At 58.0% G+C, this 57671-nt stretch carries 54 protein-coding genes and 1 pseudogene (2 of these 55 only partly in view); 44 read left to right on the top strand and 11 right to left on the bottom strand.

Annotation, left to right across the window (positions count from 1 at the left end; genetic code table 11):
* From G403_RS0106340 to G403_RS0106330, 3 genes are all read right to left on the bottom strand, one after another.
* Nucleotides 1–801, bottom strand: partial view of a VOC family protein gene (locus G403_RS0106340; protein WP_027853249.1) — the 5' portion only. The gene continues 60 nt to the left of window position 1, outside the view; 801 of the gene's 861 nt are visible here — the first part of the coding sequence; its start codon is at nt 799–801; its stop codon lies off the left edge, out of view.
* Nucleotides 802–901: 100 nt separating this feature from the next.
* A complete protein-coding gene (locus G403_RS22420; protein WP_036232781.1) occupies nt 902–1846 on the bottom strand; it encodes a LysR substrate-binding domain-containing protein in 945 nt (314 codons plus the stop codon).
* A 124-nt stretch (nt 1847–1970) separates the two neighbouring features.
* Complete coding sequence (locus tag G403_RS0106330) at nt 1971–2558, bottom strand: antibiotic biosynthesis monooxygenase (RefSeq protein WP_027853248.1); 588 nt, start codon at nt 2556–2558, stop codon at nt 1971–1973.
* A 160-nt stretch (nt 2559–2718) separates the two neighbouring features.
* Here G403_RS0106330 and G403_RS0106325 point away from each other — a divergent pair, with 160 nt between their 5' ends.
* The 18 genes and pseudogenes from G403_RS0106325 to G403_RS0106240 all read left to right on the top strand — a co-directional run bounded on the left by G403_RS0106325 (nt 2719) and on the right by G403_RS0106240 (nt 20929).
* Nucleotides 2719–3597, top strand: coding sequence for a LysR family transcriptional regulator (locus G403_RS0106325; RefSeq protein ID WP_027853247.1), 879 nt, complete (start codon nt 2719–2721; stop codon nt 3595–3597).
* A gap of 285 nt (nt 3598–3882) precedes the next feature.
* Nucleotides 3883–5343, top strand: coding sequence for a 2-hydroxymuconic semialdehyde dehydrogenase (locus G403_RS0106320; RefSeq protein WP_027853246.1), 1461 nt, complete (start codon nt 3883–3885; stop codon nt 5341–5343).
* A gap of 25 nt (nt 5344–5368) precedes the next feature.
* On the top strand, nt 5369–6214 hold the full coding sequence (locus tag G403_RS0106315; RefSeq protein ID WP_425411694.1) for an alpha/beta fold hydrolase: 846 nt from the start codon (nt 5369–5371) through the stop codon (nt 6212–6214).
* Nucleotides 6215–6249: 35 nt separating this feature from the next.
* Nucleotides 6250–7035 carry a 2-oxopent-4-enoate hydratase gene (gene dmpE / locus G403_RS0106310; protein WP_027853244.1) on the top strand — a complete coding sequence of 262 codons (786 nt, stop codon included), beginning with the start codon at nt 6250–6252 and terminating at the stop codon, nt 7033–7035.
* Nucleotides 7036–7056: 21 nt separating this feature from the next.
* Nucleotides 7057–7968, top strand: coding sequence for an acetaldehyde dehydrogenase (acetylating) (locus G403_RS0106305; RefSeq protein WP_027853243.1), 912 nt, complete (start codon nt 7057–7059; stop codon nt 7966–7968).
* Between the two features lie 15 nt (nt 7969–7983).
* The gene (dmpG, locus tag G403_RS0106300) at nt 7984–9012 is read left to right on the top strand and encodes a 4-hydroxy-2-oxovalerate aldolase (protein WP_027853242.1); all 1029 of its coding nucleotides are present in this window, start codon (nt 7984–7986) and stop codon (nt 9010–9012) included.
* On the top strand, nt 9012–9818 hold the full coding sequence (dmpH, locus tag G403_RS0106295) for a 2-oxo-3-hexenedioate decarboxylase (protein WP_027853241.1): 807 nt from the start codon (nt 9012–9014) through the stop codon (nt 9816–9818). Before dmpG ends, dmpH begins: the two co-directional genes overlap by 1 nt.
* A gap of 30 nt (nt 9819–9848) precedes the next feature.
* A pseudogene (locus tag G403_RS0106290) lies at nt 9849–10043 on the top strand (2-hydroxymuconate tautomerase); the annotation flags it as partial.
* Nucleotides 10044–10256: 213 nt separating this feature from the next.
* On the top strand, nt 10257–10628 hold the full coding sequence (locus tag G403_RS0106285; RefSeq protein WP_027853239.1) for a hypothetical protein: 372 nt from the start codon (nt 10257–10259) through the stop codon (nt 10626–10628).
* 118 nt (nt 10629–10746) lie between these two features.
* Complete coding sequence (locus G403_RS22415; RefSeq protein WP_051298621.1) at nt 10747–12084, top strand: TolC family protein; 1338 nt, start codon at nt 10747–10749, stop codon at nt 12082–12084.
* A 2-nt stretch (nt 12085–12086) separates the two neighbouring features.
* Complete coding sequence (locus G403_RS22410) at nt 12087–13598, top strand: efflux RND transporter periplasmic adaptor subunit (RefSeq protein WP_051298620.1); 1512 nt, start codon at nt 12087–12089, stop codon at nt 13596–13598.
* A gap of 9 nt (nt 13599–13607) precedes the next feature.
* Nucleotides 13608–16805 carry an efflux RND transporter permease subunit gene (locus tag G403_RS22405; RefSeq protein WP_051298618.1) on the top strand — a complete coding sequence of 1066 codons (3198 nt, stop codon included), beginning with the start codon at nt 13608–13610 and terminating at the stop codon, nt 16803–16805.
* Nucleotides 16806–16822: 17 nt separating this feature from the next.
* On the top strand, nt 16823–17170 hold the full coding sequence (locus G403_RS0106265) for a copper resistance CopC family protein (RefSeq protein ID WP_027853238.1): 348 nt from the start codon (nt 16823–16825) through the stop codon (nt 17168–17170).
* Between the two features lie 179 nt (nt 17171–17349).
* Complete coding sequence (locus G403_RS0106260; RefSeq protein WP_156899649.1) at nt 17350–17742, top strand: hypothetical protein; 393 nt, start codon at nt 17350–17352, stop codon at nt 17740–17742.
* A gap of 122 nt (nt 17743–17864) precedes the next feature.
* Entirely contained in the window at nt 17865–18107 is a 243-nt protein-coding gene (locus tag G403_RS0106255) for an SHOCT domain-containing protein (protein ID WP_027853236.1), read from the top strand.
* A gap of 128 nt (nt 18108–18235) precedes the next feature.
* Nucleotides 18236–18694 carry a hypothetical protein gene (locus G403_RS24395; protein ID WP_027853235.1) on the top strand — a complete coding sequence of 153 codons (459 nt, stop codon included), beginning with the start codon at nt 18236–18238 and terminating at the stop codon, nt 18692–18694.
* A gap of 127 nt (nt 18695–18821) precedes the next feature.
* Complete coding sequence (locus tag G403_RS0106245; protein ID WP_027853234.1) at nt 18822–20210, top strand: multicopper oxidase family protein; 1389 nt, start codon at nt 18822–18824, stop codon at nt 20208–20210.
* Nucleotides 20207–20929 carry a cytochrome c biogenesis CcdA family protein gene (locus tag G403_RS0106240; RefSeq protein WP_027853233.1) on the top strand — a complete coding sequence of 241 codons (723 nt, stop codon included), beginning with the start codon at nt 20207–20209 and terminating at the stop codon, nt 20927–20929. The genes G403_RS0106245 and G403_RS0106240 overlap by 4 nt, the downstream gene beginning before the upstream one ends.
* 64 nt (nt 20930–20993) lie before the next feature.
* On the opposite strand, the gene G403_RS0106235 is transcribed toward G403_RS0106240, so the two are convergent.
* The 3 genes from G403_RS0106235 to G403_RS0106225 all read right to left on the bottom strand — a co-directional run bounded on the left by G403_RS0106235 (nt 20994) and on the right by G403_RS0106225 (nt 23799).
* Complete coding sequence (locus tag G403_RS0106235) at nt 20994–21671, bottom strand: heavy metal response regulator transcription factor (RefSeq protein ID WP_027853232.1); 678 nt, start codon at nt 21669–21671, stop codon at nt 20994–20996.
* 74 nt (nt 21672–21745) lie between these two features.
* On the bottom strand, nt 21746–23125 hold the full coding sequence (locus G403_RS0106230; protein ID WP_027853231.1) for a heavy metal sensor histidine kinase: 1380 nt from the start codon (nt 23123–23125) through the stop codon (nt 21746–21748).
* Nucleotides 23116–23799, bottom strand: a complete 684-nt coding sequence (locus G403_RS0106225; protein WP_027853230.1) for a heavy metal response regulator transcription factor — start codon at nt 23797–23799, stop codon at nt 23116–23118. Before G403_RS0106225 ends, G403_RS0106230 begins: the two co-directional genes overlap by 10 nt.
* 151 nt (nt 23800–23950) lie before the next feature.
* Between G403_RS0106225 and G403_RS0106220 the strand changes: the two genes are divergently transcribed.
* The 5 genes from G403_RS0106220 (at nt 23951) to G403_RS0106200 (ending at nt 28192) form a co-directional block, all read left to right on the top strand.
* A complete protein-coding gene (locus G403_RS0106220) occupies nt 23951–26203 on the top strand; it encodes a heavy metal translocating P-type ATPase (protein ID WP_027853229.1) in 2253 nt (750 codons plus the stop codon).
* Nucleotides 26204–26219: 16 nt separating this feature from the next.
* Nucleotides 26220–26582: a cupredoxin domain-containing protein gene (locus G403_RS0106215; protein ID WP_027853228.1), complete on the top strand. Its 363-nt coding sequence runs from the start codon at nt 26220–26222 to the stop codon at nt 26580–26582.
* Between the two features lie 11 nt (nt 26583–26593).
* Nucleotides 26594–26809 (top strand): DUF2933 domain-containing protein, encoded by a 216-nt coding sequence (locus G403_RS22395; RefSeq protein WP_036232774.1) that lies wholly within the window; start codon nt 26594–26596, stop codon nt 26807–26809.
* 42 nt (nt 26810–26851) lie between these two features.
* Complete coding sequence (locus G403_RS0106205; RefSeq protein ID WP_027853227.1) at nt 26852–27202, top strand: hypothetical protein; 351 nt, start codon at nt 26852–26854, stop codon at nt 27200–27202.
* 120 nt (nt 27203–27322) lie between these two features.
* Nucleotides 27323–28192, top strand: a complete 870-nt coding sequence (locus G403_RS0106200) for a copper resistance D family protein (RefSeq protein WP_027853226.1) — start codon at nt 27323–27325, stop codon at nt 28190–28192.
* A gap of 13 nt (nt 28193–28205) precedes the next feature.
* Here G403_RS0106200 and G403_RS24390 read toward each other — a convergent pair whose 3' ends face one another.
* Both G403_RS24390 and G403_RS0106190 read right to left on the bottom strand, forming a co-directional pair.
* Nucleotides 28206–28814 carry a glutathione S-transferase family protein gene (locus tag G403_RS24390; protein ID WP_027853225.1) on the bottom strand — a complete coding sequence of 203 codons (609 nt, stop codon included), beginning with the start codon at nt 28812–28814 and terminating at the stop codon, nt 28206–28208.
* A 15-nt stretch (nt 28815–28829) separates the two neighbouring features.
* The gene (locus G403_RS0106190) at nt 28830–29423 is read right to left on the bottom strand and encodes a 2-hydroxychromene-2-carboxylate isomerase (protein ID WP_027853224.1); all 594 of its coding nucleotides are present in this window, start codon (nt 29421–29423) and stop codon (nt 28830–28832) included.
* Nucleotides 29424–29555: 132 nt separating this feature from the next.
* Here G403_RS0106190 and G403_RS0106185 point away from each other — a divergent pair, with 132 nt between their 5' ends.
* From G403_RS0106185 to phbB, 13 genes are all read left to right on the top strand, one after another.
* On the top strand, nt 29556–30455 hold the full coding sequence (locus tag G403_RS0106185) for a LysR family transcriptional regulator (protein ID WP_027853223.1): 900 nt from the start codon (nt 29556–29558) through the stop codon (nt 30453–30455).
* A 75-nt stretch (nt 30456–30530) separates the two neighbouring features.
* The gene (locus G403_RS0106180) at nt 30531–31136 is read left to right on the top strand and encodes a cytochrome b/b6 domain-containing protein (protein WP_027853222.1); all 606 of its coding nucleotides are present in this window, start codon (nt 30531–30533) and stop codon (nt 31134–31136) included.
* 2 nt (nt 31137–31138) lie between these two features.
* Nucleotides 31139–31528 carry a DUF1924 domain-containing protein gene (locus G403_RS0106175; protein WP_027853221.1) on the top strand — a complete coding sequence of 130 codons (390 nt, stop codon included), beginning with the start codon at nt 31139–31141 and terminating at the stop codon, nt 31526–31528.
* Between the two features lie 10 nt (nt 31529–31538).
* Complete coding sequence (locus tag G403_RS0106170; protein ID WP_051298616.1) at nt 31539–32165, top strand: diheme cytochrome c; 627 nt, start codon at nt 31539–31541, stop codon at nt 32163–32165.
* Nucleotides 32158–32433 (top strand): PepSY domain-containing protein, encoded by a 276-nt coding sequence (locus G403_RS0106165; RefSeq protein ID WP_036232770.1) that lies wholly within the window; start codon nt 32158–32160, stop codon nt 32431–32433. Before G403_RS0106170 ends, G403_RS0106165 begins: the two co-directional genes overlap by 8 nt.
* A gap of 2 nt (nt 32434–32435) precedes the next feature.
* A complete protein-coding gene (locus tag G403_RS0106160) occupies nt 32436–33113 on the top strand; it encodes a response regulator transcription factor (RefSeq protein ID WP_027853218.1) in 678 nt (225 codons plus the stop codon).
* The gene (locus G403_RS0106155) at nt 33110–34465 is read left to right on the top strand and encodes a sensor histidine kinase (RefSeq protein ID WP_027853217.1); all 1356 of its coding nucleotides are present in this window, start codon (nt 33110–33112) and stop codon (nt 34463–34465) included. The genes G403_RS0106160 and G403_RS0106155 overlap by 4 nt, the downstream gene beginning before the upstream one ends.
* Before the next feature lie 227 nt (nt 34466–34692).
* Complete coding sequence (locus tag G403_RS0106150; protein WP_051298614.1) at nt 34693–35670, top strand: WD40/YVTN/BNR-like repeat-containing protein; 978 nt, start codon at nt 34693–34695, stop codon at nt 35668–35670.
* 44 nt (nt 35671–35714) lie between these two features.
* Entirely contained in the window at nt 35715–38210 is a 2496-nt protein-coding gene (locus tag G403_RS0106145; protein ID WP_027853215.1) for an efflux RND transporter permease subunit, read from the top strand.
* A 16-nt stretch (nt 38211–38226) separates the two neighbouring features.
* Entirely contained in the window at nt 38227–39900 is a 1674-nt protein-coding gene (locus G403_RS0106140) for a DUF1302 family protein (protein ID WP_027853214.1), read from the top strand.
* 36 nt (nt 39901–39936) lie between these two features.
* Nucleotides 39937–41253: a DUF1329 domain-containing protein gene (locus G403_RS0106135; protein ID WP_027853213.1), complete on the top strand. Its 1317-nt coding sequence runs from the start codon at nt 39937–39939 to the stop codon at nt 41251–41253.
* Between the two features lie 223 nt (nt 41254–41476).
* Complete coding sequence (locus tag G403_RS0106130; RefSeq protein WP_027853212.1) at nt 41477–42817, top strand: MATE family efflux transporter; 1341 nt, start codon at nt 41477–41479, stop codon at nt 42815–42817.
* Between the two features lie 248 nt (nt 42818–43065).
* Nucleotides 43066–43815 carry an acetoacetyl-CoA reductase gene (gene phbB / locus G403_RS0106125; protein ID WP_027853211.1) on the top strand — a complete coding sequence of 250 codons (750 nt, stop codon included), beginning with the start codon at nt 43066–43068 and terminating at the stop codon, nt 43813–43815.
* Between the two features lie 87 nt (nt 43816–43902).
* Here the strand turns inward: phbB and G403_RS0106120 are convergent, their stop codons facing one another.
* Both G403_RS0106120 and G403_RS0106115 read right to left on the bottom strand, forming a co-directional pair.
* A complete protein-coding gene (locus G403_RS0106120) occupies nt 43903–46500 on the bottom strand; it encodes a DUF349 domain-containing protein (protein WP_027853210.1) in 2598 nt (865 codons plus the stop codon).
* Nucleotides 46501–46791: 291 nt separating this feature from the next.
* On the bottom strand, nt 46792–47220 hold the full coding sequence (locus G403_RS0106115) for a YchJ family protein (RefSeq protein ID WP_027853209.1): 429 nt from the start codon (nt 47218–47220) through the stop codon (nt 46792–46794).
* 102 nt (nt 47221–47322) lie between these two features.
* Here G403_RS0106115 and sbcB point away from each other — a divergent pair, with 102 nt between their 5' ends.
* Nucleotides 47323–48777, top strand: coding sequence for an exodeoxyribonuclease I (sbcB, locus tag G403_RS0106110; protein WP_027853208.1), 1455 nt, complete (start codon nt 47323–47325; stop codon nt 48775–48777).
* Entirely contained in the window at nt 48767–49159 is a 393-nt protein-coding gene (locus G403_RS0106105) for a hypothetical protein (RefSeq protein WP_156899648.1), read from the top strand. The genes sbcB and G403_RS0106105 overlap by 11 nt, the downstream gene beginning before the upstream one ends.
* Nucleotides 49160–49168: 9 nt before the next feature.
* Here the strand turns inward: G403_RS0106105 and G403_RS22385 are convergent, their stop codons facing one another.
* Nucleotides 49169–52009, bottom strand: a complete 2841-nt coding sequence (locus G403_RS22385) for an insulinase family protein (RefSeq protein ID WP_036232765.1) — start codon at nt 52007–52009, stop codon at nt 49169–49171.
* A gap of 210 nt (nt 52010–52219) precedes the next feature.
* Here G403_RS22385 and G403_RS0106095 point away from each other — a divergent pair, with 210 nt between their 5' ends.
* The 6 genes in view from G403_RS0106095 to G403_RS22380 are tightly spaced (at most 54 nt apart) and all read left to right on the top strand, a layout consistent with a single transcriptional unit that may run on beyond the window.
* A complete protein-coding gene (locus G403_RS0106095; protein ID WP_027853206.1) occupies nt 52220–52603 on the top strand; it encodes a DUF6394 family protein in 384 nt (127 codons plus the stop codon).
* Between the two features lie 4 nt (nt 52604–52607).
* Entirely contained in the window at nt 52608–54305 is a 1698-nt protein-coding gene (locus tag G403_RS0106090; RefSeq protein ID WP_027853205.1) for a potassium channel family protein, read from the top strand.
* Nucleotides 54305–55198: a DMT family transporter gene (locus tag G403_RS0106085; RefSeq protein WP_027853204.1), complete on the top strand. Its 894-nt coding sequence runs from the start codon at nt 54305–54307 to the stop codon at nt 55196–55198. Before G403_RS0106090 ends, G403_RS0106085 begins: the two co-directional genes overlap by 1 nt.
* A 31-nt stretch (nt 55199–55229) precedes the next feature.
* Nucleotides 55230–56117 carry a Tim44 domain-containing protein gene (locus tag G403_RS0106080; protein ID WP_051298612.1) on the top strand — a complete coding sequence of 296 codons (888 nt, stop codon included), beginning with the start codon at nt 55230–55232 and terminating at the stop codon, nt 56115–56117.
* Between the two features lie 54 nt (nt 56118–56171).
* Nucleotides 56172–57485 (top strand): DUF2157 domain-containing protein, encoded by a 1314-nt coding sequence (locus tag G403_RS0106075; RefSeq protein ID WP_027853202.1) that lies wholly within the window; start codon nt 56172–56174, stop codon nt 57483–57485.
* Nucleotides 57478–57671 carry the 5' end (the start) of a GDYXXLXY domain-containing protein gene (locus G403_RS22380; RefSeq protein WP_051298609.1) on the top strand. It continues 349 nt past the right edge of the window, so 194 of the gene's 543 nt are visible here — the first part of the coding sequence; it begins with the start codon at nt 57478–57480; the stop codon falls past the right edge of the window. The genes G403_RS0106075 and G403_RS22380 overlap by 8 nt, the downstream gene beginning before the upstream one ends.

The following is a 57671-nucleotide window of genomic DNA, read 5'->3' as shown; positions in this document are numbered from 1 at the left end:
CTCGGCGGGAAACTGGCGCGGTCGGTGGTTTGCTTCATCCTCGATGGCCGACACGCCACAGGAGTATTCGTAGATCATCCCCTCCGGTCCCTCGAAGTAAAGGAAACGGGCACCGGAGGTCGGGTGGCGGCCGGGACCGAAAACGACCTTAACGCCCTGCTCCTGCAAAAAGTACCAGGAGCGCATGATGTCATCGATCGATTCCACCTGATGGTTGATGTGCTGGACACCTGAACGAGTGGTTGGAAACAGGGCGATCTGATGATGTATCGGGTTGATCCGCAACAGCGGTGAGGCGCCGATCCAGTCACTGACGCGGGCGTTGAAAGTCTGGGTCCAGAATGCTTCATCCCGTGCCGGGTCGGTGGAGCAGAGGCCGACGTGGTTGAAGCCGGTAATGCCGGCATCGCGGCTGGGAAAATAACGCCGGCCACTGGCATGTGCGCGCCAGACCAGCTCGATCTGATTGCCGGTCAGATCTTTGAAAACGATGAACGCCTGCACCCTTCGACGCTCGCACTCTTCCGGGGTACCGCTGCGGAACGCGACGCCGGAGGCGTCCAGCATTCCAGCCGCGTTGTCCAGCTGGTCGGCATCGGCGACATCGAATGCCAGGGTGTGATCGTGCGGATCCCCTTCGAAATAGCACAGGGTGTGGTCGCGGTTGTCGGAGCGGAAATAGACGCAATCATGCTCCCTACGAACCAGTTCCAGGCCGACAATGCGGGTCGCAAAGTCAGTGGCGGTGGACAGGTCGCGGGTACCCAGGCGAACGTAACGGACATCATGTAATTGAATCATACTCCAGCCCTCTTGTTATTATGGCTTATTCTGGGTGTCACTCTAGCGCCTGCGACTCATTCCCGGTAATGAATATTAAGCTATTGGCGATAACCTTGGGTTATTGCTGGAGTGTGTCTCCCCAATTGTCTGCGATATCGCGCAGACTGGTAACCAGTTCCTGGGCGGCCTGACTGAAAGCGCTGTCTTTCATCCAACTGATACCGACCGGTCCGAACGAGATGGCCGGGCGCATATCAATACGTGATAAAAGCCCGGCGTCGATGTCGGGCTGAACGACCTGGGCGGGGAAGGTACCAATGTAATCGGTTTCGATAATCAGTCGTCGGTTCGTGACTACCGACAGGGACTCGCAGGCCATCACAGGCAGATCCAGGTTGCGTTCGTGGAAGACCGACTCCAGCATCTGACGCAGGGTGGTATCTGGCAACGGCATGATCCAGGGCCACTGACGCAGGTCGGCCAGTGACGGCTGGGCCTGCTCGAATACCGGATGGTCGGGGCGAGCTACAAAGGCGATCTCCTCCTGGTAGAAGGACTCGATCTCCAGTCCCTCGCGGTAACGGTAAGCGGGCAGACGGCCAACGATTAAATCGAGGGCTCCCTGACGGAGCTGTGGGATAAGATGATCGTAGGTGCCCTCCATAATGGTAACGCGCACGCCTGGACGGCGCTGCCGCAGGCGGGCGACGGCGCGCGGCAGAATATTGGCACCGCCGGCCAGAAGGGTGCCAATGACCACGTGGCCGCTCAATCCCTCATGAATGTTGTGAATCTCTTCAGCGGCTTTTTGCAACTGAGCGAACACTGTGCTGGCCCTGGCCGCCAGCGTGTTGCCCAGCTCGGTCGCGTGGGTGCCTCGGCTGGTACGGACAAACAACTCCATGCCGAGGTCGCTTTCAAGCTCATGCAGGATTTTTGTAACGGCCGGTTGGCTCAGTCCGAGTTCATTGGCCGCGCTTGCGAGGCTGTGGTTGCGGGCAACGACCATAACAGTGCGCAGTTGCTGTAGTTTGACGCGGCGTACCCAAGCGAAATCTTGCATTCCAACTTCTACCCTGCTGAACGGGTCAATATCCTAGCACGTTAAGCCCAGTCAGCAGCATTGGCGGTCTGTAGGGCGATAGAACAAAACACCTCCCTGATGGCGTAAACTGTGAATCAGTCGTTCAGCGAATATCCCTGTCCCGCCCAGGATAGAGCCAGAAAGCGAACCAGCGCGTGAAACGGGGCATCAGCACGTAGGTCATCAGGGGCATAACAACGCCGGTGACCAGCAGTGTACGTAACAACAGCGGAACCTCTGCCAAGAGGTCGCCGAAAAGGAAGAAGATCAGTGTCACGGTTGGATAGAGCGCCAGCCAGCTGACCAGTGTCATCTTGGAGCGCGGCGGCGGCTTGACCGGGTTATGCCCGGGCAGTGTAAACCAGGTGACGATACCCGATGTGATTTCACGCTCGCTCGGACTGGCGAGCAGGGATTCGATCTTTTCCAGAATTTCCGTGCGGTCACCAGAGCGCTCCCAGCGCTCCAGGTCTTCAGCGCTTGCGAACTTGAAAATGATCCGGTACTCCGGGTCGTGCGAACTTGCCGGACGGAACATGTCGGCGCCCATATAGCCGGGAAAGGTCGCTGCACGTTCGGTCATCTGCGAACTCAAAGCCTCAAATTCAGCTTCTTTACCTTTGATTACCCGGCGTGAGATGACGACGGTCACCGGATCCTGCAGGTTGTCGGTCAGGGGTTGGCTATCCATTATTGCTCCCATTTTTGGAAGGAAGTAGAGTGAGAAAGTGAACTGGCGCGGCCACTTGGTGGGTCAGCCTTTCGAAATTTGCTTGATCACTATAATAAAAGGGGTGGGTTTTAAATCCATCACCGAAATGGAATGCTGATATTCCATTATTGGGGGCGTAATGAACTATCAGGACCTTTTTTACTTTATCAAAGTCGTAGAGAAAGGAAGTCTGGTTGCAGCATCCAAATCGCTTGATATTCCAACGTCCACATTGAGCCGTCGGCTGCAGGCTTTTGAGCAGGAGGTCGGCTACAAACTCATCCACAGGAGTGCCAAGAAATTCGGCCTGACCGAATCGGGGCAGCGGTTCTATATCTCCCTGTCGGCCATTGTCAACGAGTTGGAAGTCAAGGCGGAAAACGTCAACTCCGAGCTCTCTTCGCTTTCCGGGGATCTCAAGATCGCAGCGCCGGTGAGCTTCGGGCATCACTACGCCAAGGAGTGGGTTTTCGATTTTATGGAAGCCAATCCGGGTATTCGTGTGGAGATGTTTCTGTCCAACGAAAATGTGGATCTGGTAAAGAACAGCATCGATATTGCATTCAGAATGGGTGAAGTGACTCTGAATGACTGGGTATCGCGACCGCTGTTCGATAGCGGTATGGTGGTCTGCGCGAGCCCGGGGTACCTCAAGAAATATGGCCGTCCCTCAAGCCCCTCTGACTTGGACGGAATGCCGTTGATTGTCATGAAACGAATGGCTTTCTGGCGCTTTCATTCCCCCAGTGGTGATGATTTCACCTTTGCCCCCAAAGCGCATCTGAGAACCGACGAGATCATGTTCGCCAAGGAAGCGGTTAAAAAAGGGATCGGTGCTGCCTGTTTGCCACGTTATGTGGTCGCAAACGCGATTGCCCAAAATGAGGTTGAGGTGCTTTTGGATGATTGGACGATTGATGGAAAGACCGTTCAGATAATGTATCCCCACCGGGAAAACCTGCCCGTTAAAACCCGCGCTTTCGTCGATTTCGTTATTAACCGTGTACGAAATTCCTAGCGTGTAGGAGGGCGTTTCAGGACCTTATTGGGCCGGTAGCGCCTTGCCAGCTTTGGCGTTTCTGAATTCCCATGGATGGGAAATTCATATCTCGTTTTTGTCCCTTCTTTCACCTCCTGCCGTCGCTATACTCGAACCATCCTGACAGACCGCCAATGGGTGGTCTGCGATTCGGCGGGTTGAGTCCAACGGCACTCGGGTTTCAACCAACAGCAAACTGCAGATTACGGATGAAGCGGCCACTCACCGTTTTCATAGGCCCGTGATCCAGCTCACAGGTGAAGCATGAAAGAGTTCAAACATTTTATTAACGGTGAATACATGGGCTCGAACAGCGGCAAGCAGTTCGAGAACCGCTGTCCCGTGGATAACAGTCTGATCGGTATGGTGCATGAAGCCGGCCGGGAGGAGGTAGATGCCGCCGTGCAGGCTGCCCGCCAGGCGCTCAAAGGCCCCTGGGGCAAACTGACTCAGGCGCAGCGCACCGAGCTCCTTAACAAGGTGGCCGACCGGATCAACGAGCGCTTCGAGGAGTTTCTGGATGCCGAGTGCAAAGACACCGGTAAACCCCGCTCCATCGCCAGCCATATCGATATCCCCCGGGGCGCTGCCAACTTCAAGGCGTTTGCCGAGACCGTGGCCAACCACCCGACTGAAGGCTTCCGTATGGATACGCCGGATGGCAAGGGGGCTTTGAACGTCGGCCACCGCACGCCCAAAGGCGTCATCGCTGTTATCTCTCCCTGGAACCTGCCGTTGCTGCTGATGACCTGGAAAGTGGGTCCGGCACTGGCCTGCGGTAACACCGTGGTGGTTAAGCCCTCGGAAGAGACACCGGCGACCACCACGCTTCTGGGCGAAGTGATGAACGAATGCGGTGTACCGCCGGGTGTGTTCAACGTGGTTCACGGTCTGGGCCCGGACTCCGCCGGTGAATTCCTGACTGCGCATAAGGACGTGGATGCGATCACCTTCACCGGTGAAACCCGTACCGGCGAGATCATCATGAAGGCAGCGGCCGTGGGTCTGCGCAATATCTCCCTGGAGTGCGGTGGCAAGAACCCGGGCATCGTCTTTGCCGACTGCGATATCGAAAAGGCGGTCGAGGGCACCATGCGCTCGGCCTTTGTTAACTGCGGTCAGGTATGCCTGGGCACCGAGCGTGTCTACGTGGAGCGACCGATCTACGACAAGTTCCTGGCACGGATGAAAGAGGAAGTGGCCAAGCTCAAGCTGGGTCGCCCTGAGGACAAAGAGGCCAACTTCGGCCCGCTGGTCAGCCTCGAGCATCGTGCCAAGGTCAAGTACTACTACGACCTGGCCGTAGAAGAGGGTGCAACGGTTGAGATTGGGGGTGGTATTCCGGATATGGGCGCAGAGCTCAACGACGGTGCCTGGATCGAGCCGACAATCTGGACCGGCCTGTCCGATGACGCCCGCGTGATCCGTGAAGAGATTTTCGGACCCTGCTGCCATATCCGTCCGTTCGATACCGAAGAGGAAGTGATCGAGCTGGCCAACGATACCGAGTATGGCCTCGCGGCTGCCATCTGGACCGAGAACAGCGCCCGTGCCGTTCGTGTTGGTGAGCAGATCGAAGCGGGGCTGGTGTGGGTGAACTCCTGGTTCCTGCGTGATCTGCGAACTGCTTTCGGCGGAGCCAAATCCTCCGGTATCGGTCGTGAAGGGGGTGTTCACGGTCTCGAGTTCTACACGGAACTAAAGAATATCTGCATCAAGCTGTAAATCAGCCCGGCGGATGAGGTGAATGATGAGCGAGCAGAATAACAACAATCCTGAGCTCGGCCGGTTCGTTGATGTAAACGGCGTGCGGACCAATCTGCATGATCAGGGGCAGGGCGAACCGCTGATGCTGATCCACGGATCGGGTCCGGGCGTGACCGCCTGGGCTAACTGGCGTCTGGTGATGCCGGCTCTGGCTCAGCGGCGTCGGGTTATCGCGCCGGATATGCTGGGTTTCGGCTACACCGAGCGCCCGGCTGATAACCACTACAACCTGGAGCGCTGGCTGGACCATGCCATCGGTGTCCTCGATACATTGGATATCGAGCAGACCGATCTGGTGGGTAACTCCTATGGAGGGGCTATAGCGCTGGCTCTGGCAATCCGGTACCCGCATCGGATTCGCCGACTGGTGCTGATGGGCAGCGTCGGCGTGCCCTTCGAGCTGACGCCCGGCCTGGATGCGGCCTGGGGATATGAACCCTCACTGGGTGCCATGAAACAGCTGCTCGATATTTTCGCCTATGACCGTTCACTGGTCACCGACGAGCTGGCCCAGCTGCGTTACGAGGCCAGCATCCGGCCCGGATTTCATGAATCCTTTGCCGCCATGTTCCCCGCTCCCCGCCAACGCTGGATTGATGCGCTTGCTTCAAAAGAAGCCGATATCCGAGCGATTGAGCAGGAGGTGCTGGTGATTCATGGCCGGGAAGATGAAGTGATCCCGCTAGATACCAGCCTGACGCTGGCGCAGTGGATACCCAACGCTCAGCTGCACGTGTTCGGCCACTGCGGCCACTGGACACAGATTGAACACTCGGCCCGCTTTATTCGCCTGGTCGATGACTTCCTGGCGGAAGCCGACGCGGCCTGACACCCAATTATTAACCTGATAACGAAGAACAGCCTATGGATACCCAACAGATACAAGCCTGCGGCGATGAGCTTTACGAAGCGCTGACTGGCCGCAAAACCCTGAAACCGTTCACTGAGCGCTTCAGTGATATCACGATTGAAGATGCCTACCACATCTCCCTGCGGATGATTGAGCGCCGGGTGGAAGCCGGTGAAAAAATCATCGGCAAGAAGATTGGTGTGACCTCCAAGGCGGTGCAGAACATGCTGAACGTGCACCAGCCGGACTTTGGCTACCTGACCGACAAAATGGCTTACAGCCAGGGCCAGGAGATGCCGATCAGCGAACAGCTGATTCAGCCCAAGGCGGAGGGCGAGATCGCCTTCATCCTGAAGAAAGATCTCATGGGCCCAGGCATCACCAACGCGGATGTACTGGCTGCCACCGACTGTGTGTTGCCCTGCTTTGAGATTGTCGATTCCCGCATTGAGGATTGGAAGATCAAGATCCAGGACACCGTCGCGGACAACGCATCCTGTGGCCTGTTTGTGCTGGGTGACCGCGCCGTCAATCCGCGCAAGGTGGATCTGTCGACCTGCGGCATGGTGGTGGAGAAGAACGGTTCAATCATCTCTACCGGTGCCGGTGCGGCAGCGCTGGGTAGCCCGGTGAACTGTGTGACCTGGCTCGCCAACACCCTGGGACAGTTCGGCATACCGCTCAAAGCCGGTGAAGTGATTCTGTCCGGGTCACTGGTGCCGCTGGAACCGGTTCAGGCCGGTGATTTCATGAGCGTCAGCATCGGTGGCATCGGTGGTGCCTCCGTGCGCTTCGTCTGACTTTAAAGGCAGGAATCAATTATGAGCAAGAAACTGAAAGCCGCCATCATCGGCCCGGGCAACATCGGTACCGACCTGCTGATGAAGATGCAGCGCTCCGAGTGGATCGAGCCGGTCTGGATGGTCGGGATCGACCCCGAGTCCGAAGGCCTCAAACGGGCCGCCGAGATGGGCATCAAGACCACCGCCGAGGGCGTTGATGGGCTGGTGCCTCACGTGCTCGAAGACGATATCCGTGTCGCCTTCGATGCGACCTCCGCCTACGTCCATGCCGAGAACAGCCGCAAGCTCAACGAGCTGGGCGTGATCATGGTGGATCTGACGCCCGCCGCCATCGGCCCGTTCTGTGTGCCGCCGGTGAACCTGGCCGACCACGCCAAGAACCTGGAGATGAACGTCAATATGGTCACCTGCGGTGGCCAGGCGACCATCCCCATGGTGGCCGCGGTCTCCCGCGTGCAGCCGGTGGAATATGGCGAGATCATCGCCACGGTCTCCTCCCGCTCTGTCGGCCCCGGTACCCGTAAGAACATCGACGAGTTCACCCGCACCACCGCCGGTGCCGTGGAAAAGGTGGGTGGCGCCAAGAAAGGCAAGGCGATCATCATCATCAACCCGGCCGAGCCACCGTTGATCATGCGCGACACCATCCACTGCCTCACCGAGGACGAGCCGAATCAGGATGCGATCACCGAGTCGGTCCACCAGATGGTGAAAGAGGTGCAGAAATACGTACCGGGCTATCGGTTGGTCAACGGCCCCATCTTTGATGGCAACCGCGTCTCCTGCTTCATGGAGGTGGAAGGCCTGGGCGACTTCCTGCCCAAGTACGCCGGTAATCTGGACATCATGACCGCGGCCGGTCTGCGTACCGCCGAGATGTTCGCTGAAGAAGCGGCGAACGGTGTCATCAACCTGCCTGCACGTGGCTAATCGGGAGAGAAAATCATGAACCTGAACGGTAAAAAGGTCACGCTGCACGATATGAGCCTGCGTGACGGTATGCACGCCAAACGCCACCAGATCTCACTGGAACAGATGGTGGATATCGCCACCGGTCTGGATGAAGCGGGGATGCCGCTGATCGAAGTCACCCACGGTGACGGCCTGGGCGGCGCCTCGGTGAACTATGGCTTCCCGGCCCACACCGACGAGGAATATCTCAACGCGGTGATTCCGAAAATGAAAAACGCCAAGGTCTCTGCACTGCTGCTGCCGGGGATCGGCACCGTGGATCACCTGCAGATGGCCCGCGATTGCGGTGTGAACACCATCCGCGTGGCCACCCACTGCACCGAGGCGGATGTCTCCGAGCAGCATATCGGCATGGCCGCCAAGATGGAGATGGACACCGTGGGCTTTCTGATGATGGCTCACATGGTCAGCCCGGAGAAGATCCTGGAACAGGCCAAACTGATGGTGGAATACGGCGCCAACTGCGTTTACGCCACCGACTCCGCCGGTTACATGCTGCCGGATGATGTGACTGCCCGCATCGGCCTGCTGCGTTCAGAACTGCCGAGCAATGTGGAGATCGGTTTCCACGGCCACCACAACCTGGGGATGGGGATCGCCAACTCGCTGGCAGCAATTGAAGCTGGTGCAACCCGCATCGACGGCTCCGTCGCGGGCCTGGGCGCGGGTGCCGGTAACACGCCGCTGGAAGTGTTCTGTGCGGTACTGGACCGCATGGGTGTGGAGACCGGTATAGATCTCTACAAGATCATGGATGTGGCGGAAGACAAGGTATGCCCGATCATGGATCAGCCGATCCGGGTGGATCGTGATGCGCTGACGCTGGGCTACGCCGGGGTCTACTCCTCGTTCCTGCTGTTCGCCCAACGGGCCGAGAAGAAGTACGGCATCCAGGCCCGTGACATTCTGGTCGAGCTGGGTCGCCGCGGCACCGTGGGTGGACAGGAAGATATGATTGAAGACCTGGCATTGACCATGGCAAAAGAAAAGGAGCTGATCTGATGGCCGATGTTAACGGTAACAACCTGACCCAATCACAGATTGAAGAGCTGGCGATCCATCTGGAAAACGCCGAACTGGAAGCCTATGAAGTGACCAAGATCACTGACGACTTCCCGGATATGACCTACCGAGATGCGTTTGATATCCAGTGGGAGATCCGTCGCCGTAAAGAGGCCCGGGGCAACAAGGTTGTCGGCATGAAAATGGGTCTGACCTCCTGGGCCAAGATGGCACAAATGGGGGTTGAACAGCCCTGCTATGGTTTCCTGGCCGACTATTTTTGCTGCCCGGATGGCGGCGAGATCAAGCACGATGAACTGATCCACCCGAAGATCGAGGCGGAGCTGGCGTTTGTCACCAAGGAGGAGCTGAAAGGGCCGGGCTGTCATATCGGTGATGTGCTGCGTGCCACCGATTTCGTGATGCCGGCTGTTGAGGTCATCGACTCCCGCTACAAGGATTTCAAGTTCGACCTCAAGAGCGTCATCGCCGATAACTCCTCCTCCAGCCGTTTCGTCACCGGAGGTCGCATGGCCGATATCGCTGACCTGGATCTGAAGAATCTGGGTGTGGTGATGGAAGTAAACGGCGAAGTGGTTCAGACCGGCGCCGGTGCGGCAGTGCTGGGCCACCCGGCTGCCTCCGTGGCCATGCTGGTCAATATGCTGGGCGACCGTGGCGAATCCCTGCCGGCGGGCAGCTTCATCATGATCGGTGCGATCACCGCTGCGGTTCAGGTCAACAAGGGCGACAGCTTCACCGTTCGCTACCAGGACCTGGGCACCATCAGCGGCAAGTTTGTCTGAACACGGCCGGTATCGTTTTTCAGGAGTGAAACCATGCCAGTAGCACAACTGCATATCATGGAAGGCCGGTCAGACGAGATGAAAGAGCGTCTGATCGATGAAGTGAGCGAGGCGATAGCCCGTTCACTTGAAGCGCCCAAGGAGAGTGTGCGCGTCATCATTACTGAAATGCCCAAACAGCACTTCGGTATCGGGGGCCAGTCAGCGAAAAAGCTAGGTCGCTGACCGGTTTCCGGGTCCCTATAGTCAGTTGCAGTTTGGCCCGCTTTTGCGGGCCTTTTTTATCCAGGCTACCTTGCCGCTGGATTACATTTTTGAAAGGTTGCCAAATAAAACTAGAGCGGCACACGGCAAAACAGTAGATTATCTCCCACTGTTGATTAGAGATGATTTTTTGCCATGCGGCGTTCCCTTTTTTTATCGGTTTGGATGATGCTGATGACGGTTGCGGGCCTTTGGTCCGGCGCCGTCAGCGCGTCTTCGATCATGCAGGCCAGCTCTGCAGATGCCGATTGGGGAAGGTTTGAAGATGGAATAGCGCATCAACCTGCAGGCTTGTTGGTGACGCACAATCCGGCCGTCGACTGCGAGAGCCATTCGACGGCCCCGGGACTGGGCTCTAATGCGGACGAGCCCGGCTGTAAGACTCAGACCGATTGCGAGCTTGATCAATGCACCACGCCCCACGCGTTGGCGACGGCCTTCTACTCGGCACTGGACGATGCTGTCGGAGCGGCCTGGCCCCAACTCAGTCTGCGCCCCTTTATGATTCTACTCCCCCCGCCTGGGCAGCCGCCCAAGCACGTCTGACTCAGTCAGGCTTTTATTAAATCCCCGGGCCTTTGCGGCCCTCCGAATACACTTTTTCGTGATGCGCAACACGGTCGTTAATCGTGGCCGACCGCGTGACTACAGGATAGTTATGTCCATGAAACCGAAATTACCGAAACGCTCATCCCGAGCGACGGGCCGCCTGTTGCTGGCAGTGGGCAGCATGCTGCTGGCGCCCCTGGCTCTGGCAAACGAGCTGATGCTGGACGAGGCGGTCAACCGAGCCTTGGCCGCCGATGTCTGGATTGAAACCAGCCGACACAACGAAGCGGCCCAGCATGCACTGGGCGATGCGGCGGGGCGCCTGCCCGACCCAAAGTTCAACGTGGCGCTGGCGAATATGCCGACCAACACCTTCGACTTCGATCAGGAAGCGATGACTCAGCTGGTGATGGGCGTGTCCCAGATGATCCCGCGGGGCGATACGCTGGCGCTGAAAGAATCACGTTTTGACCAGCAGGCCGGGCTGCAGCCACTGATGCGAGCAGAACGCCGCGCCTGGGTACGGCTGCAGGTCAGTCAGCTCTGGCTCGATGCCTGGCAGGCGCAGCAGAGTCTGGCGCTGATCAACAACAATCGGACACTGTTCGAACAGCTGGTCGAGGTGTCCACCTCAAGCTACGTTTCGGCCATGGGCCGCACCCGGCAGCAGGACCTGGTGCGGGCGCAGTTGGAGTTGGCTCAATTGGATGACCGCGTGACCCGGCTCGAACTGCAGCACGACATAAACCTGGCGCGGCTGTCTGAATGGCTGATGGCCGGCGACAGCACTCAGCAACGACTGGTTCAGGTTGACTCTTTGCAGCTGTCTGCCGACCTCCCTGCGCAGACTTTGCCGCAAGGCCCTGGTGCCGGGGATGATGATCGCGCCCGTGCCTTTATCGACCACCCCTCTATTCAATTAATCGACCGCCAGATCGATCTGGCCCGAACCGACGTCGAGCTGGCCGAACAGAAGTACAAGCCGGAATGGGGACTCAATGCCAGCTATGGCTATCGCGGCGAGGATCCAATGGGCCGCGACCGGGCGGACCTAGTCACGGTGGGTGTCAGTATCGATATGCCGCTGTTCTCGACCCGGCGTCAGGACAGCGAAGTTGCGGCAGCAGGCTCCCGTGTGGAAGCGGTGAAAACCGAACGGCTACTGCAGCTACGCCAGATGCTGGCCGGTTATGACACGGCGCGTGCTTCCTATGACCGGATCAGCGAGCGGTTAGCGCTGTATCAAACCCAGCTGTTGCCGCAGAGCCATGAAGCCGCCGAAGCGGCACTTAACGCCTATACCAGTGACGATGGCGACTTTGCCGAGGTGGTGCGGGCCCGCATCGCCGAACTCAACGCCCAGCTGGCGACCATCGAACTTAAGGCTGAACAGCTGAAGCAGGTGGAGCAGATCAACTACCTGCTCACCCGCACGGAATCTGGAGAGAAGTAAGCATGAATGGAGTTATCAAGCAGACAGCGGTGCTGCTGGTCGGTATCGCGATTGGGGGCGGCGCCATCTACCTGACCCAGAGTGGCCAAGTACCCGGCCCCGAGACGACGGCCAGTGATGAACCCAAGCCCCTGTATTGGGTGGCACCGATGGATCCGAACTACCGGCGCGATCAGCCGGGCAAGTCGCCTATGGGGATGGATCTGATTCCGGTCTATGAAGAGGGTAGCAGCAGCGGTCCCGATGCCGGGCCCGGCACCATCAGTATTTCGCCGGAGGTGGTTAACAACCTGGGGGTGCGTACCGCGCAGGCTCAGCAGCAGGCGTTGAACTTTGCGGTCAGCACCGTCGGCTATGTGCAGTACAACCAGGATGAGGTTGTGCATATTCATCCCCGTGTTGAGGGCTGGGTTGAACGGCTGCATGTTCAGGCGGCCGGTGAAAAAGTAACCCGCGGCCAGCCGCTCTACGAGCTCTACTCGCCGGCTCTGGTCAACGCTCAGGAGGAGCTGTTGTTCGGTCTCAATCGGGGTGATGCCCGGCTGACCGCGGCGGCGGAGGCACGGCTGCGCTCTCTGAATGTGTCCACCGGCACCATCGAGCGGCTCAAGCGCGAGCGCAAGCCGATGCAGACGGTCACTTTCTACGCGCCGGTTAACGGGGTGGTGGATGACTTCGCGGTACGCGAGGGCTTTTTCATCAAACCGGGCATGACGCTGATGTCGATTGGGGCGCTCGATGAGGTGTGGGTCGAGGCCGAGGTATTTGAACGTCAGGCCAGCCTGGTCGAGGAGGGTTTGCCGGTGACCATGCGACTGGATTACCTGCCTGGACGGGAATGGAGTGGCCGGGTCGATTATGTCTACCCCACGCTGGATGAGAAGACGCGGACGCTGAGAGTCCGGATGCGATTTGCCAACCTGGATCACGCTCTGAAGCCCAACATGTTCGCTGAAGTGAGCATTCACAATGAAAGCGATGAGGCTGTGCTGGCGATTCCCCGCGAGGCGGTGATTCGAGGGGGGCAGAGTGACCGCGTAGTACTGGCGCTGGGTGAGGGGCGGTTTAAGTCGGTGGCGGTGACCACTGGCAGAGCTGACAGCGCCCATATGGAAATACTCGAGGGGCTCAAGGCGGGTGACGCGGTTGTCACCTCGGCCCAGTTCCTGCTCGACTCCGAATCCAGCAAGACCTCCGATTTCAAGCGGATGCATATGGACGACGCGCCCAGTGAGACGGTGCAGAGCACCGAGACTGCGCAACCGGCGGAGAAGCCGGCCAGCGTCTGGGCCGAGGCCAGGATCAATTCAGTTATGGCCGATGAGCTGAAGATCAATGTTAACCATGCCGCAATCCCGGAGTGGGGCTGGCCACAGATGCAGATGGACTTCACCCTGTCGGAGTGGGTCGAGCTGGATGAGCTGGTGCCAGGCGCTCAGGTGCAGATCGAGATCGTGCGCCTCGACGACGGTGGCTATCGGATCAACGACGTCTATCTGACCGGTCAGCAGTAAGGAGGCGTCATGATTGAATCGATAATTCGCTGGTCGGTCAGCAACCGCTTCTTCGTGTTACTGGCAACCCTGTTACTGCTGGGCTGGGGTCTGTTTTCTCTGAAGAACACACCGGTTGATGCGATCCCGGATCTCTCCGATGTCCAGGTGATCATTAAGACCAGCTACCCGGGCCAGGCACCGCAGGTGGTGGAGGACCAGGTCACCTATCCCCTGACCACGGCGATGCTGTCGGTACCGGGGGCGGTGACCGTGCGTGGCTACTCCTTTTTCGGTGACTCCTATGTTTATGTGATCTTCGACGAGAGCACTGATATCTACTGGGCCCGCAGCCGGGTGCTGGAGTATCTGTCGCAGGTGGCGCCGTCGCTGCCGGAAAACGCACGTCCGCAGCTCGGGCCGGATGCCACCGGCGTGGGCTGGGTCTACCTCTACGCGCTGCAGGACAAAACCGGGCAGCACGACATCAGTGAACTGCGCTCGCTGCAGGACTGGTTCCTGAAATACGAGCTGCAGACCGTCCCGGGCGTATCCGAGGTTGCCGCCATTGGCGGCATGGTCAAGCAGTATCAGGTGCGGGTGAACCCGGACAAGCTGCGTGCGCTGGATATGCCGCTGTCCCACGTACAGAACGCAATCCGGCGCGGCAACCAGGAGGTCGGTGCCTCGGTGGTCGAGATGGCCGAAGCCGAGTACATGGTCCGTGCCACTGGTTATATCAAGGGCGTGGCGGATCTGGAAAACATCCCCCTGGGTGTGAACAAGAACGGCACACCGCTGCTGCTTAAGGATGTGGCCGAGATTGGTACCGGCCCGCAGATGCGACGCGGTATCGCCGAGCTCAACGGCGAGGGCGAAGTGGTCGGCGGTGTCGTGGTGATGCGGTTCGGTGAAAACGCCCAGAAGACCATCGACGGTGTCAAAGCCAAGTTGGAAACCCTCAAAGCGGGCCTACCTGAAGGCGTCGAGGTGGTCACTGTCTATGACCGCTCCGGCTTGATCGGCCGCGCGGTGGAGAACCTCTGGCATAAGCTGCTCGAAGAGTTCATCGTCGTGGCGCTGGTGTGCATGTTGTTCCTGTTCCATATCCGCTCGTCGCTGGTGGCGATCATCAGCCTGCCGGTGGGCATTCTGACCGCGTTCGGCATCATGCACCTGCAGGGCATCAACGCCAACATTATGTCGCTGGGCGGTATCGCCATCGCCATCGGGGCGATGATCGATGGTGCCATCGTCATGATCGAGAACATGCACAAGCATATGGAGCGCACGCCGCTGACACCGGAGAACCGCTGGAAAGTGGTGGCCGACTCCGCCAGCGAGGTCGGCCCGGCACTGTTCTTCAGTCTGCTGATCATCACCGTCAGCTTTGTGCCGGTGTTCACGCTGGAGTCCCAGGAGGGGCGGATGTTCGCGCCGCTGGCGTTCACCAAGACCTACGCCATGGCCGCTGCAGCCGCGTTGGCCATTACGCTGGTGCCGGTGCTGATGGGCTATTTCATCCGCGGCAAGGTGCTGCCGGAGCATAAGAACCCGATCAACCGGCTGCTGACAGCTGTCTATATGCCAACCCTGAAAGGGGTGCTGCGTTTCCCGAAGACAGTGTTGCTGGGCGCGCTGCTGGTGCTGGCCGCCGGTTTCTGGCCGCTGGACAAGATCGGCAGCGAATTTATCCCGACGCTGGATGAGGGTGATCTGATGTATATGCCGACCACCTATCCCGGCATTTCGGTGGGGCAGGCGCGGCAGGTGCTGCAGCAGACCGATAAGCTGATCAGTACCTTGCCGGAGGTGGAGTCAGTCTTTGGTAAGGTGGGTCGGGCGGACTCGGCCACCGATCCGGCGCCACTGACGATGATCGAAACGTTTATCCAGCTCAAGCCGCGTGACCAGTGGCGAGAGGGGATGACCACTGAAACGCTGAAGCAGGAGCTCGATGCCCTGGTGAAGTTGCCGGGTGTGACTAATGCCTGGGTGATGCCAATCAAGACCCGGATCGACATGCTGGCCACCGGTATCAAGACCCCGGTGGGGATCAAGATTGCAGGCCCTGAGCTGTCTGAAATTCAGAAAATCGGCCAGCAGCTTGAAACCATCCTCCAAGATGTCCCTGGCACAGCATCAGTCTACTCGGAACGGGTGGCCGGTGGGCGTTATATCAAGGTGGATATCAAGCGTGAAAGCGCTGCCCGTTACGGCCTTAATATCGCCGATATCCAGCAGATCGTCGCCAGCGCCATCGGCGGCATGAACGTGTCCCAGACCATCGAGGGGCTGGAGCGCTACCCGATCAACGTGCGCTACCCGCAGGAGTATCGTGATTCGCCGGAGCAACTGGCGCTGCTGCCGATCGTGACGCCAGCAGGTCAGCGTATCGCGCTGGGTGATGTGGCCCAGGTTTACGTCGAGGAGGGTCCGCCGGGGATCAAGAGCGAGAATGCGCGACTCAACGGCTGGACCTTTATCGACATAGATGGCGTCGACCTGGGATCCTATGTGGAAAATGCGCGGCAGATCGTGGCCGATCAGCTCGACTTGCCGGCCGGCTATTCCATCGCCTGGTCCGGCCAGTATGAGTATATGCAGCGGGCCAAGGAGAAACTGACTTACGTGATTCCGCTGACACTGGCGATCATTGTCGTGCTGCTGTACATCAACTTCCGTAACCTGACCGAAGTGGCGATCATCATGGGAACCCTGCCACTGGCGATGGTGGGCAGCGTCTGGCTGATGTACCTGCAGGGCTTCAACTTTTCCATTGCCGTTGGTGTTGGCTTCATTGCCCTGGCCGGTGTGGCAGTGGAGATCGGCGTCATTATGTTGGTCTATCTGAACCAGGCCTGGCGCGAGATGCTCGGGCGCTGCGCCGCGCACGAGGTGGTGCCGAGGGAGGAAACCCTGCGCCATGCCGTGCTGCACGGGGCAGGGCTGCGCGTGCGTCCGGTGATGATGACGGCAGCGGCCATCATTATCGGTCTGTTGCCTATCCTGTATGGTTCGGGCACAGGGTCCGAGGTGATGAGCCGTATCGCCGCGCCGATGGTCGGGGGAATGGTCAGCGCTGTGGTCCTGACGTTGCTGGTACTGCCGGCTGTCTATTTCCTGTGGCGGCGACAGTCGCTCAAGCACCTGACGCTGGACAGCCTGATCACCGATTATCCGGTTAATCAGCCCCAAGATACTGAACATTCAATACCTGAAAAGTGAAACTGAGGATACAAGCCATGAATAAACTGAAAACCCTGATCGCGGCCGGTCTGATTGCCGTGTCTGTTCCGGCACTGGCCCACACCGATATGATGAGCTCTCAGCCGATGGATGGCGCGATGATGATGGAGCCGGTGAAAAACCTGGAGCTGAACTTCGGTATGGATGTCCGTCTCGTCAAGCTGCGTTTGATCGACTCTACCGACAAGCCGGTGAGTATCGGTTTTTCACCGATGCTTGAGCCTACCAGAGGTTTCAGCATCCCGCTGCCTGCATTGAAACCGGATAACTACCGGGTTGACTGGACCGCAATGGGTGGTGATGGCCACAAGATGACCGGCTCGTTTCAGTTTATGCAGCACTGATATAGCACGGGATTAGTCTTGTGTGAAAAGGCTGGCTCTTTGAGCTGGCCTTTTTTATTAGCGGCCAGAAAAATGAAATATTTCACAAATGTCATTTTTAAGACAGTCGTTGGTAAGGTGGAAAGGATTAATATTTTAATCGAGAAGGGGATGGAAATAATCTACTGAGGTTAATGTATATGAACCGTATTAAAAACGTCGTTGTATTATCAGCTGCTATTTTCTCAAGCTCACTTACCTACGCGGGATCCGATCAGAGCGCGCTTGATACTCACTACATGATGAATGGAGGCAAAGGTCCGCAAGGACGGATGATGCAGGGTGCTGAGCACAACAGTTCAGGAATCAGTTCGCGCACTTTGAAATCACAGGTGAATGCTCAAGAACCGGCAACTCACTACATGATGGGTAACGGGCGCGGGCCTCAGGGGTATTTAATGGCCGGTGTTTCTCACAATGGAGGCGCCGCCGGTAATACTGGAAAAATAAATGGGCCTGAGGGGAAACATTACATGATGCTTGTTGATGATGGTCCTCATGGATATTGGATGGCAGGTAATTCACATAGCTAGATAATTATTTGACTTCAGCTATCTTCGTATCGGACTATATTGAATAACGCATTTTGGGTGGCTTTTTAGTCACCCTTTTTTTACGCTAAAGTAATAAATATTGACTGATTGAGGAGTTCGACATGGGTTTTGACTGGATGCAACATGGGTGGGGCTGGATGCTGTTTGGCGGTATTCATATGCTGTTTTTCTGGCTATTGATCATCCTGGCTATCGCAGCCTTGGTGAAATGGCTCTCGGGTGGTGGGAGCAAGGACACGGACCCGACACGCGATGCGCTGGATGTATTGAACGAGCGCTATGCCCGCGGTGAGATTGATCGGGAAACCTACCGGGAGATGAAGGATGAGTTGCAGCGGAAGTAGTCGATACGCGCGGATTACAGAGTTGTAATCCACTCGTCAGCGTCCTGTTGGTGATCGGTGGGCATAATAAAGATGGATATCGGGGCTGGCCCGATCCGCGAATGTCTGTCCAATACAGGAAATCGACAATGAACAAGAAAGCGCTGATTACTGCCCTCCTGTTTTCGTTTACCGCCCCTGTGGCCCTGGCCGATAGCGGGCACCTTTCTCATCACTCCGGTAACCAACAAGCTAACGGGCAGACCGCAGCCATGCCTGGGCCGATGGCCGGCCATATCAATCAGATGAGTGAGTTGGTGGAGCGAATGGCAACGACTCAAGAAGCGGATGCGCGCACCGAGTTACTGCAGCAGCACTCACAGATGGTGGAGCAGATGCGCGGCATGATGGGTGGCGGTGCCGGTATGATGTCCGGTGGCATGATGCAGGGCGGCTCGATGATGGGACAGGGCTTCAACATGCAGGGGATGATGGGCGAGCAGTGTCCGCTTCACGAGAGCATGATGGAAACTATCAATCAGATGGACAAGCGGATGGATCTGATGCAGCAGATGATTGATCGTTTAGCGGCTGAAAAGAATAGCTGATAGAGACGATTCTCTATAACTGTGACCCTGTACCCGGCTATTGCTTCCAGGATGCTCCATAACATATCGACTGGGATCGGTTAATTTCCGCAATACGGGGCTCTGGAAAGGTAAGGAAAAATTCTGAATGAAACTCAGTCGCCGTCGTTTTCTAGGGCTATCTGCCGCCGGCCTGCTGGCCGGCCCAACACTTTACCGCCCTGTATTGGCAGATGGGACTCGGCGGCTCAAGCTGGTGCTCGGGAATGAGCAGCGACAATGGTTTGCCCCGACGGGCGAGCCAGTTGCACTCTGGGGTTTTGATCGGGATGTACTGCGTCTCCGCCAGGGTGAGCCGGTGGAGATTGAGGTGGAAAATCGTTTACCGCAGCCATCCAGCGTGCACTGGCATGGCTTGCGGGTAGAGAATGCGATGGATGGTGTCACCGGGCTGACACAGGCCCCGATCGAGCCCGGTGAGCGTTTCTTCTATCGATTTACCCCTCAGGACGCGGGAACCTTCTGGGCGCACTCTCACCATCGCACCTATGAGCAGCTCGCCCGAGGTCTTTACCTGCCGCTGATCGTCGACGAGCCGGAACTATACCCGGTGGACCGGGATCTGGTGCTGGCGCTGGATGACTGGCGCCTCAACAATGAGCGTCAGCTCCATACCGAATCCTTCGGCGATATGCATGAATGGGCCCACGGCGGTCGAACCGGCAATCTGTTGACCGCCAACCGGCAGCTTAAGCCGGCGTTTGAGGTCCGTGCCGGTGAACGAGTGCGATTGCGCCTTGTTAATACGGCCAACGCGCGAATTATGCTGGTGGAGCTACCCTCGATACCGACCTGGATTATTGCCAAGGATGGGCAGCCCCTGGCTGAGCCTCAGCCCTTGTCAGAACCGCTGGTGCTGGCCCCGGCGGAGCGCTACGACGTCGTGGTCGATATACCGGTGCAGGCGTCTGGCAGCTATAAAATACGCGATGTGGGGCAGGACGAAGCAGCGGAACTGGCGTCGTTGCGAGTGGCGGGGCAGACCGAGCACCGCTGGTTTTCGGCCCCTGCCGCACTGCCGGCCAATCCGCTACCCGAGCTCGGTAGTGCCGAGCCGCAGCATCGGCTGCAGCTGGACATGACCGGCGGTGCCATGGGAACGCTGCGCAAAGCGGTCTACCAGGGCGAGACGCTGGGGGTGCAGGAGTTGATCCAAAAGCATCAGATCTGGGCTTTCAACGGTATAGCCAACATGCCGGAGCAGCCGATGCTGGATGTTAAGCGCGGCGATCTGGTTGAGATTGAAATCCTCAACAACACCCGCTGGCCCCATGGTATGCACCTGCATGGCCACCACTTTAAAGCCGATTTGGCGCGCTATCCGAAGGGGATCTGGCACGATACCCTGGCGATGGCCGGTGGCGAGCGCTCCACGATCCGTTTCCGGGCCGATAATCCGGGGAGCTGGTTGCTGCACTGCCATATGATTGAACATCAGGCGGCCGGAATGGTGACCTGGATCCGGGTGGCAACATGAGCGATGTGTCCCAGTTGGGTTTGATCGGCGCTTTTGTCGGTGGCCTGATCTCGTTCCTCTCGCCCTGTACCTTGCCACTGGTGCCGGGCTATCTCTCCTTTGTCGCCAGCGGTGCGCGAAAAGAGCAGGCGCATCACTGGCCTCATATGCTGTTGAGCCTGTTTTTTGTGCTCGGTTTTTCGATCATCTTCGTGTCGCTCGGCGCCAGTGCCAGTCTGTTAGGTAACCTGCTGACGGAATACCGCTACGAGGCGACTCTGGTGGGTGGCTCGCTGGTGATTGCGTTCGGCCTGTTCATGAGCGGGCTGTTGAAAATACGTTGGTTATACCGGGATTTCCGACTCCACCCGGCGTTGCGTTCCGGTAATCCGACCACGGCCTTTCTGCTGGGCGTCTCCTTTGCATTGGGCTGGACGCCCTGTATTGGCCCGATCCTGGGCGCGATCCTCGCAATGAGTTCAATCAGTGCTGACCCCCAGGCCGCTGTCCTGTTTTTGAGCGCTTATGCGCTGGGTCTGGCCATTCCGTTTCTGTTGGTGTCACTGTTTATGGAGCGCTTCAAACGCCGCTTGGCGGAGCTTGGACGGTTCAGTCGTTATCTGCATGTATCCGCCGGGGTCACCATGGTGTTGATGGGACTGGCGATGGTAACCGGTAAGCTGACGCTGTTTGCGGTCTGGATGCTGGATGTGTTTCCTGTATTGGGCCAAATGGGCTGAACAGGACTACATAAAGAGATAATTGAGGAGGTGTCTGTGGCTGATTCTTCGCACAGTCCCGGGTTCAGTCACGCTCCTCCAGGACATAACCCATGCCGCGCACGGTATGGATCAGCTTGCGGGGATAGGGGTCATCGACTTTGGCCCGCAGGCGTCGCACGGCAACCTCGATTACGTTGGTGTCGCTGTCAAAATTCATATCCCAGACTTGAGAGGCGATCAGGGAGCGGGGCAGTACTTCGCCCTCCCGGCGCATCATCAGTTCCAGTAGCGCGAACTCCTTGGCGGTCAGGTCGATCCGCTCGCCGGCTTTCAATACCCGGCGTTTGACCAGATCCAGTTCCAGGTCAGCAACCTGTAGCCGGGTTGGCTCCTGGCTGCTCCGGCCTCGTCTGAGCAGGCTGCGTATGCGAGCCAGCAGCTCAGAGAAGGCAAAGGGTTTGATCAGGTAATCATCGGCACCCAGCTCAAGCCCCCTGACCCGGTCGTCCACCTCATCGCGGGCGGTCAGAAACAGCACCGGCACTTCGTTACCCCGTTTGCGGATCGCCTGCAGTAGCTGCCAGCCATCGAGTTCAGGCAGCATGACGTCCAGTATGATCAGGTCATACGGCTGGTTCATGGCCAGATTAAGTCCATCCAGCCCGGTGCGGGCCAGATCGGCATTGAAACCGGCTTCGCCCAGTCCTTGCTGGAGATAATCCCCGGTTTTTACCTCATCCTCGACGATCAGCAGTTTCACGGCCCGGCCTCTGTTGTTGGTTCACGCCGCTGTTGGTAACACGTTGGTTTTAGCAGGGCAAGTGATCGGGCGCGTCAGTGGGGGAAAGAGAGTGTAAAACAGGTGCGATTATTTGCCGATTTAACAGAGATGTGGCCCCCATGTGCATTTACAATGGCACGAGTGATCGACAGGCCCAGGCCCGTTCCTTCGGTTTCGTTATGGCCGCGGGCCTGGTCACACCGATAAAAACGATCAAACAGATAGGTCAGGTCCTGCTCCGGGATAGTTTTGCCCTCGTTGCAGATGGTGAGTGTCAGAGCATCGATTCCCTGCTCTATATGAAGGTCGATCAGGCCGTCTTCCGGGGTATATCGGATTGCGTTGGAGAGCAGGTTGCTGATAGCACGGTCGATCATTAGACGATCACCGATCAGCTCGCCACTGCCCTGCATCTGCATCCGAACCTGCCGTTCGTCCGCCAGGGCCTCGTAAAAATCGAACAGTTTGACTATCTCGAGTTCCAGTGCAAAGTGCTCGCGAGAGGGGAGTTCAAGGCCGTGCTCGGCTTTTGCAAGAAACAACATGTCCGAAATCATCCGCGAGAGTTTTTCCAGCTCCTCCACATTGGAGGCGAGGATCTCCTGGTACTCCTGCGTTGAGCGGGCCCGCGACAGTGAAACTTGGGTCTGCGTCATCAGGTTGCTGATCGGCGTGCGCAGCTCGTGAGCGATATCGGATGAAAAGTGGGTTAATCGGGAGAAGGATTCTTCAAGCCGGTCAAACATCCGGTTCAGCTCCTGCGCCAAGGTGGCCAGCTCCGCCGGGATGGTTTCCACCGGTAGACGCTGATCCAGGCGCGTGGCGGTAACCGACTTGGCTTTTGCGCGCATCAGCCGCAACGGTGCTAACCCTTGCCGAGCAACCAGCCAGCCCAGAAGCGCACTGAACAGGGTAGCTGCAACCATCAGTCCACTCAGCTCTTTGGCAAACTGCTGCATGAATACGCGATGGCGTGTTGTCTCGATGGCAGCCGAGAGAATAAGGCGAGGTCGGCCGTCGCCCCCTGCAATCGCCATGGCGGCGCCGCGGTATCGGATGTCACCTTCGTTCCAGGCGGTGCGTTGTATCTGTCCCGGTTTGTTCAGCAGCTGTGTTTTGTTGAATGGAAATGCAATGGGGCCGGAGGCAAAGAGCTGGCCCCCGCTGGAGCTATCTATCTTGATAATAATGCTGTCATGGTCCACCACCGTATTCTCCATCACTTCATGGATCGACGGTGGGTTTTCGCCCGTTTTCAGGTTCTTAACCAGGTTTGCCGTTGTACGTATTTTGTCATCAAGCTCGGCAAAGTCCTGCGCCACGAAATGCTCTTCGATCGAGTGCTTGATCAAGAATCCAAGCGATGCAAAAACGGCAATCGAAACCAGCGCAAACAGCAGCGTCAGTCGGGTGGTCAGTGAAACTATGGGCATTCAGCTTCATCCATCAGGTACCCCATTCCGCGAATGGTGTGGATCAGTTTTATTTGGAAAGGATCGTCCACTTTACTGCGCAAGCGGCGAATTGCCACTTCGATGATATTGGTATCACTGTCGAAGTTCATGTCCCAGACCTGGGAGGCGATCAACGAGCGTGAGAGCACCTCGCCCCGGCGACGCATCAGAAACTCCAGCAGCGTATACTCCTTGGCGGTCAAATTGATACGCTGACTGCCACGGGTAACACGCCGGCGCAGCAGGTCGATCTCCAGGTCGGCCAGGTTCAGCGAGGTCGGTTCCGCACCCTGCATACCGCGCCTGAGTTGGGTTCGGATCCGCGCCAAAAGTTCTGAAAATGCGAATGGCTTGACCAGATAATCGTCCGCCCCCATCTCCAGGCCGCGTACACGGTCATCGACCTGATCGCGGGCCGTCAGAAAAATCACGGTTGTATGGCGGTTTTCCTGACGCAGTTTTTCCAGTATCTGCCAGCCGTTCAGCTCCGGCAGCATGACATCGAGCAGAATCAGGTCGTAGCTTTCGGTCATGGCCAGATGAAGTCCGTCGTAGCCGGTCGTGGCCAGGTCGGTGATGTAACCGGATTCGGTCAAACCCTGGCGCAGATAGACGCCTGTTTTCTCTTCGTCTTCGACAATCAGTATCCGCATCTATACACCCTCCTGTGATTCACAGTTTGCCAGCAAATCGGCGGGGCGGGCTTTTCTTACGAAAATGTAATGAGTGGGTAAGGTTCATGTTGGTGTTGCTGCACCATACTGGTTGATAGAAAAGGGTTTTCCGTCAGCGGAGACATAAGTCATGAACAAACAAGAGAACCACGCTGCTAGCCGTGAGTTACTGATCGAGGGTGCCGGCTGCGCCAGTTGCGTCGGTAAGATCGAAACGGCACTGCAGCAGGTGCCGGGTGTGGAGCGGGCGTCGATGAACTTCGCCCAGCGCACGGTGAGTGTCAGCGGCGAGGTATCGGACCAGGTATTGGTGGAAGCCGTGGAGGCCGCCGGGTATGGCGCTAAAGTCGCCAGCAGTGAGGACAGCGGTGATCTGATTAGTGAAAAGGAGAAAGCAGACGAAGCCTATTACAAGCGCCTGCTGCGGGAAATGTCGGTCGCGCTCGGGCTCGGTGTGCCGCTGATGCTATACAGCCTGGTGGTCGGTGAGATGACGGTAACGACGACGACCGAGCGGGTGGTCTGGCTTGTGGTCGGGCTGCTGACGCTGGGGGTGATGTTGTTTGCCGGTCGTCATTTTTACATCGGCGCTTGGAAGTCGTTCATCAACCACACTGCGAATATGGATACGCTGATCGCACTCGGGACCGGTACCGCTTGGCTCTACTCGATGGTGGTCGTGCTGGCGCCCGAGGCGGTGCCGTTGATGGCGCGTCATGTTTACTTCGAAGCGACGGCGATGATCATTGGCCTGATCAATCTGGGGCTGGCGCTTGAGATCCGGGCCCGTGGCCGCACCTCTGAGGCGATTAAGCGGTTAATCGGTCTGCAGGCGAAGACGGCCCGTGTTGAACGCGATGGCCAGGAAGTGGATATTCCGATCGAGGAGGTACTCGAGGGCGATCGGGTACGGGTGCGGCCGGGCGAGAAGATCCCGGTGGACGGGGTTGTCGTCGAGGGGCACTCCACGGTCGACGAGTCGATGTTGACCGGTGAGCCGATGCCGGTGGAGAAGGCTGAAGAGGATACCCTGGTCGGTGGCACCATCAACAAGTCCGGCTCGGTGCTCTTCCGTGCCACGCGAGTGGGCAAGGACACGGCACTGGCGCGGATTATTTCGATGGTCAAGCAGGCGCAGAACTCCAAGCCTCCGATCGGTCGTCTGGCGGATGTGATCTCGGCGTACTTCGTACCGGCGATCATGATCATCGCCGTGCTCAGCGCACTGGCATGGCTCAACGTTGGTCCCCAACCGGCTATCGCCTTTGCGATCGTGTCGGCCACGACCGTACTGATCATCGCCTGCCCCTGCGCGTTGGGGCTGGCGACACCGATGTCGGTGATGGTGGGTGTTGGTAAGGCAGCAGAAGCCGGTGTGCTGATCCGCAATGGCGAAGCGCTGCAGAGCGCCTCGAAGATCACGGCGATGATTCTCGACAAGACCGGCACCATTACCGAGGGCGCGCCCCAGGTGACCGATATCCTGGTCGTCGGTGAACGCAGTGAATCTGATGTTCTCGCGCTGGCCGCCTCGCTGGAGCAGGGGTCGGAACACCCGCTGGCGGTGTCGATCGTCGAGTCGGCGAAACAACAGGGGCTCGAGCTCGGCAAGGCGGAAGGCTTCAACGCGATCGCCGGGCACGGTGTCGAGGGAAGTGTTGATGGCCAGGCACTGCTGTTCGGTAACGAGAAGCTGATGCGCGATCGCGATGTGCCGATTGACGCTCAGATCGGTCAGGCACAGGCGATGGCCGCGAAGGCACAGACGCCGATGTACCTGGCCGTGGATGGCCAGTTGGCGGCGCTGATTGCGGTGTCCGACCCAATCAAGCAGGACTCGGTGGCCGCGATCAAGCGGCTGCAGAAAGACGGCATCCGCGTCGTGATGCTCACCGGTGATAACCGCGATACGGCGAAGGCCGTGGCCGAGCAGGTTGGTATCAAAGAGTTTTTCGCGGAGGTGCTGCCGGAGCAGAAATCGGTCAAGGTCGCCGAACTTCAGCAGCAGGGTGAAACCGTGGGCATGACCGGCGACGGCATCAACGATGCGCCGGCACTTGCGTTAGCTAATGTCGGGTTTGCCATCGGTACCGGCACCGACGTGGCGATCGAAAGCGCGGATGTCACGCTGATGCGCGGTTCGCTGCACGGCCTGGCTGATGCGATCGCCGTCAGCCGGGCGACGCTCAGAAACATCCGCCAGAACCTGTTTGGCGCCTTTATTTATAACGCCGCCGGCGTACCGGTGGCGGCCGGCTTGCTGTATCCGTTCTTCGGCATGCTACTGAGCCCGGTGATCGCCGGCGCCGCAATGGCGTTCTCGTCGCTAACGGTGGTGACCAACGCCAACCGTCTGCGCCTGTTCAAGCCGCAGGAACACTGATCGGGAGGAGTGCGTCATGATCATTATCAATTTGCTGGGGCTGCTCCTGATTGGCCTGATCGTCTGGTGGTTCTGGCTCTACAAGGGGCCGACAGCCAACCTAGAGTCTGGCGAAATCACCATCAACGTGGACGATGGCGTCTACGAACCGTCCCATATCCGCGTGCCGGCGGGACAGAGTACAAGGCTCAATTTTATCCGCAAGGACCCCTCGCCCTGTGCCAGTGTGGTGGTGTTTGAAGACTTTGACGTCAGCGAGGAACTGCCGCTGGACAAGCCCAAGATGGTGGAGTTGAAACCGATGCAGCCGGGGCGTTACCCGTTTACCTGCCAGATGCAGATGTATCGTGGTGAATTGATCGTCGAAGAGCAGAGTTGAAGGAGCGCGAGATGAAAACCAGGTTTCTATCGTTTTGCTGCACCCCCAAGGGGGTGCTCACGTTGGGCATCGTAGCGCTGGCGACGTTTTTTGTGCTGCGCAACTACAGCGACCAGATGGCCGGCTGGCTACCCTATCTGATTTTTCTGCTTTGCCCGCTGATGCACCTGTTTATGCACCGTTCCCATGGACGTCATGGCGGTGATAGCGGCAAGGACTCATCGTAGAAGCGTGTTCAATTTAATCGGTTAAGTAGTCTGGAGAGGATTATGAGCGACCTGGATCACAAGCCCGGTGTCAAAGAGAACAACCTGGTAACCCGTAACCTGAAGGTGGTAACCGGTAACGCCGATATGGCGAGTGTGGTGAATGCAATCGACGAGCTCTATGGAGTCGATAGCGTATCCTGGGAAGCTGACAAGGCGGTATTACGTTTTGCTTATGATGCGACTCACTGCCACCTTGATGTTATTGAAGCGCTGATACGTGAAAGAGGGGCCACCTTTGGTGACAGTTGGTGGAACCGGATGAAACGCAGCTACTACCGTTTCGTTGATCAGAATATGCGGGATAATGCGAGCCATGAGCCACACTGCTGCAATAAGATCCCACGTAAGTAAGTGGTTTTCGATACCCAAGTGGTGTGCTCACGCATGTCGGTTTGGCGTAGTATCAGCGTTCTGATTACCCATATAGTGTTACTCGGTGCCGAATGCCGTTGATCTAGTGAGGAGTGTGTAGTGAGCGAGTGGGAGTGGCTGACCGTTGTAACCCGGTGGTGGCTGTATATCGGGATGTCGGCGGCCATCGGCGGCATGGCTTCGTATTGGCTGGCGGCCCGTCTGCCTGAAATCCACCGTACTCTGCGTCGATATGCCTTGCTGGGGGTCATTATCGGGCTGACGGGAACCGGTATCCATTTTCTGGTTCGGGTCGGTGCATTTGCCGAGCAGGGACTGGCCAGCATGTTTGATCCGGTCATGCTTCAGATTCTCTGGCAGTCCCCGGTGGGGGATGCGCTGTGGGAGCGGGCGCTTGGCTTTGGACTCATATTCGTTGCTCTGTTGCCGGCACCGGTGCCAGGCCGGCATATTCTGGAGATAGCGCTCTCATTGCTGGGTAGCCTGTTGATTGGCCTTTCATTCAGTAGCGCGGGCCACGCCGTCACACTGGAAAGCTGGGCGGCCGTATTGCTGGTCGGTCATGTGATTGTGGCCGCCTGGTGGATGGGGTCACTGATACCCCTGTGGTTGGCCATGCGACGTCTGACCACCCATAAGGCGCGCATACTGATGGTGCGATTCGGTGAAATCGCGGTTGTGGCAGTTCTTATTCTGCTCGCAGCTGGGGGCATGCTGGTGTATCAGTTGACCGGTTGGCAGAATCTGCTCGGTACCGATTACGGTCTTTGGCTGCTGTTAAAATTGACGCTGGTCGGTGTGATTCTGGGGTTGGCGGCTTACCACAAGCTGAGGCTGGTACCCTCGTTAGCCGGTGAAAACTGCCGGGGGGATGATCTCAAACGCTCACTTTTCATGGAAAAAATGGTCGGTGGGGCTATCCTTGCCATCACCACGGTGCTGACGACGCTGGTTGGCCCCGTTCATTGATCGGAGTTAGCTTCTAAGTAGCTTTCCAGGAAGGCTCGGTAGCACGGTAACTGGGCCTTTGTTTCATACGCTTAAACCAGCGCTGAAGGTTGCCGTATCGATCCGGAATCGGTGCACCATAGGCTTCGGCCAGGCCAAAACGTGCCGTGAGTGCACATTCCGGAAAGCTGTATTCTGTCGCGAAGTAGTCTGACTGTCCCAATTGAGCCGCCAGGTAATCCAGTGCCTCTTCAAAGGCCAGTTCGCCGGCTTTGATACGGTCCATATCCCATGCGTCCCGGGGTCGGTCCCGCTTTTCGAAAATAATCTCGCGCAGAGCCGGTCCGACCACTGTGTCGCTGTAGCTGTTTAGTAAGCGAGCCTGGATGCGGGCACCCGGTGTGGCAGGTAACAGGGCGTTGCCTGTCTCGGCGAGATACTCAAGGATGACGTTAGACTCGTAGATTACGTCGCCGCCATCGGTTACGAGCACCGGTACAGTCTTCTTGGGTGTCAGGGCCTGCCAGTGCGAGCGGTGCTCAAGATCCTGGGAGTCGATCAACTCGGCAGCGTAACCGCTTTCATGCAACGCCAGGCGAACTTTCCAGCAAAACGGGCATTCGGGCTTATCATACAGAATCATACCGTTCCCCCCTGTTCAGAGCCGTGAAGCACGTCGTTCTCTGAGTTCATCGATGACAAACTCGATTCGGTCCTGTCCCCAGAAAATCTGATCGCCGATCACAAAAGTGGGGACACCGATGACGCCGATATCGGCCGCTTCCTGTGCATTGTCAGCCATCTGTTCAAGCAGCTCCGGGGCGCTCATTGCGTGCTCCAGCGCGTGTCGCGAGAGGCCGATGCGTTCCCCCACCTCAAGCAATACCTCAGGGTCACCGATATCCAGGCCCTCGGCCCATTCGGCGCGCATCACTTCAATGATGTAGGGTCGCAGGAGCCCTTCGCGCTCTGCTAACAGTGAGCCTGCCCCGGCAGCGGTGGCATCTGTTGTTACGGGGGGAGGGTTAACGGGAATACCCATCTTGCGGGCAAAGCGCGCCATATCCTGGCGGGCCAGCGGCATCTTGGTTTTGGCTCTGTCAGGAGGGGAGCGCAGGTCCCAGCCACCAACCGGGCGCCAGAGTAGACGGGTGTTGTAATCGTCTAGAATGGGCCAGAGCTTTTTGCTGGCCAGGTAGCAGTACGGGCTGCGGAAATTGAAAAACAGCTTTACTTCGACAGGGGCATTCATGATCTGCTCGCTTTCACTTGTATGAGGGCTGCGGCGATGCAGCCGATATCCACAGGCTAATTGCTAACCTTATTTGTGATAAGGGTGTAAATTGTAAAAAGATATGTGATTTGAATTCACAAAAGGTGGCATGTGGACAAGTGGACTGAAATGCAGGGGTTTGTGGAGTCGGTCCGGCGCGGGAGTTTCTCTGCGGCCGGACGGCAGCTGGATCTGTCACCATCGGCGATCAGCAAATTATTGTCGCGGCTGGAGTCCCGTCTGGGGGTTCGTCTGTTAAACCGTACCACCCGGACATTGAGCCTGACTGAAGCGGGGCACGCCTACTTCCAGCGCTGTGTGGATATCCTCGATGAGATCGAAGATGCGGAAGACGCGTTGACCGGGTTCGGCCGCGAACCTGCAGGCACCCTGCGTATCAACAGCACACCCGGGTTTGCTAAGCATCAGTTGTTACCGCGGATGCCTGCCTTTCAGGCGCTCTATCCCAAGGTCACGTTGGAGTATCAGTTAACCGGGCAGGCTGTGGACCTGATCGGTGAAGGTGTCGATGTCGCCATTCGGCTCGGTGTGCTGAGAGATACCAGCCTGGTCGCCCGAAAGCTTGGCAGCAGTCGCCGGGTGATCTGTGCCAGTCCGGAATATCTGGCGAAATGGGGCGCGCCTGAAACTCCTCATCAACTCCTGGAGCATGACTGTCTGCGCTTATCCACCAACGATGCATTTAACCAGTGGCAGTTTGAAAGTAAAAACGGAACGGAGAAGGTCGATGTGAAGGGACGTTTTGTGACCGATAACGTTGATGCCCTGCACCAGTACGCATTGCTGGGTGGCGGTATTGTGCGTCTATCGGTTTTCATGGTCGGTGACGACCTGCAGCGGGGGCGATTGGTGCCCCTGTTGACGGACTATCGGGTGGAGGATCAACAGATTCATGCGGTGTATCCCCATCGAAAGCATTTACCGGCCAAAGTCAGGGTATTGCTCGACTTTCTTGCCGAACAGTTTTCAGAACCCGCTCATTGGAGCTGAATATCCCCACTTTTTAAGCTTCATTTAATACCCCATCTCGCATACTGGCCTCCATAGCCTGAAAGGAGGTCTGATATGCAAACCACGTTAGAAAAACAGCCGGACCCTGTCGTAGCCGAGACCAGCACGGTCCGCGTCTGGGATCCGCTCGTCCGCATTTTCCACTGGTCATTGGTGGCGTTTTTCACCATCGCCTATGTCAGTGCCGAAGAGATTCAGTTTCTGCATGAATGGTCCGGTTATGCCATCGCGGCATTGGTGGGCTTTCGTGTTATCTGGGGTGTGATCGGCACCCGTCACGCCCGGTTTATCGATTTTATCTACCGGCCATCAACGGTCATTGAATATCTCAAGAGTCTGTTCAGTGGTCGGGCCAAGCACTACCGGGGTCATAACCCGGCGGGCGGTGCCATGGTGATCGCTTTGTTGTCGGTACTCGCGCTGCTGACACTGTCCGGCATGTCTCTGGCGGCCGGTGAGGGCAGCGGGCCATTGGTTGGTACCTGGTTCGCCACCTTGCCGGAGGGGTTTATCGAAGAGCTCCACGAAGTTCTGGCCAACCTGATGATCTTCTTGATTGTCGGTCATGTGGCCGGTGTGCTGGTGAGCAGCCTGTTGCACCGTGAAAACCTGGTCCGCGCCATGATTACCGGGCGCAAACCCGTCAAAGAGGGGGAGTAACCATGAGACGAACAATCCCTGTCTTGCTGCTGAGCTCTCTGATGGTTGCGCCGGTCTGGGCACAGAGTCCGGCGGTGATCGACCAGTTGCTTAATGAGTATCAAAGCGCTGGTGCATCGGCTCCAAACGCTTCCGCCGGGGAGGCGCTGTATAACCGAGAGCAGTCCGGGCGCAGTTGTACCAGCTGTCATACACCGGATCCCAGAGCGGCCGGCAAGCATCAACGCACTGGCAAGAGGATTGAGCCGCTGGCGCCTTCGGCCAATCCGGAACGCCTGACAGATGAGCGTCAGATTGAAAAGTGGTTTTACCGCAACTGTAAATGGACGCTGGGCCGGGAATGTACCGCGCAGGAGAAAAGCGATTTTTTAACATGGCTGAGAGATCAGTAAGGAGCGAATCATGAACAGATGGCTGGATAAACTACGTTGGGGCGTGGGTGTGACAACCCTGGGCGGTGCCCTGACACTGGGGGGCTTCGGTATTGTCGGTATCGCCAATGGCAGTGGCTGGAGTGAACGTGAGGAACATGAGTCCGAAGAGTACGAGTATGAGCGTGAAGAAAAGGGTTTTTGGGGCAGTTCGAAAACCGGCCGCTCTCCTGATCCCCTCTACGCAGAAGAGTGCGGTGCCTGTCACCTGGCCTATCCGGCGCACCTGCTTCCGGCGCGAAGCTGGGATAAACTGATGGCGGGGCTGGATGATCACTTCGGGGATAATGCCGAGTTGATGCCGGATATGGCGCAGAAGATTACTGCCTATCTGGTGGCCAATGCGGCGGATGTGAATCCGGGCCCGCGCTCTACAAAGTTCATACGCGGTCTGGGCCAGGATGAGGCGCCTCTGCGTATTACTGAAACCGACTATTTCAAGCGAAAGCATGATGAGGTTCCCGAGCGACTGGTGGCTGGTAACCCGGACGTGGGAAGCTTCAGCCAGTGTCAGGCCTGCCATGGTAAAGACGCACAGCGAGGCGTGTTCGATGAAGATACCGTTGATATTCCCGGCCATGGTCGTTGGGATGACTAGCCTTCTCCCGGTCGCGGCCGCGGCCGGTGATCGAATTGATCAGGATGAGGCGCGCGAGCTGGTGCAGCGCGGTGAGATGCTTCCGCTGACCGAGTTGCTGGAGCGTCACGCCGACAGGACAGCAGGCCATCTTCTGGACGTGGATCTGGAGCGGGAGCATGGCAGGTTGGTCTATGAAATCGAGGTGCTGGGGAGCGATGGCCGGGTCCGTGAGTTTGAGTTGGATGCCCGTGATGGTCGCCTGCTCAAGGAGGAGTTGGAGGACTGACGGTGCACCTTTTACTGGTAGAAGATGATCAAACGCTGATTGCGGAGCTTAAACCCGCGCTGCAACGGTCCGGATACGCGGTGGAGGTCGCGATCGATGGCGTGGATGGCGAGTTTATTGGCCGGGAGGAGCGCTTCGGTGTGGTCATTCTGGATCTTGGACTTCCCAAGCGCTCCGGGTTAGAGGTTCTTAAGAACTGGCGTGCAGCGGGTCTGGATGTTCCGGTGCTGGTATTGACTGCGCGCGATGCCTGGCATGAACGGGTTGATGGCCTTAAAGCCGGAGCGGATGATTACCTGGGCAAACCCTTTCATACCGAGGAGCTGCTGGCCCGGCTCGAAGCGCTGGTGCGACGGCATCATGGACATGCAGCGCCCACCCTGGAAGTGGCGGGGCTGAAGCTCAATACTGATCGGCAGCAGGTGTGTCAGGGCGAGGGAGAATGGCAGCCGCTGACCGGTATTGAATTTCGCCTGCTGCGCTACCTGATGTTGAACGCCGGGAAGGTTCTGTCAAAGACCGAGCTGAGCGAACAGGTGTACGAAGAGGAGCAGCAGCGAGACAGCAACGTGATCGAAGTCTACATCAACCGCTTAAGACAGCGTTTTGGAAAAGCGTTGATAGAGACCCGTCGGGGTCAGGGCTATTGCCTCGTCAATACAATGGAGGAGGGGCAGTGACGGCGGTTCCCGGCTCTCAGGTTTCTTCGGGCAGCTTGGAGCAGCGGATCAGGCACCGGCTGCTGATGGTGCTGCTGGTTGTCTTCGGTGGTCTCGCGGTACTGCTCGATCTGGCTATCGAAAACCTGACCGGTGATTTTGTGCAGTCCCGGTTGCAGATCGATGCGGAAAGTCTGATCGCTGCACTGGAGCAGACCGGGCCGGATGGGCAGTGGCAGGTGGATGAGCAACACCTTCCCGGCGCTTATCAGCGCCCCCGCTCGGGCTACTACTATCAGCTCAGCTATAACGGCGCAGACCTATCCGGTGAGATCCGCTCGCGCTCCTTATGGGATTTGGAGGTCAATACGCGTCAGCTGGATCCGGGAGTCACGCAAACCCAGGTGATGAGCGCGATAGAAGGGCAGCGCTGGTTGGTTCGACAGCTGGGGTTTGTCCGGCGAGATACAGCGTTCTCGCTGTGGATTGCCCAGGATGTGGCGCCACTGGATTCAGCTCGCCGTCGTTTCGAGTTGTACCTGCTGGGTATCGTGTTGGTCACGATTGCTGTGCTGCTGTTCTGGCAGCGTCTGATTCTGCACCGCGGATTCGCTGCGCTCGAACCCTTGCGAGCCGCCCTGCGTGACCAGGCGCTGGGAGGCGAGTCTGAGCTTCCCAGCCGTGTGCCCCAGGAGGTTCAGCCGCTGGTGGATGCGATTCAAATGCGGTTGCAACGCTCGGGTGAGCAGACCAAGCGTTCACGAACGGCACTGGGCAACCTGGCCCATGAGCTTAAACGTCCCCTGCAGCAGCTGCGCTGGCTTGCCGGCAAGTGTCCGGATGCCGAAGGTCGTGTTGAGATGGAACAGATCTACGAGCAGTTATCCCAGCGCATTGAACGCGAGTTGAGACGGGCCCGCATCGCCGGTGCTCCCGCACCGGGTCAGCAGTTTGTGCCCACCGAAGAGGTACCTCATCTGGAGAAGCTGCTGGCGCTTTCAGCGCCGGGGAGCCTTCGTTTACACAAACAGCTTCCAGAGGGTGCGATGCCCTATGATCGCGACGATATGATCGAGTTGCTGGGTAACCTGCTGGATAACGCCTGGCGTTTTGCCCGTGAGCAGGTCTGGCTCAGTATCACCGCTGTGCCTGATGGTTGGCGCATCACAGTGGCCGATGATGGCCCAGGTGTGCCGGATCAGCTGCTATCGAGCCTGAGTCAGCGTGGGCTCAGGGTTGATGAATCTCAGGGCGATGGGCAGGGGCTGGGATTGTCGATCTGTCAGTCGGTGGTGGAAAGCTATGACGGGACGATTAATTTTGAGCACTCCAGGCATGGCGGGTTGGCTGTTGTGATCGATATGTCCGCATAAGTTAAAGGGTTAACGATTTGATCAAGCGCACTTTAATGTTTGATCAAATCGTTAATGCCTCTGTTTTAAAATCCTCTTAAATTCTGCGTCAATTTGCTTTTATTTGTTTTAACTATATGATTTAAAACGATTTATTTCACGTTTCAAAGAACTGGTACGTGCCTTGCTCTAACTTGATCGAGTGCCGTTTCAACCCAGTTCATAACTATAAAAATGAAGCGTGAAATATGTTGCCTTCGAATAAGTACCCAACCGGTAGCAGTACGGCTTCGGTCGTCGCTGCACGTTGTCTGATTGCCGGGCTGATTCCTCTGGTATTAGCCGGCTGCGAAGCACCCCTTAACCTCAGCGGTGTGGAGCAGGAGCAGAGCAAGTCCCTGCGCCGTACCGATCAACTTCAGGCGTTAGTCGCCAACGATCAGGTCCAGGTGGCTGTGGGTAACAACGGCCTGGTGCTGACCCGTCCACTGGGTGAGCAGGCCTGGCAGCGCCAGATTCTGCCCGGTGAGCCGGGTCTGATCGATCTGGATGCCTGTGCCGATAACACCCTGATTGCCCTGAGCTTCGAGAAGCAGCTCTGGCGCAGTGACGATAACGGCACCTCCTGGCAGGCGTTTGACCTCAACACCCCCGAGAACATGCTCGACCTGACCTGTGCCCCCGATGGCACCTACTGGGCCGTGGGCAGTTTCTCCACCTTCCTCTCCAGCACCGATCAAGGCGAGAGCTGGAACGAAGTCTCCCTCAACGAAGACGCCATGCTCACCAGCATCCAGTTTCTCAACGAGCAGCTGGGCTACGCCGCCGGTGAGTTCGGCACCCTGACCCGGACCACCGATGGCGGTGACAACTGGGAGGTGCTGGCACCCATGCGTGATGAGTTCTACCCCCAGACCACCCTGTTCACCGATGCCGACACCGGCTGGTCCGTGGGCCTGGATGGCACCGTGCTGCACACCACCGATGGCGGTGACAGCTGGAGCCTGAGCCCGACCCCGGTGGCCGCGCCCCTGTATGGCCTGTTCGAGACCCGGGGCGATCTCTACGCCCTGGGTGAGAACGCCACCGTGCTCAAGCGCAGCGGCGACCAGTGGACCCCGGTCCCGGTCAAAGCGCGTCCGGTCTACCTGCGGGCAGGCCTGGCCACCGAGCAGGGCGCACTGGTGGCCGGGGGCAACGGCACCCTGCTGAGTCTTGCGCTCTAAGCCATCCCGTTCTGGGCTGAACCAACCAACTTCGGATACCGGTCATGGATAAACGATCTGCCAAGGCCCACAAGGCCACACACTGGCTGCACAGCTTCGAGCAGCGTGTGTTCGACTCCCCCAAACTGATCCTCGGGCTGATCCTGATGGCGACGCTGTTCTTCGCCGCCCAGGTCCCCAACCTGAAGGTCTACTCCGACTTCGCCGACCTGTTGCCGCAGTCGCACCCCTATATCCAGCTCCATAACGAGATCAAGGAGTCGTTCGGTGGTGCCAACGTGATCATCGTCGGGGTCGAGTTCACCGAGCACGACATCTTCGATAACGAAGCGCTGGCGCGGATCCACCGCATCACCCAGGCGGTGGACTCCCTGCCGGGGGTCAACCACAACCTGGTGGCCAGTGTGACCCACCGCAACTCGCGCAAGGTCTGGCTCACCCCCGAAGGTAACGTTAACTCCGAGTCCTACTACAACCCGGAGCGCACCGACCTGAGCACCGAACAGCTGGATCAGCTGCGCAAGGATGTGGTGGCCGATGCCCGTGTCTACGGCCCGCTGGTCAGCCCCGATATGCACATGGCGCTGGTGAAAGCCCAGCTGATTGAAGGCCAGCTCGACTACGCGGCGACCTTCGAGAAGATCCAGCAGATGCGCGAGGCCGAAGCCGCCCCGGGCGTCAAAATCCACGTCACCGGCCAGCCGGTGCTGGTGGGCTGGGCCTATCAGTACCTGGATCAGATCCTGGAGATCTTCCTGTTCACCGCCCTGATCATGGTCTCCCTGCTGATCTTCTACTTCCGCAAAGCCTACGGCATTCTGATCCCGCTGGCCGGGGTGATCGTCTCCTCCATCTGGGGTGTGGGCATCATCTCCCTGTTCGGTTACAACCTGGATCCGCTGAGCCTGGTGATTCCGTTTTTGATCTCGGCCCGGGCCATGTCCCACGGCATCCAGCTGGTGGAGCGCTACTATCAGGAACTGGCCACCCATGAAGACCACCACCTGTCCGCCCGGCTCACCTTCGAGAGCCTGTTCCGGCCCGGCTCGCTGGGCGTGGTCTCCGATGCCATCGGCCTGCTGCTGATCGCCATCGGCTCCATCCCGCTCAACACCAAGATGGCCCACTACGCCTCCATCTGGGCCCTGTCGATCATCCTCACCGTGCTGCTGGCCGTGCCGCTGCTGCTCTCGGTGCTGCCCAAGCCCAAGTCCACCACCATCAAGCACAACCTGTTCCGCAACGTGGGTTACGCCTGTGCCAACCTGATCAGCGGTGAACGCGCGGCCCGCCGAGCCCTGCTGACCGCGCTGGTGCTGTTGATCGGCGGTGGCTACTTCGCCTCCCACGTGGTGATCGGTGAGTCCGAACCCGGTTCCCCCATCCTCTATCAGGACCATGACTACAACATCTCCTCCAAGGCCGTGAACGACGCTTTCCCGGGCTCCGAAGAGATGTACATCGTGGCCGAGACCGACGAGAAGGGCGGTATCAAGCGTCCGGAAGTGCTCAAGGCGCTGGCGGATCTGGAACGCCATATGCTGATGGACCCGGATGTGGGCGGTGCCAAGGGCGCGCCGGACCTGGTCAAGCAGGTCAACCGTCTGCTGCACAACACCGATCCGCGCTGGATGCAGATCCCCGATGACAAGCTCTATGTGGGTGGCCTGATGTACACCTACATGATGTCCAACCCGATCCCGGGGGCGCTGAACGAGTTTATCGATACCGACGAACGTGTGGCCAACCTGGTGTTCTACTACAAGGACCACAAGGGCGAGACCATCCGTCGCGCCATCCACACCGCCAAGCAGTGGATCGCCGAGAACGAAGGCAAGGTCGACGGCCTGACCATCCGTCTGGCCGGCGGCACCATCGGTGTGATTGCCTCCCAGAATGAAGCGGCCTTCGAGACCAACCTCTGGGTACTGCCGCTGGTGTTCCTGCTGATCTTCATCTTCGTGACCCTGTTCTACTCCTCGCTGATGGCCGGCGCCATGATGTTCGGTGCGATGCTGTTCGCCACCACGCTGACCTACGCCTACATGGGGCTGGTCGCCATGGGGATCAACTCCAACACCGTGCCGATCATCGCCGTGGGCGTGGGGGTCGGTATCGACTACTCGATCTACATGATGGACCGCATCCGCGCCGAGATGGTGAGCTCCGGCAACCTGGCTGAAGCCGTACGCCGGGCGATCCGCACCACCGGCCTGGCGGTGAGCTTCACCGCCATCACCCTGATCGCCGGCATCGTCATGTGGGTGCTGCTCTCCGACCTGCGCTTCCAGGCAGATGCAGCGCTCTTGCTGATCGTGATGGTGGTGCTCAACGGCGCAGCGGCCATGCTGCTGGTGCCGAGCTGGGTACTGGTGTTCAAACCCAAGTTTATCTGCAACGCCTACGTCGATGAGGACGGTGTGATCCACGCCGATGCTCCCGACGGCGCAGAGGCCGAGTCCGCCGGGAAGGGCGGGGCGGCACAGGCGGCCACGGAACCAACTTCCCAAGCATCGTTAGTCATGACAACCAAGGCATAACAAGAGGCCAAGCATTATGTCGAAAACAATAACAACGGCATTTACCCCCCTGGCTGTCGCGGTCGCTACCGCGCTGGCCGCCGGCACCCCGGTCACCCCTGTCTCGGCCGCCGAGACCAACTGGGCGGGTTTTGTAGAGAACGCCACCTACCACCGCAAGGATGTGGGTCTGTCCAAGTTCCGTAACACCGCACAGGCGGAGTTCGAGACCCGGTTCGAGACCGACAGCCTGCGCTCGCTGACCCTCAACGGGACCCTGCGCGGGACCTATGACGGGGTCTACGATATGAACGATGACGAGTTCGGCAAGGATGCCCGCTACGACTACCTGGGCCAGGACTGGCACGACCCGGATCTCTCCTCGCCGACGATCCTGACCTCAGGGGTTCCTTTCCCCTGCGAAAACGACCCGACCCTGTGTAATAACCTGGACGGGTATATGGATCAGGACGAGAACGACGCCAAGTATCCGGAGTTCAACGATCAGCTCGACTTTATCCGTGAGCTCTACCTGACCGGTGACAAGAAACTCGCCAACGGCGATATCGTCTCCTTCCGTCTGGGTAAACAGCAGGTGGTCTGGGGCAAGACCGACCTGTTCCGGGTTCTGGATGTGATGAACCCGGTGGACTACTCCCGCCACAATATCTATGACGAGCTGGAGGATATCCGTATCCCGCAGTGGATGCTGAAGCTGGACTGGCGCATGGGTGCCAACCAGGTGTTCGATGACTCCAACCTCTCACTGGTCTGGAACTTCGACAAGTTCCGTCCCAATAACCTGGGAACCTGTGGTCAGTCCTACCGCATCGTTGATGCGGGTTGTTTCTTCAGCTCAAGTCTGAACGAGTCCTACCTGGATCTGGTCACCGACAGCATGGGTATGGGCACCAATGTCTATAGCGCCAATGTGCCGATTATCCATGATGTGGAAGAGCCGGAGTGGAGTCTGGCCAATACCCAGCTGGGTCTGAAGTGGGAAGGGGTTTACGGTGATGCCACCTTCTCCCTGAACGCCTTGACCTACCGTCAGCAGATGCCGTCACTGCACTTCCGTCCGATCGCACCGGGTGCGCCGGCTCCGGCACCGGATGGTGTGTTCGATATCAAGTTCCCGCGGGTGAACCTGCTCGGCGGTGCCGTCGACTACTACTCCATGAACATGGATGCGGTCTGGCGTGTGGAGCTGGCCTACTCCGAGGGTGAAGAGCAGCCCCGTGACCTGAACGGTCACAAAGAGACCGACATGCTGCGCTATGTCATCGGCTTCGATAAGAACCTGGTGATCCCGCAGCTGGGTACGCGCAGTGCGTTCCTGATCTCCACCCAGCTGTTCGGCGAGCACATCCTGGACCACGAAGCGGATATGCCCAACGACGAAGACAACTGGATTGCCACCGCGCTGTTCAAGGGCTTCTACATGAACAACCGTCTGAGCCCGCAGGTCATTGTGGCGCATGACTTTGCCGCTGCGGCCACCGTCGTTGCGCCGAGTATCTCGTTCACACCGGATAACCACTGGATGTTCAACCTGGGGCTGAATATCAAGGATGGCGGTGATGAGACCTTCCCCTGGTCGGTGGCCCAGGGGCAGAGCGTGTATGAACCGCTGGCCCGCTTTACCAACGGCCCGATCGGTGTGGCCAACGCCGAAGACGAGATCCAGCTGACCGTACGTTACAGCTTCTAAGACTCGATTTATAAAAAGAATCAAAGGAAGACACAGATGTTAAAGAAAAGCTTGCTATCAATCGCCCTATCCGCTGCTGTGATGGGCTCCGTTCAGGCGGCAGCGGTCTCTGATGAGATTATCCAGGAATCGTTCTACCCCTATGCCGATGGCGTCCCCTCCTTTCCGGGGTTGGAAGTGGGTATGACCATCGATCAGTCCAACGTAGAGCAGTTCAAGGATGTGTTGGACCCGGCCATGTACATGTTCGTCAAAGAGGGGGCGACCACGGTCAAGGTTGGACCGACCACCGACTTCGCTTTGCATGACAGCTACGTAGAAGCGACTCGCCAGTACTCGGGTGATGTCACTATCGGTGAAGGCCATGGTGAGATCTCCAAGACCGTGGCCGGCCGTCCGTTCCCGCAGGAGCCGTCACTGGATGATCCCCGTGCCGGTGAGAAGCTGGCCTGGAACTACAAGTACGGTTACAACTGGGGCGACTCAGCGGCCATCATGCCGTTCTACTGGACCATGCGGGATATGGAGTCCGGGAAGAAGGAACGTACCATCAAGATGAACTTCCACTTCCTCAATTTCACACACCGGACTCAGCAGGAGCCGTACCCGGAGATCACTCCGAACCCGTCGGAACTGTTCCGGGCGATCTATGTGCAGGTACTGGAACCGTTCGATGTGAAGAACACCCAGCTGCTGATCCACCGTTTTGAAGATGACACCAAGGTGGATAACGCCTACCTGTATCTCGGGTTCCAGCGTCGTGTCCGCCGTCTCTCCTCCGGTCAGACCACGGATGCGTTCCTCGGGACCGATGTCATGATCGAGGACTTCGAGGGCTATAACGGCCGTATCTCCGACATGAAGTGGACCTATAAAGGCACCAAGTATCTGTTGATGCCTATGTACAACCACGACGAGATGACACTGGATACTGAAACTCATCAGGATGAAGATGGTTATCAGGTCATCGCTTTCGGTGGCAAGGGTGGCTGCTTCCCGGAGATCACCTACCAGCTGCGTAAGGTCTATGTGGTTGAATCCGAGCCGGTTGATCAGAACCACCCGATCAGCAAGCGTCAGCACTACATGGATGCACAGACCTTTATCATCCCCCGCAACATCACCTATGACCGCAAGGGCGAGATGTGGAAGAGCTGGACCATCGGTCAGGCCCATCCGGATCACCATCTGCCCGTCAACAAAGGTACGGGTGTAGCGATCGATGACTCCTTTACCATGATCGATGTGCAGGCGCAGCACTGCACCACCGGTCAGTTCAAGGGTATTGTCGATCCGAAACTGAGCCCGGTGGATAAGTTCACCGTGCAGAATATGCGCGCATCGGGTAACTGATCCGCGTACGGCCCTTCAGCGTTTTTATGCCCGGCAACCGCCGGGCATTTTTTATGGCCAGGACGGCCGGTCACCGGCATTTGCTCCTGCAATACCGGTATTTCCGCCATTCATGGCGGTCATCCCGCGGGTTCATGGATGCAAAAAAACCTGACAGGGCCATCAATTACGAGCCGGGGCGGGCTGTGGTACACTTCTGCTCCGATTTTTTGCCGGTCCACTCATGTCACAGCCACCTGATATCCTTAACGCACCCATCAGGCAAACCCTGGTTCGGATGACGCTGCCGATGATGCTCGGCATCGTCAGTCTGATGTTGTTCAATATCGCGGATATCTGGTTTGTGGGCCAGTTGGGCACTCAGCAACTGGCGGCACTGGCATTTACCTTCCCGGTCACCTTCTCGATCACCAGTCTGGCCATTGGCCTGGGGGTGGGTACATCCGCGACCCTGGCGCGTCTGATTGGAGCGGGGGAGGAGACCAATGCGGCGCGAATGGCCACCGATAACCTGATCATGACCACGGTCTTGATGCTGGTGATCGGCTTCGCCGGACACTGGATAATCGATCCGGTATTTAGCCTGATGGGGGCGGAGCCGGGCCTGATGCCCTATGTCCACGACTATATGACGGTCTGGTTCAGTGGTTCGGTGTTTCTGGTGCTCAACATGGTGTGTAACAGCATCTTCAGGGCGGCGGGAGATACACGCCTGTCGGGCAGTATTATGGTTGTCTCCTCCGTGCTGAATCTTGTGCTCGATCCGCTGCTGATCTTCGGTGCGGGGCCTGTCCCTGCATTGGGGATTCAAGGGGCCGCACTGGCCAGTGTGCTGGCCTGGGCAGTGACAACAAGCTTCGCAGTCTACCTGCTTTGTGTCAGACGGCAGATGCTGCTTCTGCAGTGGCCGGAACTTGGTCAGATGCTGTCGCATTGGCGCAAGGTGATGGAGATCAGTTTACCCGCTGCGCTATCCAATATGATGACGCCCTTGGCGAACGGTATTCTGACAGCCTTGGTGGCACGCCACGGGGCGGAAGCGGTGGCCGCTTATGGTGTTGGGAACCGCGTCGAGTCACTGTCGCTGTTGGTTTGTCTGGCCATGTCGATGACCCTGCCGCCATTTATCAGCCAGAATTATGGAGCCGGTCAACTTGAGCGTGTGCGCCGGGTTTACCTGGGTGCGGTACGATTTGCGCTGGTATGGCAGGGGCTTATCTTCGTACTGCTGTTCCTGTTTGCCGATCCTCTGTCCGGCCTGTTTACCGACGATCCCGAAGTGTCTCGCTGGCTCGCGTTATGGATGGTCCTGGTTCCGGCCGGTTTTGGATTTCAGGCGATTACCTTTCTTAGTGCGTCGTCATTTAATGCGTTGCATCAACCCATGCGGGCGATGCGCATCAGCCTGTTCCGTCTGTTCATCATGTACGTCCCGCTGGGTTGGCTTGGCAGTGTGCTCTTTGGTCTCGATGGCATGTTTGCGGCGCTGGTTCTCGCTAACGGAATTACCGCTTTTTTGGCCTACAGCTGGATGAGACGCTATCTGCGGCGGCTGGAATCCTGACCTTTTGATCCAAACCCTGATGTTGATGGCATCTTCTCTGTCATCACTGCGTCAAAACCCTTAATTAGACTATTTTCTCCCTGTTCAGGCGGTTGTGACTTGTGGCCCAGCCGTACTATGATCAAGGTAGTGATAGGAATTAAATACCGGCGGAAATAACAACGAATCTTACAAACCGCCGGGATGACAAGAATGACAATCAAACCGGTTTTAGCCGGTATCACATGGAAAAAGAGGGGTGCGATAATATGAGTCAGAAAGTAGCGCTTGTGACTGGCGGTACCGGTGGTTTGGGTACGGCTATCTGCCGCAGTCTGGCCGACGCGGGCTTCCGTGTCGTCGCCGGCTACAACAGCGGCGGCAATCACGATAAAGCGAAAGCCTGGCAGGAAGAGCAGAAGAAGGATGGTTACGAAATCGACGTGGCCTACGGCGATGTAACCAACGCCGAGTCCTGCGCTCAGTGTGTAGCCACCGTCAAAGAGCTGACCGGCAGCGACATCAGTGTGCTGGTCAACAACGCCGGTATCACCCGTGACGGTACCTTCAAGAAGATGAGCTGGGAGCAGTGGGATGAGGTACTCACCGCCAACCTGGACTCCATGTTCCACATGACCCGTACCGTCATCAACCCGATGCTGGATCAGGGTTACGGTCGCGTGATCAATATCTCGTCGGTAAATGCTCAGAAGGGGCAGTTCGGCCAGTGTAACTACTCGGCTGCCAAGGCCGGTATCCACGGTTTTACCAAAGCCCTGGCACAGGAAGTGGCCTCCAAAGGCGTTACCGTCAACACGGTATCGCCGGGTTACATCCTGACCGCTATGGTTGCCAAAATCGATGACGAGGTACTGCAGAAGATCGCATCCTCAATCCCGGTTAAGCGTCTGGGTACCCCGGAAGAGATTGGTCGCACGGTGTCTTTCCTGGCTGACGAGCAGTCTGGTTTTATTACCGGCGCGGATTTCTCCGTCAACGGTGGTATGCACATGTTCTAAATGGCGTTCAAGCCAGCGTAAAAACAAACCCCCGCCATGGCGGGGGTTTGTCGTTCCGGGCTACTAAAGCAGGTCGTGGTCGAGGGCTTAGCAGCAACCTGCTCTGACCAAAAGCTGTTCAAAGCGCTGACGCTGCTGCGGAAATACGCTGTTGAAGGAGAGGGTCTGCCACTCCAGCTCCAACGCGATAACATCGGCTCGGGTTGGGTTTTGCTGATGCTCTTCCAGTGCCTGTTGCAACCGGTGCATCTGATATTCCATACGCCGCGCCTGCTCCTCTTCGGGGGAGGGTTGTCCCAACAGTATCTCAAGGCGGATGCATAGCTCCAGGATGCTTTGCTCGCTTTGCGCCAGTTCTTGCTCCAGTTGAGTGCTGTCGTTGAGTACCTCTTCGATCACATCCACACGTTTGCAGAGCTGATCGCGCCAGGGCTGACTGACGTTACCGGTTGCACCCCGAATCGCATCCAGCAGCTGCTCCAGCATGGCGGTTTCGCCTTTGAGTACAGCGTTTTCCGCACGATCAAGCATGCCGGCTGCGCTGATAAAACGCTCGAATGCCTCTTTGCTTACGGGTGACTCGCCCGCGCTTAGTGCGATGGGCTCCAGCCTGGGGGCCGGTCGCTTCAGGCGTGCAAACAGCGTATCGCAATGCTCCCTGAAGCGCTGCCACAGGGCGCGCTCCTGGCTTCGAAACGCAGGTCCGACCTCTTTCCAGCGTCGTTGCAGTGCTTTGGCCTGCTCCGTCGCCTCGGCCAGATCCTCCATCTCGGTGAGCTGGGCGGCTTCTTCGATCAACTGCTCTTTCAGGTCGGCACAGCGCTGATGCCACTCCTTGAGGCGCGCATCGAGCGTACGGATGGACTGGTTAAAGCGTTGCTGAACCACTTTGCCCGGGGCCCGGTCCACTGGAGTGAACCCTTTCCATTCGCGCTTGGCGGTATGGCAGATCTGCTCTATCGCGGGCCAGTCGGCCTGTGACCAATCCACCGATTCAAGAAAAGTTTCCAGCTGCTGACAGATCTCTTCGCGCTGCGCCAGGTTCTGTTGCCGTTGCTGCCTGAGTGCGGAGAAGTGCACCTCACAGGGCGCGTAAGCCGTCTCTCCGGCACTGTGGAAGCGCTGCCAGAGCTTCTGCGAGTGAACGGCTGACGTGGCATCCAGCGCTTTCCACTCCTTCTGCAGTTCACGGATTCGGTTTGCCAGAGCCTGCGCGGGCATATCGGCACCGATCAGTGCCTCCATCTCCTCGCAGAGCGTCTCTTTTTTGCCATTGACGGCGAACCCCTGCCAGTCCTTCATCTCTTGCAGTTGTGCCGACAGGGTTTTGAACTGTTGCTCCAGTGCGTTGGGTGCACTGCCATTGAGACGTTTGAGCTGCTCACCTGCGTGGTCTCGATGGCGCAGTGCTATCCGGATCTCGCCCTGTCCTATGGCCTGGTCGAAGGCCTGCAGGTCCGCTTCAAGCTCATCTACTTTCTGATTCGCGGCAGCCCTGCGCTGCGCCGCCTTCTGTTCCGATGCCTTCAGGTGGCTCAGGGCGCGCTCAAGCAGCGAGGGCCTGGGCGTCGTATCGGGCCACTGTATATCAGCGAGCAGCTTTTTCAGAGCCGCACGGTCGGTGTGCTCGGGATCTGTTTCAATCAGCCGCTCTAGTGCTTCGTGCTGTTCCTGTAGTTGCTCACAGGCGCAAAGCAAAGCCTGTGCCTGCCGCACATAGTGCGGGAGTTCCGCGCCGCATGGACGTACGGCGATCAACTGCTCGGCTTCATTAATTTGAGCGCTCAGTTCGGTGATGAACTGCTGGTCCGGATCTGTTGTGTTGAGCTGCGTGCGCAACGCCTCGCCGCACTGTTCGCAAGCTTTTTGATGTTCCGCTGCAGCCTGTGCTTCGGCCTCAGTGCGCTCCTGCTCGGCTTGAACTTGCAGCAATATCTCTTCGGCCTGGCTCAGCCTGGCCTGGAACTGAGCCTGAATATGTTCCGGTGCCGCCGGTAGTCTGTCCCAGTCACGTTTGATCACCTCAAGCCGAGCCCGGTAATGCTGGCGGTCCTGAGTCGTCACCAGGTTCGTCAGTGCCTCAAGCAGTGTATCGCGCTTCTCAGCCTGCTCCTGCTGCAGACGCTCGGCCTCCCGGTAGCGGTTTAGCCGATCACGCGCGATCCGGTGCACGGCCTTGTCGCTGCCGCGGGTATCGCGCACCAGTTGCTCGAGTATGGCAATGTCGTCCATCCGCTCCGCCGCTTCGCGGCGCAATGCGGCAGTGGAGCCCTGAGTGGCCAACTGATGTAACGCGCCGGCGGAGTTGATCTGTCTGACCAGGAGGGAGTGCAGGTTTTGGTCGGTCTCGTAGATCGCCAGTCGAGAGCAGGCCGCCTCATCCAACCGGCTAATCCAGTGAGCGACTTCGTCGTCCGGTAGGGCCGCGAATTGACGGGCGATCAATGAGGCAGCCAGGCGTCGGATCTGGTCCGACTCTTCACGGCCGAGTACCTGGATAAGCAGCTCCAGGTCCTGAACTTTACCCAGTGCCGCTTCTCTGACCTGGCTGCTGCCGTCATCCAGTAGCAGTGTACGCAGAATGTTCCGGTGCTCCGGCCGGTCGGTGCTCAGGCGAGTAACAGCGCGAACACGGACATCAGGGCTGGGGTGGCGCCATTTGGGCTTGAACAGGTTTGCAAACATCAATCACCACAAGCCGGCGCGGTGCGCCTGGCTACTAAGTCTGAATTCCGGATATCCGGGCTCATTGATATCAACTGAAATCCCGATATCGACGGATTTGTGATCCGGCCCGTTTTTGACACCGTTGCGTCATTCCAGGCCCGGTAAGCATCCGGATCCGGTTCGCCGTGTGGGCGATGATCGGGAGCTGTTTCCTGAGCCCGGTTTTGGGCGGGCACTTATTCTACCGGCCAGTGTCGATGCAGGGAAAGCCTTGACAGGCCGGAAATTTAAAGGCGGTTGCGGTTGAGATCAGCAGGGACGCAGCTCAACCTCTCCATCTACATAGACCCAACGCCCATCATCCTTACGAAAGCGGGATACTTCATGCAGGATCGCCTTCTGTGGCCCCGACTCGAAACGGGCTTCAAACTCCACCACACCATCGGTGTCATCTGCCAGACCCTTACGGGTGGAAAGTATTTTCAGACCAGTCCAAGTGGTGACCTGTATCTGTTCGGCAAGCAGCTCGGCTTCACCGGGCTGGCGTTTCTCCTTGGCCTGGGTATCGATAAGATAGTCGATAGCACCCAGTGCGAATGCACAGTAGCGAGAGCGCATCAGTGCCTCGGCAGTGGGGGCTGGCTGTGTACCCTGCAGGGCCGGTTCACAGCATTCGCGGAATACTTTGCCCGAACCGCAGGGGCAAGTCTGATCACTGTTGAGCTGGTCCTGAAACATGCGTGTCTTCCCGTTCAGTGGTAGTGTTAGCCGCAACCGGTATGGCTACAGGCTTACCTGAGTGATTCCCCATTATACATGACAGGCACTGACGGATAGGGCATGGCGAAAACAGTCCCCGAGACTTTCTACTGGCACGACTACGAAACCTTTGGCACTGACCCGCGTCGGGATCGCCCGGTGCAGTTCGCGGGCGTACGTACCGATGCCGATTTCAATATTATTGGAGAGCCGTTGGTCATCTATGCCAGCCCCTCGGAGGATGTGCTACCCAATCCCCAGGCGTGCTTGGTGACCGGGATTACCCCCCAGAAAGCGATTGGCGAGGGTGTCTGCGAAGCGGAGTTTATCCGTCAGATCCATCAAGAGTTGTCCCAGCCCGGAACCTGTGCGGTGGGTTACAACAGTATCCGCTTTGACGATGAGGTCACCCGCAACACCCTCTATCGTAACTTCTACGATCCCTATGCGCGGGAGTGGCAAAACGGCTGCTCACGCTGGGACATTATCGATATGTTAAGACTGACCCGGGCACTGCGACCACAGGGCATCGAGTGGCCTCTGTACGAAGACGGAACACCGAGTCTGCGGCTGGAAGACCTGACCCGGGCCAACGGTCTGGCCCACGAGCAGGCCCATGATGCGTTATCCGATGTCTACGCAACGATCGCAATGGCGAAGCTGGTCCGTGAACGTCAGCCCAAGCTGTACGAGTTCGTGCTCAACAATCGGGGCAAACGAGCCATTCAGTCCAGGCTGGATGTGGCCAACATGAAGCCCTTTCTGCATATCTCCTCCAAGTACCCGGTGCAGTGGGGGAATGCGGCGGTGGTGGCTCCTTTAAGCTGGCACCCGGTCAACCGTAACGCGGCCGCGGTGTGGGATCTGCGCGTTGATCCAACGCCTCTGCTTGAGCTGCCGGTGGAACAGATACGTGAACAGCTCTATACACGGCATGATCAGCGTCCAGCCGGTGCACCGGAGATCGCACTCAAGTTGCTGCATACCAATCGTTGCCCCATTGTGGCCCCGGCCGGCATGTTGAACAGTGAAGAAGCGGCACGGTTGAACATTGATGGCGATACCTGCCGTCGCCACCTGGCACTGCTGCGAGCTGAACCGGGTTTGAAGGAAAAGCTCGATCAGCTCTATAGCGAAGATGCGCCGCCGGCCGATGGTGATCCGGATCATATGTTGTACTCCGGGGGCTTTTTCTCCGATCACGATAAGTCATTGATGGAGCAAGTTCGGGAAGCCCCACCCGAAGCCCTGGAGTTCATAGAACTGCCGTTTCAGGACCCCAGACTGGAAGAGATGCTGATTCGTTACAAAGCGCGTAACTACCCGCACACCTTGCGTGAAGAGGAGCATCAGCGTTGGGAGGAGTACCGCTCGCGGAAGTTGCTTGGTGACGATAATCATGGTTATCTGACCATCCCGGCCTATTATGACGAGCTCAATCGTCTGGTTCAGCAGCCTGATATCACTGACCGGGATCGAATGATACTGGAAGAGCTGGCGCTTTATGCGGAATCGATCTACCCACTTGAAATCTAAGTGCTTGCGACTGACCGCTATCGCTTCATTGTGGTTGGCGTCGGGAGCGTATGCGCTGTCGGAGAATTCGATCGATTACCGTGTGGTGACACCATCAGCTGAACCGGAGCCACCACCGGTCACCGTGGTGTACCCATCGGGCACGACACCGGTTTTTACGGTATCCGCGGGTCAGCCCAAGCTGACCGGTGAAAACCAGGTATTTGCCAAAATCCAGGAAGACCGCGCCGAAGGTTTATGTGGCCCGGGCACGCCCTGTGATTTCGAGGTTGAGACCGGTGAGAATGAGAGCAGCGCACCGGACACCCAGTCCGAGGCCCCCCCGGGCGGCGAAGCACCGCCCGAAGGTTTTGGCCGTCAGCGCGAAGTTATTGAAATGTAATCTGCCCGGTCAGCTGCCGGGCACATACTGACCCTGTTCTTTCAGTGATTCCATGATTGCGCCGTTATCGGCCGCCCCTGCCAGCGTTTCTTTCTGACTGAAGCTGCGAACCGCCAGTGAGCGTGTGCGAAGCTGCCTGAACCGGGACTGCAGGTCCTCCCGTGTTATCTGTTTGACCGCTTCGGTTAGTCGCTCACGGGTGTCGAAATCGGCGTTATCCCGGTCCAGCTCGGTCCAGAACCGTGATGTCCGATCACCCAATGTATCCTCTGGCTGATTAAGCCGGGAGATCAGGCTTTGGCGGAAGGCGTTTAACCTGGCTTCATCCATCTCTTTCAATTCGCCTTCGGTGGAATCAAGGAAGGTGTTGTAGGCGCTTTCGAGCTGCAATGGGTCAGCCACCGGTGACTGGCTTACCAGCACCAGACCCGGGACCTCCCGTATCGGCATAGAGCTGGCGAACACCACGTATCCCAACTGCTGCTCGGTACGCAGGCGGTTGTAGAATGGTGTTGAGATAATCTCCGCCAGCAGCGCAACTTCAGCACGGGTGGTTATGCGGGTGTTCTCACCCTGCATATAGAGATTCAGCGATGCGTCATCATGCTCGATATCCAGGGTTTTGTATAGCCGTTCCCCCGGTGGCAGCTGGACGACCGGAAGCTGGGGCGGCGTTGACTTTCCATCCCTGAGCAACAGACCCCGGGCGGCGGCCTGCGCCATCTCCTGCGCCTGCTCCTGACGCAGGTTGCCATGAGCCAATACCCGCAGGTAGCCATCTTTTCGCACCCGTTGGATATGGGTCTGAAGTGCATCCAGATCGATCGATGCCAGTGCCGCCAACTTCTCCTGCTGGGTCCATTGAGGCAGCAGGGCGTTGTACAAACCGTCGAATGTCTGGTTATAGGGTTTTTCCTTGGCGGAGTTGGCCAGCTCTTCGGCCAGCTCCTGTTTCATACGCTGAAAACGGGCTTCGGAGTGGGGGGGCTCGGTCATTGCCGTAATCAATGTATCCAGCAGTCGGCTCTGTCGCTCGCTGTAGCCGGAGAGGCGAAGGCTCAGCCCCTGAAGATGGGCGTAGAGGTTGGCCGACATGCCGGCCAGGCTGGCGTCGTACAGCGTTTCGTTTAGACGGTCACTGACCATGCGCGCGTAGAGTTGGCTCATTACCGAGGCACGGGCATCCGCATTAGCGCTCTGGCTCAGCAGCGCCAGGCGAACGTTGGCACGGGGCTGCTCGAAACTGGTGTCCTGCAGATACCAGAGCTCTGCGCTGTCGGCGTGCCAGACTTTGGCCGGAACGCTGTCGGCGGCTTCAGGCTTAGCCACCAGTGACAGGTCATGGGCGATAAACGGGTTGGGGCCACGCACATACAGGCCCGGCAGATCCTCAGGTGTTTTCCAGTCGGCCAGACGATGGGGGGCGACGGGTGCCAGTTGGTAGTCGATTTTGTATCGCGGTGTGGACTTGGCCGTCTCAAGAGTCGGTGCGGCGCGCATCAGGACCATATTGTCGGGTACTAGAAAGCCGAGGTAGTCCTGAATCAATTCGGGGTTAAACGCATCATAGCGATAGGGCGCATCGAGCAGGTGGGCCTCCGGGTAGTAGGGCATCCGCGAAGACATACCCATTACCTCGTGGATCGGTTCGCGCGGTTCGCGGAAACGGAAATCGGTTTCGGCCAGCAGCGCCTCCTCCTCATAGATCGACTGGCGTATCCCGTTGTCGCGCAGCTCATCGATAAAGGCGAAAACAGCGTCTACCACCGCATCGCTTTCCTTCAGTCCGGTTTCGGTCAGCTCTATGTTGATATCAAAGGTGGCGCCTTCTTCAAGCTCGATACCGGCGGAAGCACCGAGTGCCCGGGCCCAACCCTTCTCCTTGAGCAGGCTGAGCAGGCTGCCTTTGCCTTCGTAGCCGATCAGGCTGGCCAGATAGCGTACCGGCTTTTCGCGCCAGTGATCGCGGATAGCGGGGATCGGAAAGGTCAAACGCAGTTGACGGGTTTGCATCAGCGTTTTTACGTCCAGCGCCAGAGGCAGGCTTTCAGCGCGGTACAGGGGCACTTCAGTGGTGATCTTGGGCAGGTCGCGGTCCGGCACCGCGGAGAACGTATCCGTGACCAGCTCGCGCAACCTGTCCAGTGGCTGAGGTCCGATAACAGCCAGAGTCATGCGGTTGGCACTGTAGTGGCTTTGGTAAAAATCGATCAGATCCTGACGGATGGCGGCATCGGTTGTGTTGGACAAGGTTTCGAGGTTGCCGACGGCAAACTGGCTATAGGGATGCTCAGGGTTCATGGCCAGTTTGCTGGCCACATAGAGACGGCGGCCATCATCGCGGATCTTGGCACGAAACTCCGACTCGACCGCATTGCGCTCGCGGTCCACGTATTCGGGTGTGAACAGGGGCGCGATAAAAAACTGGGCAAAGCGGTCCAGGGCGCCGGGCAGGGCATCGGCTTTTACATCGAAGAAGTAGTTGGTGTGCTCAAACGCGGTGTAGGCGTTGTGGCTGCCACCGTTGGCGCTGATAAAGCCCTGGTAGGCATCGGCCTGCGGATATTTCTCGGTACCCAGAAACAGCATGTGCTCCAGAAAGTGAGCCAGCCCTTCGCGGCCCGGTGGGTTGTCGCGACTGCCGGCTTGGATATTCATGGAGGCGGCGGCTTTACTGGCCTGTGGGTCGGAGATCACCACCACCTGAAGCCGGTTGGGTAGCTCAAACGCATCATACTGTCGCGTATCCGAGGGGCTTTGGATCAAAGCCGCCTGAACAAGGGTCGCGGTCAGAGTCAGCATGACTCCAAGCAGGAGCTGAAATGGACGCAGTGCGGTCGCTGTTGGCATCGAGTTCTATCTCTCCTCAGGCAAATCTGATGTCGATGTGACCCTTCCCGGTCGCGTTGGGTTCCCGGATCCGCCTGATTGTACGGTAAATCAGTGCGGGCGGATGCGCCCACCGGCAACAGCCGATACAATCCCGGGTAGTCGGTCGGCGCCATGAGGGGGCCGACGTACCGCCCTGTAGCGATCAATACCCATCAAGGAGTCTGCTGGATGAATCGCGAGAAGGTCATCTTCGCCTTTTTCATTGTGCTGGCGCTGACACTGAACTTCGGGTTCTTTGTCGGTGAGATCGATAATCCCGATCATCATGACGTGCTGGAGCTGTTTCTGGCTATAGTCGTGAGCCTGATCTGTACCGTTATGAAGTTTGGCGACCGCAGTCATCTGGGCGCGTTGATGCTGGCCACCAGCCTGGTCGCGGACCTTCAGCTGATTATCTCGGCGATGATCTGGGGCTATGGCGAGCACATAGCGGCCACCGGCATGACGCCACGGTTGATGGCATCGGTGGTCTCTTTCGCCGGCGGTGCTCTATTGGCCAACATCACCTCGGTCATTCTGCTGATGGTGGAGACGGTGCTGATCCGACGCTAACGCCATGTACGATATTCTCTACGTACTCCTGAGGCGTTTGCGCACGCCACTGATCACGCTGATTGTGGTTTACGCCGTCTCGATTCTGGGCTTTACCCTGATTCCCGGACAGGATGATCAGGGTAACCCCTGGCGCATGGATTTTTTCCATGCGTTCTATTTTGTCTCGTTTATGGGGTCCACCATCGGTTTTGGTGAAATTCCGTATCCGTTCACCGCGGCTCAGCGGATGTGGACACTGGTGACCATCTACTCCTGTGTCATTGCCTGGTTGTATGGCATCGGTACCACGCTTTCGGTACTGCAGGATGGTGGTTTTATCCGGCTGTTGCGTCTGCGCCGGTTTATCTACTCGGTGAAAGGGATCACAGAACCTTTCTATCTGGTCTGTGGCTACGGCGTTACCGGCAGTACCGTAGTGCGTGAGCTGGTGGATGCCGGGCTGCGAGCGGTGGTGGTGGATATCGATCAGGAGCGGATCGATAACCTGGATCTGGATGGCCTGGTTACGCCGGTTCCGGCGCTCTGTGCCGATGCCTCGCTGCCGGATGTTCTGGACCGGGCCGGCCTGCAGCACCCGCATTGCGCCGGTGTGCTGGCGCTGACCAACAGTGATAAGGTGAATCTGGGTATTGCCATCGCCAGCAAGGTTCTGGTCCCCAAGCGGATGGCGATCAGCCGGTCGGAAAACGATATCACCAGCGCCAACCTGGCTTCCTTCGGTACCGATCTGATCGTTGACCCTTTCCGGCACTATGCCGAGTATGTGGCGCTGGCGGCCCATAGCCCCCATCGTCATCTGGTGTTTGATTGGCTGATGAATCCCCACCACAGGACGTTGGCCAGTGTGTACCGTCACGCCGAGGGGCGCTGGATCGTCTGTGGCTACGGCCGGTTCGGCCGTAATATCACCCGTGAACTGACCGAGGCCGGGACCGAAGTAACAGTCATCGATCCCGACCCGGATAACATTCGTGCCTTGGGCAGCGCGGTACCGGGTGTCGGTACCGAGGCGGTGACCCTGGAACAGGCAGGTGTGCGGTCGGCGGTCGGTATCGTGGCCGGGACCGACAGTGATGCCGATAACCTGTCGATCATCATGACGGCCCGGGAGCTCAACCCGAAACTGATTACCGTGGTGCGCCAGAATCTCAGCGCCAACGAACTGATCTTTTCGCATTCGCGGTGCGATTTCATCATGCAGCCGGGGCAGATTATTGCGACCCGTATTCTGGCTCAGCTCAAGACGCCGCTGCTGTCTGTTTTTATCGAGCACCTGTTCAAGCAGGATGAGGTTTGGGCGCATACCCTGATTAACCGGATGAGTTCCATGGTGGGGGACGAAAAACTGGATAGCCGCTCGGTTCGGATCGATAAACGCGAAGCTCCGGCGGTGATCACCAAGCTGGAGGAAGAGGTGCCGATCAAACTGATTTCATTGATGAAAAATCCGCATAACCGTTCTGAAACCCTGTACTGCTTCCCGCTGATGATGAAGCGGGGGGATAGCGTCAAAATGACTCCCGGTGAGCTGACCGAGCTTGAACCCGGCGATGAAATACTCTTCTGTGGCCGCACCCGGGCACTGGACCGGATGCGCTGGAGTGCGCAGAACTATAACACCCTGCACTATATCCTGACCGGTTTTGATGCGACCCAAAGTCGTCTTCAGCGCTGGCTGCGTGGACCGGAGGCGAAGTAATGCCCTATCTGTTGTTGGTGCTTACCGTACTGTTCTGGGCCGGTAATGTGGTCAGCGCCCGTGCTATCCATGTGGAGATGGGGCCGCTAACGCTGGCTTTTTTACGCTGGGGTCTGGTTCTGTTGCTCGTGCTGCCCTGGGCGCTGCCTCGTATCTGGCGTAATCGCGAGATCATTCGCCGTAACTGGCTTATCTTGCTGGTACTCTCGATTCTCAGTGTGGGCTGCTTCAACACCTTTATCTATATCGGACTGCAGAACACCACGGCCTCCAATGCCACGCTGATGCAGTCAGCGGCGCCCGTGATCATTCTTCTGCTGAGCGCACTGCTGTTCAAAGAGCCCATCAAACTGCGCCAGTGGGCGGGGGTGGTGACCTCTCTGATCGGTGTTGCGATATTGATCAGCCAGGCGGATCTTTCCGTGCTGCTTGGCCTGAACTTTAATACCGGTGATATCTGGGTTGCGACTGCAATACTGACCTGGTCCTGTTACTCGGTTGCCCTGCGCTGGCGCCCGGCAGACCTGGACGGCTTCACCCTGTTCTCGTTCAATGTATTGGTGGGGGTGATCGCGCTGGCGCCGTTTGCACTGATGGAGCAGGGGCAGTCGATCGAGATTCACTGGTCACCGGCGGTGATATCGGCCATTCTCTACATGGCGATCTTCCCATCCATTCTCTCTTATATGTTCTGGAACAAGGGGGTTGCGGAACTTGGTGCGGCTCGTGCCGGTCTATTTATCCATCTGATGCCGCTGTTCGGGGTGATTCTCTCCGTGGTTTTTCTGGGCGAGACGCTGCAACTGTTCCATGCGGCGGGTATGCTCCTGATCTTTACGGGGATCTACCTGGCAACGGTATCCCAGACTTTGTCTAAACTGCGCCGGTCATGAACCGGCATTTCGTCTCACTTGAGGAAACCTGATGCGTATTCTGACGACCAGTCTCTTTGCCTTCCTGCTCAGTTTTATGCTGCCTATGGAGGAATCCCATGCCAAGCGCCTTGGCGGCGGCTTCTCGTTGGGTAAGTCCTACTCGGCGCCCAAGAAAACAACACCCGCGCCGACCTACAACAAACAGCAGGATGCGCAGAAGCAGGCGGCTCCGACCCAGGCGGGGACAGCGACCAAACGTTCCGGGTTCGGTGGTTTGATGGGCGGCCTGCTGGCCGGTGGGCTGCTGGGAGCGCTGTTCTTTGGTGGTGCTTTTGAAGGGATCCAGATCATGGATATTCTGCTGATCGCACTGGTGGGCTTTATCCTGTTTAAACTTTTTGCCGGGCGCAGAGCACCTCAACCCGCTTACGCCGGAGCCGGTGGTGCCGGGAATACCGACCAGCAACCCGCCTGGGGTGCGCAGCGCGAGCAGGCACCGCAACCGGAGCCGCCAATCTATAACGGCGGTATTGGTGCCGGCCTGGCCGAGCCGGATCTGAAACTGCCGGAGTGGTTTAACAAGAGCGCCTTCGTGAGCGGTGCCTGCGACCACTTCACAGCGCTTCAGAAAGCCTGGGATGATTCCAACTGGGACGAAATCAGCAGCTATACTTCACCGGAGCTGTTCGAAGAGCTGAAAGCCCAGCGCGGCCGTTTCCCGGAGCGCCAGCATACCGAGGTGGTGTCCGTGATGGCGGACCTGCTCAACTTTATCGACAACGAAGATCACGTGGTCGTATCGATCCACTTCTACGGTTGGTTGCGTGAGGAGGAGCAGGGTGATACCGCTGAGTTCAGCGAAATCTGGCACCTGACCCGTGATATGACCGTGGACAACGCGGACTGGTTTATCGTCGGTATCGATCAGCCGCACTAAAAGCGTGTCCCGGCATATGCCGGGACCGATCAACTCCAACAAGCCGAGCAGGGAATGCGCATATTTCGGTTATTCAAACGCGACCTGGCCCGTGAAATCGAGGACTGGGTCGATGAGGGTCTAATCGACACCGCTCAAGCGGACTCTATTCTTGCGCGCTATGGCATCAGCCGGACCGATACCGGGGCCGGCTCCTCCTTTGGCTATTACGTTCTCACCTCGCTCGCTGCTCTGTTCGTGGGGCTTGCGCTGATTCTGATCGTCTCCCACAACTGGGATGACATTCCCCGTATGACACGGATGCTTGGGCTGATCGGACTCACGCTGGTGGTCAACCTGATCGGGTTCCGCCTGCTGCTGATGTCGAGGCGTTCGGCGGCCGTGATCTGGCTGTTTTTCGGCTCGATCAGCTACGGTATGTCGATCATGCTGATCGCCCAGATCTACCACCTGGGTGCTCACTATCCCGATGGCATCTACTGGTGGGCGCTGGGCGTACTGCCGCTTATCCCCATAACACGCTCGCGGCTCATCGCATTGCTGGTACTGGTTCTGTCCACACTCTGGATGTTCACCGAGGCGAAAGAGCAGTTTTTCCCGACCAGTTATCCACTGTTTGCGTTGGTCAGCCTTTGGCTGGTCTGGTTTCACAAGCGCTCCGCGCTACTCTTTCTGGGTGCTCTGGCAGGGATTGCGACCTGGCTCAACCTGTTGCTGGCATGGGCGGCGGGGAATTGGTGGGACTACGATCCCTTTACCGATCAGGTGATGATCACGCTCGCGCTGGGTCTGCTACTGGCCGGTTTTGCCTGGTGGATGATGCGACAGGATAACCATGATCAGCGGGACTATGGCCAGCTTCTGCATCTTTACCTGTTGCGGGGTGCGATCATTTCGCTGCTTCTGCTCAGCTACGACGACCCCTGGCGCGGCATGATTCGGGAAGAGTATCTGCTGGGTGTTTTTACCCCGCTCATGATGGCCGTTGCCACGTTAGTTGGTTTTGCACTGGCCCGGCCCTCCGGCATTAACTCGGGTGGTCCGTTGTTGGCCAATGGCGTTTTTTTCACGCTGGCGGCACTGTGTGTACAGCAGGGGTGGCTGAATGATGATCTGCTGGCCATTGCGACCAACCTGATGTTAGTGGTGACCGGTATCTGGCTGATCCGGCGCGGCATTGATGATGCGGTGACTCACTTTTTCTACACCGGTGTCGGAGTCCTGCTGGTGACGGCGCTGTTCCGTTACTTTGATCTGATTGGTGATTACATCGGCGGGGCAATCATGTTCATGATCGCGGCCGCCATTCTTTATGGTTCCGCCCGATACTGGCGCTCCCGGGTTCAGAAGGGAGGCCGCCATGTTTGATGCCATTAAAGCCTGGGGGCCCGGTCATAAACGGTTTGTGGCGGTCGGACTGGCGTTGACCATCCTGCTACAGCTTTCCGTCCTGGCGCTGGAGTATTTAAGTTCGGTCTGGCCGCTTTGGTATGGACAACCGGTATTGCTGCGCACTGAGCCGGTGGATCCGCGCAGTCTGTTTCGGGGGAACTA

The organism is Marinobacterium litorale DSM 23545, from assembly GCF_000428985.1.
Classification (GTDB): Bacteria; Pseudomonadota; Gammaproteobacteria; order Pseudomonadales; family Balneatricaceae; genus Marinobacterium_D; species Marinobacterium_D litorale.
This window is presented reverse-complemented; position numbering and strand designations above follow the sequence as displayed.

Coding starts and splice junctions, on each gene's coding strand:
- G403_RS0106085 (WP_027853204.1), top strand. CDS start 54,305: ATGCCCTATCTGTTGTTGGTGCTTACCGTACTGTTCTGGGCCGGTAAT.
- dmpG (WP_027853242.1), top strand. CDS start 7,984: ATGAACCTGAACGGTAAAAAGGTCACGCTGCACGATATGAGCCTGCGT.
- G403_RS0106135 (WP_027853213.1), top strand. CDS start 39,937: ATGTTAAAGAAAAGCTTGCTATCAATCGCCCTATCCGCTGCTGTGATG.
- G403_RS0106245 (WP_027853234.1), top strand. CDS start 18,822: ATGAAACTCAGTCGCCGTCGTTTTCTAGGGCTATCTGCCGCCGGCCTG.
- G403_RS0106120 (WP_027853210.1), bottom strand. CDS start 46,500: ATGTTTGCAAACCTGTTCAAGCCCAAATGGCGCCACCCCAGCCCTGAT.
- G403_RS0106265 (WP_027853238.1), top strand. CDS start 16,823: ATGAATAAACTGAAAACCCTGATCGCGGCCGGTCTGATTGCCGTGTCT.
- G403_RS0106170 (WP_051298616.1), top strand. CDS start 31,539: ATGAACAGATGGCTGGATAAACTACGTTGGGGCGTGGGTGTGACAACC.
- G403_RS0106320 (WP_027853246.1), top strand. CDS start 3,883: ATGAAAGAGTTCAAACATTTTATTAACGGTGAATACATGGGCTCGAAC.
- G403_RS0106165 (WP_036232770.1), top strand. CDS start 32,158: ATGACTAGCCTTCTCCCGGTCGCGGCCGCGGCCGGTGATCGAATTGAT.
- G403_RS0106315 (WP_425411694.1), top strand. CDS start 5,369: ATGAGCGAGCAGAATAACAACAATCCTGAGCTCGGCCGGTTCGTTGAT.
- G403_RS22405 (WP_051298618.1), top strand. CDS start 13,608: ATGATTGAATCGATAATTCGCTGGTCGGTCAGCAACCGCTTCTTCGTG.
- G403_RS0106190 (WP_027853224.1), bottom strand. CDS start 29,423: ATGAATGCCCCTGTCGAAGTAAAGCTGTTTTTCAATTTCCGCAGCCCG.
- G403_RS24390 (WP_027853225.1), bottom strand. CDS start 28,814: ATGATTCTGTATGATAAGCCCGAATGCCCGTTTTGCTGGAAAGTTCGC.
- G403_RS0106215 (WP_027853228.1), top strand. CDS start 26,220: ATGATCATTATCAATTTGCTGGGGCTGCTCCTGATTGGCCTGATCGTC.
- G403_RS0106145 (WP_027853215.1), top strand. CDS start 35,715: ATGGATAAACGATCTGCCAAGGCCCACAAGGCCACACACTGGCTGCAC.
- G403_RS0106325 (WP_027853247.1), top strand. CDS start 2,719: ATGAACTATCAGGACCTTTTTTACTTTATCAAAGTCGTAGAGAAAGGA.
- G403_RS0106075 (WP_027853202.1), top strand. CDS start 56,172: ATGCGCATATTTCGGTTATTCAAACGCGACCTGGCCCGTGAAATCGAG.
- phbB (WP_027853211.1), top strand. CDS start 43,066: ATGAGTCAGAAAGTAGCGCTTGTGACTGGCGGTACCGGTGGTTTGGGT.
- G403_RS0106130 (WP_027853212.1), top strand. CDS start 41,477: ATGTCACAGCCACCTGATATCCTTAACGCACCCATCAGGCAAACCCTG.
- G403_RS0106260 (WP_156899649.1), top strand. CDS start 17,350: ATGAACCGTATTAAAAACGTCGTTGTATTATCAGCTGCTATTTTCTCA.
- G403_RS0106305 (WP_027853243.1), top strand. CDS start 7,057: ATGAGCAAGAAACTGAAAGCCGCCATCATCGGCCCGGGCAACATCGGT.
- G403_RS22410 (WP_051298620.1), top strand. CDS start 12,087: ATGAATGGAGTTATCAAGCAGACAGCGGTGCTGCTGGTCGGTATCGCG.
- G403_RS0106220 (WP_027853229.1), top strand. CDS start 23,951: ATGAACAAACAAGAGAACCACGCTGCTAGCCGTGAGTTACTGATCGAG.
- G403_RS0106175 (WP_027853221.1), top strand. CDS start 31,139: ATGAGACGAACAATCCCTGTCTTGCTGCTGAGCTCTCTGATGGTTGCG.
- G403_RS0106285 (WP_027853239.1), top strand. CDS start 10,257: ATGACGGTTGCGGGCCTTTGGTCCGGCGCCGTCAGCGCGTCTTCGATC.
- G403_RS0106090 (WP_027853205.1), top strand. CDS start 52,608: ATGTACGATATTCTCTACGTACTCCTGAGGCGTTTGCGCACGCCACTG.
- G403_RS0106225 (WP_027853230.1), bottom strand. CDS start 23,799: ATGCGGATACTGATTGTCGAAGACGAAGAGAAAACAGGCGTCTATCTG.
- G403_RS22385 (WP_036232765.1), bottom strand. CDS start 52,009: ATGCCAACAGCGACCGCACTGCGTCCATTTCAGCTCCTGCTTGGAGTC.
- sbcB (WP_027853208.1), top strand. CDS start 47,323: ATGGCGAAAACAGTCCCCGAGACTTTCTACTGGCACGACTACGAAACC.
- G403_RS0106150 (WP_051298614.1), top strand. CDS start 34,693: ATGTTGCCTTCGAATAAGTACCCAACCGGTAGCAGTACGGCTTCGGTC.
- G403_RS0106080 (WP_051298612.1), top strand. CDS start 55,230: ATGCGTATTCTGACGACCAGTCTCTTTGCCTTCCTGCTCAGTTTTATG.
- dmpE (WP_027853244.1), top strand. CDS start 6,250: ATGGATACCCAACAGATACAAGCCTGCGGCGATGAGCTTTACGAAGCG.
- G403_RS24395 (WP_027853235.1), top strand. CDS start 18,236: ATGAACAAGAAAGCGCTGATTACTGCCCTCCTGTTTTCGTTTACCGCC.
- G403_RS0106230 (WP_027853231.1), bottom strand. CDS start 23,125: ATGCCCATAGTTTCACTGACCACCCGACTGACGCTGCTGTTTGCGCTG.
- G403_RS0106180 (WP_027853222.1), top strand. CDS start 30,531: ATGCAAACCACGTTAGAAAAACAGCCGGACCCTGTCGTAGCCGAGACC.
- G403_RS0106240 (WP_027853233.1), top strand. CDS start 20,207: ATGAGCGATGTGTCCCAGTTGGGTTTGATCGGCGCTTTTGTCGGTGGC.
- G403_RS22395 (WP_036232774.1), top strand. CDS start 26,594: ATGAAAACCAGGTTTCTATCGTTTTGCTGCACCCCCAAGGGGGTGCTC.
- G403_RS0106255 (WP_027853236.1), top strand. CDS start 17,865: ATGGGTTTTGACTGGATGCAACATGGGTGGGGCTGGATGCTGTTTGGC.
- G403_RS0106115 (WP_027853209.1), bottom strand. CDS start 47,220: ATGTTTCAGGACCAGCTCAACAGTGATCAGACTTGCCCCTGCGGTTCG.
- dmpH (WP_027853241.1), top strand. CDS start 9,012: ATGGCCGATGTTAACGGTAACAACCTGACCCAATCACAGATTGAAGAG.
- G403_RS0106095 (WP_027853206.1), top strand. CDS start 52,220: ATGAATCGCGAGAAGGTCATCTTCGCCTTTTTCATTGTGCTGGCGCTG.
- G403_RS22420 (WP_036232781.1), bottom strand. CDS start 1,846: ATGCAAGATTTCGCTTGGGTACGCCGCGTCAAACTACAGCAACTGCGC.
- G403_RS0106330 (WP_027853248.1), bottom strand. CDS start 2,558: ATGGATAGCCAACCCCTGACCGACAACCTGCAGGATCCGGTGACCGTC.
- G403_RS0106205 (WP_027853227.1), top strand. CDS start 26,852: ATGAGCGACCTGGATCACAAGCCCGGTGTCAAAGAGAACAACCTGGTA.
- G403_RS22415 (WP_051298621.1), top strand. CDS start 10,747: ATGAAACCGAAATTACCGAAACGCTCATCCCGAGCGACGGGCCGCCTG.
- G403_RS0106140 (WP_027853214.1), top strand. CDS start 38,227: ATGTCGAAAACAATAACAACGGCATTTACCCCCCTGGCTGTCGCGGTC.